We start from the raw sequence: 57,671 nt of genomic DNA, 5'->3' as shown, positions 1-57,671 counted from the left end.
AGAAAGGAACGATCGCACATGATGCATCAGGCCGACACTGCCCAGCGACGCGGAACTGGCAATGAGGAAGGCTCAGCTCTGGTCATTGCTTTGCTGGCTGTCGTTATGATGACGATCCTCGGCCTTGTTTTGATGGAAGTGTTGCGTGGCGGAGCGATCCAGGCAGCTACGTCGGAAGCAAGCATTCAGGCCGAGGCGATTGCCCAGAAAGGCTTGGACGATACGCTGGCCCAGATTCGAGGCGCTGTCGCTTATGGCGAAACACTAGGCGGGAATGACTATCGCAGCAAGATTGTGAATGTACAGGAGCAATTGACTGCGATCCTTCCCAACATCGATAAGCATGTGGGCAGCGATCCCGATCATCCGAGCGACAACGATGGGGAGGTCGTATCGGCACGCAAGGGAACGTACAGGATCGATATTGTATCAGCTCAGACGATGAGCAATCCGGAAGCTGAGGGGAAGCCGATCACATATCCCGATTTTCCATTCGTCCGCAAGTTCGATATCAAGTCTCGGGGTATGGTGGAAGGCAATCCGGACAAGCTGGTCTCGAAGCAGATGACGGTGTACGTCAGTACGATTAATCCTGTATTCCGGTACCCGGTATCGTCAACGGGTGATCTCAAGCTGAACGGAGCACCTTACGTAATAGGAGATATCCTCGTAAAAGCTGGGAATGTTCATGTTCGGGATGAGGCGTTGTTCATCGGCAATTCGCGCAGTAAGTACGGGGTAAAGACCGAGCTGCCCGCCATTCGGGGCTTTATCCGGGTAGATGGTGATGGGATAGATGGTGAGCCGTTGAAATACAATCTCTCGCAGTCTAACGGGTCTACGGAAAATGTGCCGATTGCCGATTCGAACGATAAGCTGGAACCGAGTTACTTCGCACCGCAATACTTTCCGTTGGAAGATCCGACGTTAGATTCCGATGTAGCAGTCGATATTGAAGGCTATGTTCATGACAAGACGGTTACCCGGACGAACAGCACCCTTGCGACCATGCTCGGCGGATTCGAGGAACCGGACCCCAGTATGCTTGACCTGACATTATTCTACAACTTGAACAAAAGCACGTTATTCAACAACCAATGGGTGACGGTACAGGGCGGAGTTCTCGTGAAAAATACGGCCTCTCCTACCGCGCAGTCGGATTTGTTCGTCAACAATGGGGTGTTGGCGATGGCTGACGCTTCCACGAACCTGACGATTCAACGGGGCTCGCTGTATGTGAGAACGCCAGATCGGAACCTGATCGCTGCTGATCTGCGGGGCAAGCTGACGCTTGACAGTGGGCAGTTCATGGCTGTGGACGGGAACGTCATCTTGAATGACGGATTCGAGTTCCCACAAGGCAGCATGTACATCAAGGGTGATTTGAAAATTATCGGCGATATTCCCCGGCTTCAAGGGACGGTCTATGTAGACGGCAACGTGGAGCTGAAGGAGATGCGATCGATTAACAAGATGAGAACTGGGGATACGGCGCAAATTCCGCTCATTGTAATCGCATCGGGGGAAATTGTATTGGGCAACAACACAAATGAGGGGGATGAAGAAATCCGGGCTTTCTTTTATTCCAAGAAGAGTATGAGGCTGTATGGCGTCATGTCCAAGCTGAATTTGACCGGAGGCATTCACGGTGGCACAGGCGTGGAGTTGAATGCAGTTAGAGGCGATATTACCAACGGTATTGGAAGCCCAGTGAACGCATATTCCGGAAGTCCGGCTTGGTCCGGTGCGGTTCCTGACGTGCAGTTGGACAAGCCTGTGAATTCTTCGCGTTTACACATCGTTTACGATAACAATCTGTTCGACTTGCCCCCTGACGGGATTCCGACGACGAAAGCGTTCAATGTGTTTGTCAAGGACATCCAGTTCAGCCAATAAGGTGGCGGCAACCATTCATGAAGGAGGAACTCCCTATGTCATTCAACATCTTAGTTGTGGACGACACCAAGTTTATGCGGAAAATGTTGACCGATATATTGAAGCAATACGGCCACGAAGTGGTTGGGGAAGCGGAGAACGGTCGTCAAGCCGTGCAGCGCTATGAGGAGCTTCGTCCGGATGTGGTGCTCATGGACATCACGATGCCGGAGATGGACGGAATCGATGCGATGAAGGAGATTCGCCGGATCGATGCGGATGCTGTCGTGCTGATCTGCTCCGCCATGAGCCAGCAGGATCTCATCTCGGATGCGCTCAAGGCAGGCGCGAACGGCTATGTGATGAAGCCATTCAAGCCGAATCGCGTGAACGAAATTGTCCGCAAGTATGGGTTCCGACGCGCGACTAGTCAAGCAGCTATGCCCGAGGTGGAGCCGCTCGTGGTGGAGGAGCTGCGGGAGCTTGTGCAAGAGCCGGAGCCGCTGGTGGTGGAGGAGACGTTGGAGCTGGTGCAAGAGCCGGAGCCGCTGCTGGTAGAGGAGCCGCTGGAGCTGGTGCAAGAGGCGGAGCCGCTGGTGGTGGAGGAGCCGCTGGAGCTGGTGCAAGAGGCGGAGCCGCTGCTGGTAGAGGAGTCGCTAGAGCTGGTGCAAGAGGCAGAGCCGCTGCTGGTGGAGGAGACGTTGGAGCTGGTGCAAGAGCTGGAGCCGCTGGTGGTGGAGGAGACGTTGGAGCTGGTGCAAGAGCTGGAGCCGCTGCTGGTAGAGGAGTCGCTGGAGCTGGTGCAAGAGCTGGAGCCGCTACTGGTAGAGGAGTCGCTGGAGCTGGTGCAAGAGCCGGAGCTGCAGTTGGTGGAGGAAACGTTGGAGCTGGTGCAAGAGCCGGAGCCGCTACTGGTAGAGGAGTCGCTGGAGCTGGTGCAAGAGCTGGAGCCGCTGGTGGTGGAGGAGACATTGGAGCTGGTGCAAGAGCTGGAGCCGCTGGTGGTGGAGGAGTCGCTAGAGCTGGTGCAGGAGTCGGAGCCGCTGGTGGTGGAGAAGACGTTGACAGAGCTCGTCCCTAGTGAGATGAACGAGACTACGCTACCTCTGACTATACTGGATAGACCAGCGGCGAGGTCAGATTCGGATGAGGTAGGCGCTGGCGCTGGACAACCAGCAGAGTCGGAATTAGAGCTTAGCCTGGAGCAGTTGAACGATATTACGCTTGAAATGGCCCAACATGTGCCGGAACCAATGATCGAGACGGATCAGAGTGCGGTCAGCTCAAATAAGTCACAGGAACTTGTCGAATCAGGCAAGCGAGGCTTCAAGGCGGTAGATGGCGGCAAAATCATTAACTTATTCAGGGGGAATGAACCGATGAAAAACTTCACCAGCAGCTACATGTGCAATTGGAACGAAGAGGTTAGTGGGGAGATGTCGCAATTCCTGGTTATTTGCACGGAAAGCGAGAACAAGATTGCGATTGAAATGACGGTCAGCGGGAACCAGAAGCAGACGATTAACCTGTCGATTGATGGATTCAATCAGCTAGGCGCCTGGCTCCAGGATAAGCTTGGCAATGCACCGATGAACATGCGCGAATTAGCCAAGAAAGCAGATTAGCGACAAGTGCAATTCGCACGTCCAGCGAGGCTGCAAGCCGAAAAAATCGGCTTACAGCGCCAGCCCGCACGTCCAGCGAGGCTGCAAGCCGAAAAAATCGGCTTACAGCGCTAGCCCGCACGTCCAGCGAGGCTGCAAGCCGAAAAAATCGGCTTACAGCGCTAGCCCGCACGTCCAGCGAGGCTGCAGGCCGAAAAAATCGGCTTACAACGATGCAGGTTGCCAATTCACGAGCTGTAAGGCCGATTTTCGGCCTTGGAGCGCCACGTGCTGCAGGTTTACGAGCTGTAAGGCCGATTTTCGGCCTTGGAGCGCCACGTTCTGCAGTTTTACGAGCTGTAAGGCCGATTTTCGGCCTTAGAGCGCTACGTTCTGCGGTTTCACGAGCTGTAAGGCCGATTTTCGGCCTTAGAGCGCTACGTGCTGCGGTTTTACGAGCTGCAAGGCCGATTTTCTGCCTTAGAGAGCCCATCCACGCTACGAACAGGAGGCGTCCACCATGGACTTACAAGTATGGGCCGTCATCGTCCCGCTGTTTATCGCCGGCACATTGTTCGGCTCATTCTTCAACGTAGTAGGGATACGGGTGCCGAGAGGGGAGTCGATCGTCCATCCTCGTTCAAGCTGCGGAAGCTGCAGCCGTCAACTGAACGCCATCGATCTGCTGCCCATCTTGGGCTGGTTGATTCGCCGAGGCCGATGCCGTTCTTGCGGGGTACGAATCTCACCCGTGTATTTACTCGGCGAGCTAGCCGGAGGGTTGCTATTCGCGGCTCTTCCGTTCCTCGTTCGTCCCGAAGAGCTATGGATCGCCTATCCGCTTGTGTCGGTTCTGCTCATCCTAACGGTCAGTGATTTGAAATACATGCTGCTGCCGAACAAGATCATTTATCCCGCAATGCTGCTATTCACGGGGATTCGGCTGTTCGTTCATCCACTGCCGCTGTGGCACTATGCGGTCGCTTTCTTCGTAGGCGGGGGTATCCTGCTGGGTGTTTCAATGGTAGCAGTTATGCTGGGTAAACCGGCTATGGGCTTCGGAGACATCCGGTTGATGGCATTGGTCGGGCTTGTGATAGGGATCAAGCTTGTCCTGCTCTGTGTATTCGTATCCGCCCTGCTGGGCAGCGTCATCGGTCTGGCCCTTATTGCTTCGGGGAAGCTGGACCGAAGGTCGCCAATTCCATACGGTCCTTTTATAGCAGTTGGCAGCTTGGTCTGTTTGTGCTTCGGAGATCGATTGATGAATTGGTATGTCGACCTCATCATCTGGTAATAACGACAAATACGTGTAAAGAAAGGTCGATGATCCATGGAGTGGTTCCGGTCCCAATCGTTTCGAGCCAAGCTGCAGCTAGGCTACTACGGAATCGTAGGTTTCTATACCATTATTATCCTGATTCTGATGCTCACTGCGAATGTTTCTGTCCTACTCGGACTCGCCTCCTCCCTGATCCTGATGATGGTTAGCTTCCCCTATGTGGGATGGCTGGAGAAAGCGTTGACCGAGCCCATTGACAACGTATCGCGCGTCGCCATGAACATTGCGAAGGGGGATTTCACGCAGACGGTGGAAGCGAACTCCAAGGATGCATTGGGGGAAATGGGGCGTTCGTTCAACGCCATGATCGTCAAATTGAAGGAGCTGCTGAATGAGACGACTTCGATCTCCAAGCACGTGGCCGACTCGAGCCGGGATATCTATTTCAAAAACGAGGGCATCAATTCAATGCTCATCGAAGCGACCAGTTCGGTCACGACATTAGCTGCAGGTGCGAACGAAATATCGGTAGGCGTATTCAAGGGTTTCTCGGTTGTGAAGGACATTGAGACTAAAGTGACGGATTACGTGGGTTCGACCAAGGAAATGAACCGGAGGTGCGGTCAAACGCTGGAAATGGTGCAGCGCGGAATGAAGGCGGTAGAGAGCCAAGCAGAGAGTGTGAAACACAATGTTATTGCAACGAGTAACGTGTCGGGTACGATTGACGAACTGGTGAAGGAAGCGGCCGGGATTAGTCAAATTACAAGAACGATCTCGGAAATAGCCGAGCAGACAAATCTGCTTTCATTGAACGCCTCTATCGAAGCGGCGCGAGCTGGAGAGCATGGAAGGGGCTTTTCTATCGTAGCCCTTGAAGTCCGCAAACTTGCAGAACAATCGTCCCGATCCGCCAAGGAAGTGTTCCATCTGGTGCGCAACATCGAACACAGCATTCGGCAAGCTTTGCAGAACATTCAGATCAATGAAGACATCGCCAAACGACAAAGCCAATCGATCGAGGAAACCGAGAAAGTATTCGGCCAGATGGTAGAGAGCATTCAGTTCATAACGGAACGGATGAATGAATTCACGGGGGAAAGCCAGAAAATGCTCAACGCCGCACAAGTCATAACCGGGACAATGGAAAATATCTCGGCAATCACACAGCAATCCGCTGCCGGGACTGAGCAAGTATCAGCATCGATGGTCGAACAGACGCGTTCGGTCAAAGCGGTCGTGACGCAATCCGAACAAATGCTGCGGATGGTGACGCAATTACAGCGCACCATTCAAATTTTCAAGCTGTAAGATTAATAGTTGTGGAGATCCAATAGTAATGCAGTAATAATATTCCTACATATACGATGGCGGACAGGCGGGATAGCCGGAGAATGAACAGTCGCTTCCCAACTTTGGCTGCTAGGAAGAAGAGGGATAAGGGAAGCACGATCTTGACGCCATAAAACGCGATGTAGCTGTAGTCATACAGGTAGCGCATAATCGGATTGGCTTCATCAATCCATTGATGCCTTAAGCCGATATCCGTCAATATGGCGTCGAGAAAGCTAGCGATGCAGATAAAAGCGATTAGAAACCGATTCAAAGGTACCACTCCTTTTTTCGGTAGAATGAAGCAGGTTGAGGTAGTCAATGCGGTTTGATCAGTCTTAGTATATCCGGTTTTCCACGAATTGTATGTGGCTACTTCGTATCATTTTCGTACATTCAATACACGAATCATACATGTATGACCCGCCGTTCTGGCTACAGGAGAACGGTTTATTGTATTTACTGTCAGCCATTGAAAAAAATCTCCAAACGATTTAAAATATTAGTTATCTCACACCTCATAATTAGAGAAACAAGGGAGAAGGAAAGGGAAATAACCGAATGAATGATGCCAGGAAGTACGTTGACGAAGTGTTCGAAACGGTGAAGTTGCGCAATCCCCATGAGAGCGAATTTCATCAAGCGGTCCAAGAAATATTGGAGTCGTTGGTACCTGTTTTTGAAAAACACCCGAAGTACATGGAAGCCGGCATTCTTGAGCGAATCGTAGAGCCAGAGCGAGTCGTCTCATTCCGAGTACCCTGGGTAGACGATCGTGGACGAACAAGAGTGAATCGCGGTTTCCGGGTTCAGTTCAACAGCGCGATCGGACCCTACAAGGGCGGTCTAAGATTCCACTCGTCCGTTAACGCCAGCATCATTAAGTTCCTGGGCTTCGAGCAGACGTTCAAGAACTCGCTGACCGGACAAGCTATCGGCGGCGGTAAGGGAGGGTCCGACTTCGATCCGAAGGGCAAATCCGACGGAGAAGTTATGCGGTTCACACAAAGCTTCATGACCGAATTGGGCAAGTATATCGGTGCAGATATGGACGTACCGGCTGGTGACATTGGCGTAGGAGCCAGAGAAATCGGCTATATGTTCGGGCAATACAAACGCATTCACGGATTCGAAGCGGGCGTGCTTACAGGTAAAGGGTTGCTGTATGGTGGTAGTCTCACAAGGACGGAAGCTACAGGCTACGGAGCCGTTTATTTCGTAGAAGAAATGTTGAAGGGTAACGGATTGTTCCTTGAGGGCAGCACAGTGGTAGTGTCTGGTTCCGGAAATGTGTCCATCTATGCGATCGAGAAAGCGTCCCAGTTGGGTGCTAAAGTCGTGGCTTGCAGTGATTCGGATGGCTATATAGTTGACGAGGCCGGCATTAACCTGGATACCTTGAAGCGATTGAAGGAAGTAGAACGTGCCCGGTTGAGCGAATACGTCAAGTTTCACCCAGGTGCGAAGTATGTTGCAGGTTGCCAGGCGATCTGGACAGTTCCATGTGATATCGCACTGCCATGTGCGACTCAGAACGAGATCGACGAGCATGCAGCTAAGACACTCGTTGCTAACGGGGTGAAGGCGGTAGCCGAAGGCGCGAATATGCCATCTACTCTGGAAGCGATTGAAGTGTTTCATAGCAACAACGTGTTGTTCGGACCAGCCAAAGCGGCCAATGCGGGTGGTGTAGCCGTATCTGCACTGGAAATGTCACAGAACAGCATGAGACAGTCATGGTCGTTCGAGGAAGTTGACGCGAAGCTGCATGGGATTATGAGAAATATTTACCAGAACAGCGTTCAAGCGGCTGCCGAGTACGGACATGAAGGCAACTTGGTCGTTGGAGCGAATATCGCCGGTTTCTTGAAAGTGGCGGACGCGATGTTGGTTCAAGGTATCGTCTAGAGATCAATAACAAACCGACCGTGCGCGGACTGGGTTTCCAGTCAGTAGCACGGTCGGTTATTTATATTGCTAGTTGTCGCTTACACCGTTATCTCCTATATTATAGAGGGAGAAGATAACATTACAACGGGGTGAGAACATGCCATACTTTGAAGATGTACGATTGGAGCGGGAGTTTTACATCAAACGTAAGTTCGGCAATTTGACCGACCATGAGGTCCACATCCATGATGCGTTGGAAATTAGCATTGTCTTGAACGAAGAGGCCACTTTCCGCACTTTGAAACAAGATTATTATGGTAAGGCCGGCGAAGTGTTTCTGTACAGGCCGTTCGAACCTCATTATAACTTGACCCGTGATTCAGCCAGACCGGTTGAATGGATCATGGTGCTCTTCTCGCCTTCTGTAATCCGGCTTATTCCAGAAGGATACAAGCTGCTCGCGCCATTCTATGCCGTTGAGCTATTCTCACCGCTTATTCCAGCTGATTCGGTATGTGCACAGACTGTACGGGCTTCTGCTGAAGCATCGGTACAGGAGGAACGCTCTCAAGAACCAGGTTGGCAAGCGAAGCAATGGACACACCTGATAGACATTATCGTGGCGATATTCCGTTACTATCATAAGAGTATGGATAACGCAACGGAAACGAAACAAATACACGAAGGTATCATTCGATCCATCGAGTATTTGCTTGCTCACTTCGCGGAGGAGACCGATATAGAGCAGATGATTCGACTATCCGGATTAGGTAAAACGTGGTTCTACCGATCCTTTCGTCTTGTAACCGGTGTCACGCCGAACGAATTCATTAACAGGCTGCGGCTGCAGACCGCTTCATCGATGCTGCAGCACAGCGGTAAGTCGGTAACGGATATCGCCTTCGAATGTGGCTTTCATTCCCTTAGTTACTTCAACAAGGAATTCAAACGCTTCTGGGGAGTAACCCCGAGAGATCGGCGCCGTCAGCTTAAATAAGAGGACTACACTTTCCTATTCGAGATCAACTCACGATCCAGGAGAAGCTTACCGGTCTCGGCATAACGACAAGTAGATGAGGCGACTTGAAAGGCGAAAGCACGACGTACTTGGTCGGTATAGTTCTGTTTGCTGGCATGCAGCGTCTCCCGGTGGAAGATCACCGCGTCGCCAGGCGCCATCGGTTGGCAAGGCATGCCGTTCTCAGGTTCCGCAGCACGACGATGTTCCCCTGGTGCATTCAAATTCGCTTGGCGGCCGAGTCGATGTGAGCGCGGAGCAAGCCATAATCCAGCATTTTGCTGAGTGATCGTATCCAGAGCGATGAAGCCGTTCAACATGTGTCCCAGAATATGCGTATACATATTGTCCTGGTGCCAGGCCAGACCGTTACCGTGAGGCGGCACTACAGCGTACATCCCCATCCATAGACGGACATCGCTTCCTAATATGGCTTCGTATACTTCGACTAACACGCGGTCGGTCAACATACGCTGAGTCATCGGGAATACCGGTCCATGCTTGGCGAAATCCTGGAACGCATTCGATTGCCATGTACCTGCCTTCTGGCCCGAGGCGAAGCTCTCGTGTTCTTCATTGATTGCTTGTACGGCTTCAGCCGTTATGAGCCCTGGTGCATAGAAATACCCTTCGCGATAAAAATCCTCAATCATTTCCTCGGTTAATTTAAAATTGGATACATTTTGTAGTGTTTGCATAATACGCCTCCAGGATTCGGTTTGGTGTTTGTGAAATCAAGTTGTAAGTTCAATATACAGGAGAACATCGCAGCATTCTTCTTGAAGGAGCAAAGAAAACTTGTAATTTTGTTCACTAAACTACCTGTGACAAATTCAGTTTATAGGAGTATATTTCTTAGTAGTGAGCAATATTTAGCGCAAGGAGGATCGCAGATGGGTTTTCTTGGTACATATGCCAGAAGGCATGGAAAGTTTTTCTTCATCGCTGTACTATTCGTCACATTCGAAACGATCTGCGATCTAATGCAGCCGACTATTATGGCGAAGATAATCGATGTAGGAGTCGAAGGCCGAGATATGGGCTACGTCTGGAAGATGGGCGGTCTCATGCTGCTCATAACGGCACTTGGGGCAATTGCTGCGTCTACGCGCAATATTGTAGCGAGTCATGTGTCACAGAAGTTCGGGACCGAACTACGCAGTGATCTATTTCGCAAAATCCAGACGTTGTCCTTCGACAACATCGATCGATTTGAAAGGGCTTCCCTCGTTACGAGACTGACGAATGACGTTACACAAGTACAGAATTTCATGAACGGACTTATGCGGATTTTTGTAAAAGCGCCATTGTTATGTATTGGAAGTCTCATTATGGCTGCTCGTCTCAACCCGAAGCTGGCATTGGTACTCGCAGTGGTCGTTCCATTAGTTGCCCTATTGGTCGCGCTGAACATGAAGATCGGCTTTCCACGGTTCATGAAGGTACAGAAATCGCTCGATCGTGTGAACAGCGTCATGCGTGAATACTTGTCAGGCGTTCGAGTCGTGAAAGCGTTTAACCGATTCGACTATGAAGTGAATAAGTTCAAGCAAGCGAATACAGAGTATAAGGATCGATCCGTTACGGTTATGCGGGCAATGTCGGTGTTCAACCCCGCTATTATGCTCACCGTCAATTTCGGAATTATCGTAGTCATTTGGTTCGGAGGCTTGGGTGTAGACAATGGTTCGATTCAAGTCGGTCATATTATCGCCTTCATCAACTATATGACGATGATCTTGTTCTCGCTGATGACGATATCGATGGTGTTCAATATGTTCGTCCGGGCAAGAGCGTCGGCTTCGAGAATCGGAGAAGTGTTCACGCAAGTCAATACGATGACATGGGACGAGAACTCGGATGCTGCAGATGTACGGCGAGAATCCGTTGTCAAGGGCAGGATCGACTTCGACAATGTTAGCTTCTCGTATGAAGGAGCTTCTGGTGAGCCTGTAATCAAGAACATCTCGTTGACAGTCATGCCTGGAGAAACTGTAGGGATTATCGGGTCTACAGGCTCTGGCAAGAGCAGCCTTGTCCATCTGATTCCTCGGTTTTACGATGCCGATTTCGGCACGGTGAAGGTCGACGGTGTAGATGTGAAGCAAGTTGACCCAGCGCTGTTAAGAGAAACGATCTCGATCGTTCCACAGAAGTCGATACTATTCACAGGCTCCATTATGGACAATATTCGCTGGGGGAAAGAGGGCGCTTCTGTTGAGGAGGTGCAGCGAGCTGCCGAGATGGCGGAAGCGCATACCTTCATCTCCAACTTGCCTGAAGGCTATGATAGTGTGCTCGGGCAACGGGGCGTGAATCTCTCAGGCGGACAGAAACAGCGCGTCTCCATTGCAAGAGCGTTGGTCAGACAGCCGAATATTCTCATACTGGATGATTGCACAAGCGCGGTTGACGTGGCAACGGAAGCGAAGATTAAGGAGTACCTGAAGCTTTATGCCGCGGATCTGACGTGCCTGATTATTGCACAACGGATTACATCAGTTATGGATGCCGACAAGATCATCGTTCTGGATTTCGGAGAAGTCGTAGGGATCGGCAAGCACGCTACACTCCTGAGTGAGTGTGAGGTGTATCGGGAAATATTCAAATCTCAAGCCGGCAAGGAGGCCTAACCGAATGTCCAAGCCTAATGAACAAGCTAGAGTGCGGTCGGATCAGCCAGACTTGCCGATGTTGAATGCCGGCCCAGGCAGACCAGGAGGACCGGGACCGGGTGGCCCTGGTGGTCCAGGCGGAGCCATGATGCGTGGGCGAGCCGTGGTGAAGCCCAAAAACTTCAAGGGGACGCTCAAGAAGCTGTGGAAGTATTTGGGCCAGGAAAGAAAATGGTTGTCGATTCTATTCGTCCTGCTGCTTGTAGGAGCGGGGATTGGGTTAATCGGTCCTTATCTGATCGGGAAAGCGATCGATGCCATGACGGCATCTGCTGGTGGATCGGTGAACTTCTCCCTGCTGGAAACGGTTCTGATCGCACTTACCGTAGCTTATCTGGCTGACGGGGTGCTCACGTTCCTGCAAGGCTGGCTCATGGCTGGYATGTCGCAGCGAGTCGTTATGAACTTGCGCCGCACCTTGTTCGAGAAGCTGCAGAAGCTGCCGTTGTCGTATTTCGACTCCCGGCCTCACGGAGAAGTGATGAGCCGGCTGTCCAATGACATCGATAATGTGAGCAATACAATCTCGCAATCCACGACGCAGCTCATGTCGGGCTCCATTGCGATAGTAGGTTCCCTTGTGATGATGATCGTGCTCAGTCCCTTGCTGACATTGGCGAGTCTGATCACAGTACCGCTAGTGTATGTGCTCGCCCGTACCATTACGAAGCGTACGAGCGTGTTGTTCAAGAATCAGCAAATCCAGCTCGGTAAGCTGAACGGTCATATTGAGGAGACGATCTCCGGTATTGCCGTCGTGAAGGCATTCAATCGCGAACAGAAATCGATCGAAGAATTCGATGAGGTGAATAACCGGCTGTACGAAATCGGCTTGAAAGCCCAGATCTGGTCGGGCTTCCTGATGCCGCTGCTAGGGGTTATCAACAACATCGGCTTCGCCTCAATCGCCATTGTGGGCGGTATTATGGCCGTGAAGGGCCATATCACCGTTGGTGTCATAGCCAGCTTCCTGAGCTACTCCCGGCAATTCGTCCGGCCTCTTAACGATATGGCCAATACCTTCAACATCTTGCAGTCGGGTGTGGCCGGTGCTGAGCGTGCGTTCGAAGTGTTGGAGGAGAAGGAAGAGCCGGAGGATTCACCGACGGCGGTCGTCCTTCACAATACGAAGGGCCGCGTCGTGTTCGAGGACGTCAGCTTCGGGTATCGGCCAGACGTTCCGATCTTGAAGAACATCAGCTTCGTGTCTCCGGAAGGCAGCAGCCTGGCGCTAGTCGGGCCGACAGGCGCAGGGAAGACGACCATCGTCAATCTGGTTACTCGATTCTACGATATTACAAGTGGTCGAATTACGATTGATGGGACTGACATTAAAGAATATACCCGCGATAGTCTGCGTAGAAGCTTCGGGGTTGTGCTGCAGGACACGTACTTGTTCTCTGGGACGATCGAAGAGAATATCAAGTACGGGAAACCGGACGCCACCTTCGAGGATATGCAGGCTGCAGCAGCGCTCGCCAATGCGGACGGCTTCATTCAACGGCTCCCGAACCGCTATCAGACCTTGTTGACGGAGAATGGCGGGAACCTCAGCCAAGGACAGCGTCAACTGTTGGCAATCGCGAGAGTCATCTTGGCCGATCCGTCCATTCTGATTCTGGACGAAGCTACGAGCAGCATCGATACCCGGACAGAGCTACACATCCAGGATGCGCTTCTTACGCTGATGAAGGGTCGAACGAGCTTCGTCATCGCCCATCGGCTTAACACGATCCGGGACGCCGATACGATCATGGTGATCGATCATGGCGAGATCGTAGAGCAGGGCAGTCATGATGAGTTGGTGGAGCAGCAAGGGGTATACAACCGGATGGTCTACAATCAATTCAAGAATTTAGCTTAGTTGGTGTTAGTTCCCATTCATCTAATAAATCCATTGCCTTTAATCGGAGAGGCCATGTTTGCTCCATAATATCTAACAAGTTGCGGCTTCTCGGGCTGTTAGGGAACCGAGCGGCAGACCAAGCTTCTCGAGGTAACCGATACAAGGAAGAAATCATTTTACGTTCGGTCCGGTCTAAAGGACGAAGTTCTTCGTACCCGTTTAACAACGAATGAATAAGGTCGGGATTAAAGCGAGTCGTGTTCATGAGGGCTGTTGCTACGTCAACATAGATCGATCCGAACTTAATGCGATCCCAATCAATAATGAAAAGCTGTCCGTCATCGGCGATAATGACATTCTGTGAAGTAATATCGCAGTGTATTAATGCGGGACAAATCATTTCCTTCGCAAAAAGGTCTACAATCTCCGGGCTCATTAATTCGGTCCAGGACCGATCAGAAAACTGGTTACAGGATTCTCCGAACCTATTATACCATCTGCGGGTCCATTTATTCGTTTGGTTTGCTTTTGCCATCCGTCTGCGAAAGAGACGATCGTGGTTCTGCCATAATCGAATATGATTATAAAAGGGACCATTAATAGGGAAGGAGAGACTGGCTGTTGTATGCAAGGAGGCAAGAGCTCGTCCAAGCTTTTCGAAATCCTCTTGATTATCCATGCTTCTCCCATTTATCCATGTGGATACATAGAAGGGTCTTCCTTGATTTAAAGTCCATAATTTTCCTGAATTGCTCGCAAGCCATTTAGGCATGGAATTGAAGCCATTATTCATCAAATGCTGTATATAGTCTGCAGTTGTTTTTATTTGATCAATTGTACCTGAGTGGAGTAAATTACTCCGGAAGAAGGGCTTCATCGCATAGGTTCCGCTTTCCGTCCGTACTCGGACGATGGCGTTCTTTCGATAAAGAGACGCGATCGAGTCTGAACGCAACGGAATTAGGTCGAAGCGGCGGACAATTTTGCGTATTCGGCTTTTGGTATAGGCATTTACCATGGGCAACATCACCTCTTTCAAGAGAAAATGTGGAGAATAGTGCTATCTGCTAGGTTATTCATAGAGGAGGGAGCGTGTATGGCCTAGCGCCTAAGAAACCATTAATATCTTGCCGGCATCGTCTATTGGAAAGGGAGTTGGTACACGGTCGGGCATTTCGGTTACTGTGGGGAGATGCGGAACTTTCGCGTGAACCGTATTCGCCGGCTGCGGGAGACCGAGGGACGCTTCGAGCGTTCGGTGGGGTTCTCCGCCAAGGATCAATTGCTCGGCAATCAGCTTCCCGATCCCGCCGGACCCGTGGAGTTCGAGACCGTGCAGATTAAGGGGCAAGAGCAGGTGCTAAACGAGTTGTGCCGACATTGGTTGTTCGACCATGCACTCGCAGAGCGTCGGCCCGAAGAGGCTGTGTTCCGGTTGGGACGTTCGACGCTGCAGACTTTATGAGGCTGAAGAAAATCCAGACGATCTGTGGATCACAGAGCTGTGGGAGAACAAGGGGGCGCATGCTACGTCTTTGAAGAACAAGAAAGTGGTCGAACTCATCGGGCGATGCCGGCATTTGATTTTGCGGGGGTAGCGCTATAAAGGTTCGGCCGCTCGGAGGAATCGGGTTTTAATATAACTAAATCGAGCCTCTCACGAATGGCGATCTAACCGCCGTTAGCGAGAGGCTCGTATTTATTACCCTAGAATCACCCTACAACTGCTCGTAAATCCGTCTCGGCCGACTTGATCCGCTCGAGATTGTTCTTGTTGTTATGCAGCAATGCCTGAAGCGTGGCCGACAGCTGCTCCATTGTAGCCGACGCCTCCTCGCTGATCGAGGCCAAGTTATTCGTGGAGTCGGTCACCGTGGACGACGAGTGCGTAATGCGGTCCATCAACCCGCTGTACCCGGCGGACAGCTCGTTCAACATGGCGACAGACTGATTGATCGATTCGAAGGCGTGAATCGTCTGACCCGTGATCTCCTGGCTCTGCAACATACGTTCTGCCACTTGATTCATGCGTTCCTGCGTTTGGTTGGACTGCTCGGTGAATTGTTGCAGTTGCTCAGAGATGCTGACTGCTGCCTGCGCTGACATTTCGGCCAACTTGCGGATCTCGTGAGCAACTACGGCGAAGCCCTTGCCATGTTCACCAGCGCGTGCGGCCTCGATACTAGCATTCAGAGAAAGTAGGTTAGTCTGGTTGGCGATATCCTGAATCGTTACACTGAATTGACTTGTTTCATGCAACTGTTCGATTAGCTCGGCGGTTTCCTTCGTCACGGAGTCGATGTCAAGCTTGAATGCAGAGATCGTCTCAGCCAGCTTATTCATGCTGCCTGTACCATCCGTGGATAGAGCGGCTGCATCGTTCGTCTGATGCAACAGGGTGTGGATGGAGCCGGACATCTCGGCAATCATGCCATTCATCTCCAGGATGGAGTTATTGATCGATAACGTAGAATCTACTTGATTGGAAGCGCCCCCAGCGATCTCAAGAAACGCCTGGTTCATATCGCCGAACGAATGGTTGTCGTCTTCAGCCGTCTTTGAGATCGTCGATAAGTGGTCAGAGACGACAGCTACTTGCTCGAGGGTTAGCCGCTTCTGTTCTTCAATTTGATTTAGCAGCAGTTCGGTCTGTTTTCTCGCCTCTGTCGTAGTCTTATTCATGTAATCAGACACCCTTAATACGCAGAACATTAGCACGGAGAGCAAGATATAAAAAATGATGTATGTGGAGCCGGTTGCTTCACCGTTCGTTATGTAAAGGGTGTAACCCAATCCCCATGCGGCGCTTATGATCCAAGGCCAAAGTCTCATATACACAAGTGCCATAATGAGTAAGTAGTAAGCGGAAAAAGCGTTCGTCACCAGATCGTCTTTCTGCAGCATTTGTAATGTAGAACTGATAGCGCTTGCAACTATGGCGATATAACATAGGGATGAAATGAGCCAGCGCTTGAAATGCAATACAGCATAAACGACTGTAATGACGGTTTGCATGATGAGGGTGGTCCATGTGCTGGAATCAATCGAATTGCCCAAAGTGAGTATAGCGGAATAGACGAGTAACGTGGTGGCAAGTAAGGCGAAAAACACGACGTAATTTCGGCGGAACATGTCTTGTTCTTCTAATGATAATTGTCTTTGTCCTGATCGTTTGTTCACTTGAGACTTTACTAGTGTGTCTGTAGCCATAATCCCCACCCTTTGTCGAATGATGTCGATATTATGTGTTCGATCAATGATTCGACGAAAATATGGAAAATCCTCTTTTCAGAATACAGTGAAATGAGTCTTATGTCTCAACGGGACGGGCTAGGTCATGGAAGGAAAGGGGACACCGTTTCGGCTGACCGTCTGTATGCCGCTGGTGTCATGCCAAGCATCCGCTTGAACATCCGATGGAAATGCGGCAGACTGTCGAATCCGCATCGCTCGGCGATGGAGCTGATATTATCATCCGTTTCCAGAAGCAATTCCTTCGCTCTAACGATCCGTTTCGTCGTAATATACTCGGAGAGGTTCATGCCAACACGCTGCTTGAATACCCGACTGAAGTGGGCGGGCGTGACCGACACAAGCTGGGAGAGCGCGGTAAGTCCGACATCATCACTCAGATGCTTGTCAATATGGCGCAGCGTTTCCTTCATCCAGAGTGGGCCGAATGCAGGGGAGTCTGTGTATTGTCCGATCCCTGGGTCCAGCTCTCGTGTGAAGAGCAGCAGCAACTGCTGCAGGTGGAGCAGAATGGCGTGGCGGTAGCCGACTGGCTTCGCTTGCAGCTCTGCATGCATCTGATCGATAATCGTGACGAACGAGTCCTGCTGCTGCGGGAGGTGCTCGATTTTGTAGCTCTTGCGTTCCTTACATTGCTCGAAGCCTTGGAGATACGTGAAAGCATCGCCCAACGAAGCCTGCTGCACGAGAATCGGGCTGAAGAACACAGCTGTCGAGGTGACTGGATCATCCTTATCGGGGAATGCCCGGTGAATTGTATTGCCCGGAATGGCGAAAAGATCGCCTTGCCCCATCTCATAAAACGTCTGATCGATGAAAAAGGTGCCTTTGCCGCGATAAACATACACAAGCTCGTACCAGTCATGCACATGATCGGGAAGTTCGCTCTGTGAGCTTTTGGTATCTTTATAGACGAGAGAGAAGGGAAAGACGCTGGAATCGAACCGTTTGCGTACAGGATTCATGATCAAGGCTCCTATATCAAAAAAGAGTACAAATATGCAAGATTACGTTATTTTTTATTTTAACATTGTTGATAAAATATAGATAGAACATCACATTGGAGGATGAAACGGTCATGAGAATAGATGCGCACCAACATTATTGGAAAGTCGATCGCGGTGATTATGGATGGATCACGCCGGAACTGCCGGTATTAAACCGGGACTATTTGCCTGAACATCTGCTGCTCCATTTGACGAAGCATCGTATGGATGGGTCGATTGTAGTGCAGGCGGCCCAGACTTTAGAAGAAACCGATTACTTACTCTCGCTAGCCGATAGTTCGGAGTCGATTGTCGGAGTGGTCGGGTGGTTGGATCTGAACAATCCGTCTTATCGTGAGCATTATGAGCGATTCGCGCAGCATCCCAAGTTTGTAGGCTTCCGCTTTATGATCCAGGAAATGCAGGATGCCGAAGCGATCCTGGCGCCGTCATACATTAGCGCGTTGCGTTACTTCGCGGAGCAGGATGTTCCAGTAGATTTGCTAGTCAAAAGTAATCAACTGGACCCACTCGTCCGTCTGCTTGACCAGGTAGCAGGGTTACGCGGGGTCATCGATCATCTGGCTAAGCCGCGAATCGCGGACGGGGAACTGGAACCGTGGAAATCTCAGATGGCAGAGATCGCACGGCACCCGAACATCTATTGCAAGCTGTCCGGCATGGTGACAGAGGCAGATCATCAAGCTTGGCAGCCTAGCGATTTCACCGCTTACGTCGAGGCAGTTGTAGAGCTGTTCGGTGAGGATCGAGTCATGTTCGGCAGCGACTGGCCGGTCTGCTTGCTGGCGGGAAGCTATGATCAAGTGGCGGAATTGCTGGAACAGGCGTTGCCTGATCTTGCTTCCGAGCCTTTGCAGTCGAAGCTGTTCGGACACAATGCCAAGGAGTTCTATAAGCTATGAAGATGTTGAATAAACAACTACTAGATCAGGCGGACCTCGATCGATATGAGTCTGTGCAGAGCAGTCCAATCACGATTCTGCAAATCGGCGAAGGCAACTTCTTGCGCGGGTTCATGGACTGGATGATCCATGTGTGCCGCAGCCAAGGTTTGTATGAGGGAAGCATTGCGGTTACACAACCGCGTCCATCTGGGAAACATAAGATCGAGGCACTAGCTAGACAAGATGGACTGTATACGCTAGTTACTCGAGGCATTGAGCAAGGGGAACGAGTCGAGCGGAGAGAGATTGTTACCGTCGTAGCGAAAGCATTCGATCCTTACTCTGATTGGAATGCTTTTCTCACGCTTGCAGCAAGCCCGGATTTGCAAATTGTGGTGTCCAACACGACCGAAGCAGGACTTACGTATCGGCCGGAGGTTTGGGTAGAACACAAGCCGATTGAATCTTATCCGGGTAAAGTTACTGCCCTCTTGTACCGCAGGTTCTTGGCATTCGATGGAGCAACGGACCGAGGATTGATATTCCTGCCCTGCGAACTGCTCGAACGCAATGGGGACGAGTTACAAGCTTGCGTACTGCGCTATATAGGTGATTGGCGCTTGCCGGATGCGTTCAAGACATGGGTATTGGAGCATAACCGGTTTCTGAATTCACTGGTGGACCGAATTGTGACCGGTCATCCGGGGGAGGAACAGGCAGAAGCGTGGTTCACCGAGTGGGGCTATACGGATGCGATGTTGAACACGGCCGAGCCGTATCACTTCTGGGCGATTGAGGGAGAGGAAGAGCTTGAACGGCTGCTCCCGCTGCGAAAGGCTGGATTGAATGTCATCTGGACGGATGACTTGAAGCCGTATCAGTTGCGCAAGGTACGCATTCTGAATGGAGCTCATACGCTGATGACGCCGCTTGGTCTTCTGTATGGACTGGAACAAGTGCGCGAAGTGATGGAACATCAAGAGTTCGGTCCGTTCGTAAGAGAAGCCGTGGCTGAGGATATTATTCCTTCCGTGCCGCTGCCGGAGCGCGAGTTGCGGCAATTCGCGGAGTCGGTGTTCGAACGATTCCACAATCCATTCATCAAGCATCGCTTGGCAGATATTGCGATGAACAGCATTAGCAAATTCAAGGTCAGGCTGCTTCCGGTGTTGCTTCATGCGGCGGAACGCGGGCAACCAATGCCGGATCGCCTTGTCCGAGCGTTCGCCGGACTGCTGCGCTATTATCAGGTACAGCGTGACGAAGATGGCGGGTATTGGGGGGAGACGCTGGACCGTACCCGTTATACAGTGCGCGACGATGCTGCTGTTCTTGAGATGCTTACCCGTATATGGACGGATGCAAGGGAGCAGAATGAGCCTCTTGAACAGACCGTGTCGGAGCTACTGAAGCGGTCAGAACTATGGGGACGGGACTTGACTGAATTACCGGGCTTGCAAGCTGCCGTATGCAGCAACTGGACACAATGGAGAGGGGACAACACAAGATGAACAGCTGGGTTCGTTTGAACACGAGAGATCACGTTATTATTGCTCTACAGCCCTTCGCGAAGGGCGATCATTTATCGGTAGACGGAATCGAATTGAAGGTACTCAACGATGTACCGAAGGGTCATAAAATATTGACGAAAGCTGTTGCTCAAGGAGAAGACGTCCTGAAGTTCGGCTATTCCATTGGGAAGGCAAAAGAAGCGCTCGTACCGGGAACTTGGGTGCATACTCACAACTTGGGAACAGGATTGGGTGCGATTCTGGATTATACGTATGAGCCGGTTGCAGCTCCAGAAGCTACCGCAGCCGCCCTGCCAACGGACGTACCTGGTGGGTTGTCTCAGCGAACGTTTCAAGGTTACGTGAGAAACAACAGCGATGTCGGAATTCGCAACGAAATATGGATCATTAACACGGTAGGCTGCATCAATAAAACGTGCGACATCTTGGCGCAACGGGCGAATGCCATGTACCAGGGACAAGTCGACGGGGTATTCCATTTCTCCCACCCGTTCGGTTGTTCGCAATTGGGTGACGATCTGAAATACACACAGCGGCTGTTAGCCTCTCTCGTGAATCATCCGAATGCCGCGGGTGTGCTCGTCGTCGGGCTTGGCTGCGAGAACAACCAGATCGATTCGTTCAAGCAAGCTATCGGTGAATATGAAGAAGATCGAGTGAAATTCATGCGTTCGCAAGAGGTTGAAGATGAGCTGGAGACCGGAATGGAGCTAATCGACGAGCTCGTGAACTATGCACGTGGATTCCAGCGTGAGCCCGTCCCGGTATCGAAGTTGAAATTGGGTTTGAAGTGCGGCGGCTCGGACGGCTTGTCCGGCATCACCGCCAATCCGTTGGTCGGCACCGTGTCAGACCGCTTGATTGCGGCTGGTGGAACGGCTATTCTGACTGAAGTTCCAGAAATGTTCGGCGCAGAGACGATTTTGATGAATCGCGCGGCGAATGAGAACGTCTTCGGCGATATTGTCCATTTGATCAACGACTTCAAGCAGTATTTCATTCGCCATAACCAGGAAATATACGAGAATCCATCGCCTGGCAACAAGGACGGCGGAATTAGCACATTGGAAGAGAAGTCGCTCGGCTGTACGCAGAAGGGCGGTCACGCTATCGTGACGGACGTTGTAGGCTACGGGCATCGAGTCAGCCATAAGGGATTGAACTTGCTCGAAGCACCAGGCAACGATCTTGTCTCGGTAACGGCTCTGTCTGCAGCGGGCGCGCATATCGTGCTGTTCACGACCGGTCGCGGGACGCCATTTGGCGGGCCGGTGCCTACGGTCAAGCTGTCCACGAACAGTGAGCTGGCCACCCGCAAGAGCAACTGGATCGACTACAACGCGGGCCAACTGCTGGAAGACAAGAGCATGGACACGTTGACCGATGAGCTGTGGGAGCAGATTGTGAAGCTGGCGTCGGGTGAAGCGCAGACTAAGAACGAACGCAATGGATTTCGTGAGATCGCGATATTCAAGGATGGCGTGATCCTTTAACGGAAAGTGTGGTGTAGGTCCATGTTAGGAATCGTATGCGAGCAAGTGGGAGATCTGCGGCTTGCCGAGTTGCCTGAACCATCTGAGCCGTCGGCTGGTGAAGCGGTTGTAAGCATTCGGCGAATCGGGATTTGCGGTACGGATCTACACGCCTACAAAGGCAACCAGCCGTTCTTCACCTATCCTCGTGTGTTGGGACACGAACTAGCTGGTGTTGTACAGTCGGTCGACGACGCGGTTGATGGCCTACGTGCGGGCGATCAGGTGTGCATCGTCCCTTACTTGCACTGCGGGACATGTATCGCCTGCCGGCGCGGCCTGACGAACTGCTGTGTAAGCATGCAGGTGCTCGGCGTCCATGTCGACGGCGGCATGCGGGAACGGATCACCGTGCCGGTGAGCCATCTGATCAAGACGGAAGGACTGACGCTCGACCAGTCCGCCGTCCTGGAACCACTCAGCATCGGCGCTCATGCGGTGCGCCGGTCGGGGCTGCGCGCGGGCGACGTCGCGCTCGTCATCGGAGCCGGGCCGATCGGGCTCGGCGTGATGGCGTTCGCGAAGCATCGCGGCGCGACGGTGATCGCGATGGACATCAAGGACGAGCGGCTTGACTTCTGCCGCCGCTGGGCGAAGGCGGACTATGCGGTTAATGCTGCGCAGCCGGATGCGAAAGAGCAGCTGGCAGCCTTAACGGGCGGGGACCTCCCGACCGTCGTGTTCGATGCGACCGGGAATGCCCGGTCGATGACCGAATCGTTCAGCCTCGTCGCACACGGCGGAACGCTTGTCTTCGTCGGACTAGTGAAGGCCGACATCGGCTTCCACGACCCCGAGTTCCACAAGCGCGAGCTGACCTTGATGGGCAGCCGTAATGCGACACGGGAAGACTTTGATCTGGTGATGGAAGCGGTGCGCAGCGGGAGCATAGACGTAGAGAGCTACATCACGCATCGCGCCCCATTCGAGCAGATAATCGAGCACTTCGATAGCTGGCTGAAGCCGGAGTCGAAGGTGATCAAGGCGATGGTAACATTATAAGGGGTGAGCGAGTTCATGAGCGAGGGGCATCGCGAGCAGAAGACTTCAATAGTGCTGGTGTACCCGCAGGACGGCGACATGCTGAACGAATACGACGGGGTTGTCCGGGACGGGTGCTTGTACATTCGGGTTCGTTTGTCCGGGCCGGAAGGTAGCAGGCTAACCGTAAATGGACGAATAACTGAGCAGATGGATCGTAATTATTACGCAGAGATTGGATTGGACGGGTACCGGAATACGATCGAGATCGTCGACGAAGCAACGGGTTATTCCGAGCAAGCTACGGTGTATTGGTTGAGAAACGCCATGAACAAATACCGGCTGTCGGTAGACGACAACATCTGGTTTCTACGGGATATTGCTGCGAATAGTCACGTATACGAGTCGATATTCGACAATCCGTATTTGAATGTGTATAAACACCTACATGATACTTATGGGACTAAGGTGCATCTGAACTTATTTTATCGAACCGACGGTTTCGATCTGTCTCAGATGCCGGATAAGTACAAGCAGGAGTGGCAAGACCACTCGCATTGGCTGCGCTTGACGTTCCACGCTATGCAAGAGAATCCGGGAATGCCTTATAAGGATGCAGGGCCCGAGGTGATATTGCCGGACTGCGATCAGGTGACACGCGAGATTGTCCGGTTCGCCGGTGAGGAGCTTCTTGATTCCGCTACGACGATCCATTGGGGTGAGGCAACCCGCGAGGGGTGTGTGGCACTGCACCAATATGGGTTCCGTACGCTAGCGGGGTACTTTACATTTGCAGGGGAGAAGCCTTCGGTTTCCTACTATCTGGACCATTCGCGCGTCGAGCATCTGAATAATAGGGATTTCTGGAAGGATCACAGTACGGATCTTGTATTTGCCAAGATCGATCTGGTGCTGGACAGGACTAGACTGGAGGATGTTGTTCCATCGCTGGAGGACATTCGGGCGCGTGTACATGAAGCAGGTTTTCTGGAGCTGATGGTCCACGAGCAATATTTCTACCCAGACTACACGGCCTATCAGCCTGATTACAGGGAGAAGCTTGTGACGGCCGTGAAGTGGGCAACAGATAACGGCTACAGGCCTGCCTTCCTTAGCGAATGCTTGGAAGAATAACAGCGGACACTACAATCATAAAGCCCTACCGACGTCCCAGAAAGGGATGAAGCGGTAGGGCTTTACGGTTTGTTAAACCCTCTGGAGCGAACTGCTCTAGAGGGTTAAACGGGATTAGATGAACTTATCACTTGAATGCATCGAACGTTCGTTTCACGAGAACAATTCCTTGCTCGCGCGTCGTGTTGCCGAGCGGATCGATCTTGCCTTCGCCGATTCCGTTCATGATCTTATGGTTGACCGCGATATTCACAGCCTCGAGCGCCCAGGAAGTAATCAGATTCTCATCGCTGAATGACGATACTTGATTCGTTTGCAGCGTTGCAGCAGGTTTGGCGGCTCTTATTGCTCGTATGAGCATGACGCATATCTCTTGCCGGGTAATAGCCGTGTAAGGCGAGAATAAATTGTCGGATACACCTGTGACGATCCCTAGCTTATTCGCCTTCAGTACATCTGGTCTGGACGTATCTTGGAAAGGGTTGGGCGATACGGCACTCGCCTTATACCCGCTCAACGCTTCGTACAATTTGACTGCGATCCCGGCAAAGTGCTCGCGTGTGATCGGATCCTGATAACGGCCAAGCACAGCACTTGTCGTAAGAGACTGCACAATCGCCACCTTCACATCGGTCTTCGCCCAATCACTGGCCCCCTTCACCACTTCATCCAGCAATGCTTCGGCTGTTGCTGCATTACCCGATGCTCCATCCTGCGGATTTTCGGTCACAACCTTACCTTTCAGATCGGGAAATTTGACCCCATCTACCGGCTTAAGATCAGTAGCGCCTGTAATTATGCTTTTCGGTTTGTTATTATCGATTTGACTGATCACCGAGTCGCGAACGACCGAATCTATAATATCCAGATCGAATACTTTTCCACCCAGGGATGCTTTATTGACTACGAATACGGTATCTATTCCGGGTAGAACGTCATCCGGTAACTTGTATTTATCGATGACTGGGGTAACGGAATAGCCATAAAATGAGTTTTTTGTTTTACTCGTCGTTTTGTCTACAGTCGACATCGGGCCGAACACGGCACTGTTCTGCACGTTGAAATATTTGGTCCCCTCCGGTCCGACTCGCTTGATCAAATAGTTCGATTCCATGTTGGAGTTGTCGTTCCAGTTCAGCGTGACCGAGCCGTCATCGTTCGCTGTAGCTGTCAAATCGCTCACTTCACCTGGCTGCATGACCGGGAACGGGCCTGCTCTTGCTTGTGGATAACTATCACCACCGATGAATGGCGAGTACTTGGCTCGAATTCGAAATAATGCTGTCGTTACAGTAGGATCAATCGGAAGGCGGAAGTAGCCGGAACTATCTTTATCCTGAAGATCAAGAACGGCAATCCAGTTCAGTCCATTGTCGGTGGAATAGTCAACTTTTACATTCGAAATATTCGTGGATATGGCCCGGTCATCCGAATAGGTGTAAAAAATTTCGGTTCCGCCGATCAGATAAGGGTTACCGTCTCCATGAATAGTGAATGAATGAATACTGACATCCGCATACGTGTTCGGCAATGGCAGTGTGACGAGAAGCAGCGAGACGATAGCTGTGAAAAGTGCGAACGTTCTCCGATATAGCTTCAAACTAATTCCTCCCTATCTCTAGTAATATAATGATATTCGACTAAATTCGATTAGATTACAGTGATCACAAACGTATCAGATGTAGGTGGATTGGCACGAATGATACAAGAGGACATCGATTGAACGCCTTATTTGCGGAAAATGATTTCGAAGCTTGGGATGATCGACACGGAACCGAACGAGCACAGAATGAATAAGATCAATCCTACCTTCACAGACATTCAGAACAAAATCACCTCACTCCTCATTCAAGGAAAAACGAATCCCGAAATTGCCAAGCATCTGTTCCTGAGTGAAGTGACGGTCAAAAAACATTTGTCAGCCATGTTCCTCAAGCTCGGTGTCAAGAACCGAACGCAGTTGGTGCAACTGATGATGCAACATGAATAGCTGACTTCCCTCATCCGAATGTATACGCATTCATATAAGACATGTATAATAGATAGACTCTATTAGAAAAGGTTGCTGCTAGCATGAGGGGATGGCCATGGGTGCGGATGTTACGGATGTCGGGTGTTTCATTTAAGCGCAAATTGCTGCTGTACTCCATATTTCTGAGTATTTTCCCGGTATTGACCGTCGGTCTGTTGTCATCCTATATGGCGTCGCGAAGCATCCAGTCTGAAGTGGACAAAAATCATCAATTCATGCTTAACCAGATGCAGGTCCAGTTGAATCAATTCACGAACAGCCTGAACATGGCGTCAATCTATATCGCAACTAACATTTCGGTTGAAAAATCCGTGCAAGGTGGTCCGGGTATTGAGAATTTATCCGAATCGTTGGAAATGAACGAGACGATCCGCCGCATACGCAGTACTTCGCCTGTCAAGTATAATGTCTCGATCTTGTACAAACGGTTCAACAATTTCATATATTCCAACGAATACGATCCGGGCTCCTACTCGCAGATTGGACTATTTACGATACTGGATAAAATGAAGCCGACCTCGAATCAATCCTTTTTCGTACCGGCCACCATGTTCGATGACCAACCGAATTTGCTGTTGTATCGGCCGATTCCCATCTCCAGCAATTATACAGAAGGTGTACTGGTGCTCCAGGTTTCGCCGGACAATATTATGAAGTTCATCGGATCATTGGAACATGGGCAAGGGACTCGCATTCTCGTTGCCGATAAGAACAACCGAGTCATTATTAGCTCGAAGCGTGATGAGATGGGCAAGCGGCTGGATGCAATCGTATCTCCGAGCTTGATGTCCGATGAACAGCAGGGACGTCCGCAGACGATGGATATTGGTGACATTTCTTATAAGCTGCACTCGCAAAAATCATCAGATACCGATTGGACTTACATTGCGATGACCCCCATGGCAGAGTTAACTTCCCAATCCGCACGAATCAAGCTTACAACCTGGATTATCGGCGGGTTGCTCGCCCTGATCTGGACGCTAGTTGCAACCATTGGCTCGGAACGAATGTATTTTCCGATTCAGCGGCTGTTCGACAAAGTCATTCCGCTGGACAAGGGCGGGAAATCTCGGGGAGATGGGCTCGCTGCACTAGACGCTTATATGATGCAGCTCGTGGACACGAACCGCAAGCTTCATGACCGACTGAACGAACAGTTCCCTTACTTGAAGCAGGGCGTCTTCCAGCAGTTGCTCCGGGGAGAGTTGAACGAGCAGGAGTTCCTGCAGGCGGCAGATAAAGTGAATATGCGTTTGCACGGCTCACATGTATTCGTCTGTGTCGCTGAGGCCGATGACATTCCAGCCTTTCACCGCACTTATCAGGACAACGACCGGGCACTGATCCATTATGCATTGCTGAAGATGATGGAGGAAACGTTCCACATCTTCCCTGATTGCACCGGGTTTACATCGAAGTCAGGCCAGATTGTGCTGCTGATCGGTACCGACGATACGGGGGCGGAATGCCGGGATCGGCTGCAGCAATGCGCGGATGAGTTGCGTAGCAATGCGAAGCAGTACTTTCGCTTCCCGGTGAGTGTAGCTATTGGCAATCCACTCCCTGGTTATGCCGCCATCGGACGCGGATATGAGGAGGCGGTCGCTCTACTCAGCCATCGACTCGTGATGGGCGACGATATTACAATTACCGCCGACAGAGCCGATGAAGGCTTGCTGCGTTCCAGTCGACAAATGGTGGAGCGGCAGAAGCAGATCGTGTTCCATGTTGTACACGGTAACCTGGAAGAATCAGAGGTGCTACTCGCCCAGCTGGTCGCTGAGCTACCCAAGACTCAACTCAAGCCAGAGACGGCACGCGGCCTGTTCTCCTACATGCTGGGTGAGCTAGATTATATGTTGCAACAGGCAGGGTGTGACATTCAGCAGGTAACGAATGAAGATAAGCATGAGCGGCTCTATCGGATGCGCTCCCTCTCGGAGCTGGAACGATGGTTGGTCCAAGAGCTGTTCCCGGCGGTGAAGGCGCAGTTGCAGAAAGACGTGGTATCGAAGCAAGCCCGTACCGTTCAACAAGTGACCCAGTTCGTACAGGAGCGGATTCAGGACGAGCTGTCGCTGCAGATGGTTGCCGATCATTTCAAGTTATCCGTGTCGTATTTAAGTAAAATATTCAAGGAAGAGTCAGGGCGCACGTTCAGCGAATTCGTGCTAGAGCTGAAGATGACGAAAGCGAAGCAATGGCTGGAACATACGGAAACGCCGATCAAGGAAATATCGGATCGCCTGGGCTACTCCAGCGTGCAAAACTTCAATCGGACGTTCAAGACGTGGTTCAACGTTCCGCCCGGTGAGTTCCGCAAGTGGAAGCGGGAGAGTGGATGATATGGTTTTGCGGTTGATGCGCTGTAGTCTAAAGAGATGAGGAACCCAAAGCTGTTCCGGACGTGTGTATCGGCTCCAGCCGTTGTTGAAATCGTGTTCCTTGATTTGATGTTGGTTGGAACACGATTTCAAAGACGGCACGTAAACTTTTCCGCCAGAGCCACACGCCCTCCACTAAGGGTTTCTCATGGAACTAGACCGCGCCTCAAGCGCGGTTGTTTTTATTGTGTAAGTAAAGGTTCACTCTGGAGCTGTCAGACGATTTTTTCGTCTTCCAGCTCCTTAGAGGAGTGGAGAGTGAAAAAGAGGACCCTGGCGAGTTTTGGCTTGAACCTCCATACCGCAAAATCCCTTATACAATCAAAGGAGGTTCAAACAAGATGTCTGAGCGGAAAGGGTCCTTTTTCACTTGGAACGACCGTTTGTGCTTCAAGCCTTTTTTTCCGCCTTCCAGCTTTATCATCCTTTATGATTCAACTTATCTTTACTTGTGATGTCAAATTCCACGCAGAAGAGTATTGAATGTCAGCGCGAATGAGAGCAAACTGAGGGCAGGAAACCAAATACTTGTAAGGGGATGAGAACAGTGAACAGTCATTCAACTAACTCAACACCGCCTGAAGCTCTGTCTGTGTGCCGAACTTTAAGATTAGACCAAGTACAAGAAACGGATTTGTCCCGCCGCATGTATCGGGTGCTGCTGCGCTGGATTCGCTACGCGGATCAGCAGTATGCCGAGTGGCCGGAGCGTCCGAACTGTGGGCATTTCTTCGGCGGCTCGTATTGGTACGAGCTGGAAACCGCCTATACGGCGTTGGTGTATGCGGTGGCGGGCAAGCTCGGTGACTATGACGAGTCACTCACTGGCCTGCCGCGTGAAGTGATGGTGGAGAGAGCGATCAAGTCACTGCGTTACTTGTGCTATACACACGACACAGGGCCGGAGGAATGCGTGCGAACGGAAGGCCGCAACCCATACTGCAGCGGGCTGAAGTGGGGTGGACGCGGGGATGATTTCTTCCGTGCCAGCCAGACAGGCACGTCGATCAATGCGATCGGCTATACAGCTTGGCTGCTGTGGGACGAGTTGGACGTGGAAACACAGGGGATGATCGAGAACGTGCTCGTCTATTATGCGGACCGGTGGTCGTTCGACGAAGAGCCGAGGAATGGCGTTTACTTCAATACACAGTGCGAGGAGAATGCCTGGACAGCGGCTGGCATCGGTGCGGCAGCAGCGCTCTTCCCGGAGCATCCCCGCAATCCGAAGTGGAAGGAAGCCGCAGAGCGCTGGGCGATCAATTCGGTCAGCACGGTGAAGGATCAGATACTGCGTAGACCAGCTGTATCGACGACGACGTTTCACCCGGACTTCACGTCGGAGAATCACGCCTTTGTCCATCCATCCTACATGTTCGCTGGCATCTCGCTAAGAGGGTTCTATGCCTTGCTCTTATTAATGGGAGGTGAGCCGATCCCGGAAGCGCTAACGCTGAACAACGTACCGATGTATGAGCGTACGATCAAGCAATGGAGCTTGCTGGACGGCTACCCCGTCCCGATCCAAGGGCAGGACTGGTGGTACAATCGGCAGCACGAGGCGCTAACTGGACACGCATTCATGAACGTGCTGCATCAGGACGCCGACGCGGCGCTGCTTGAGCGGAGGGCGCTGGACTATATCGAGCACATTCAGGCCAGCAATACGAGAGGTTGTATGCTGGAAGAGAATGGTGAAGAATGCATCGTTGTGGCCTCTAGCTTCCAGACTGCTGTAGATATGGAATTTGCCTCCGCACACAGTGTGCTAACAGCATATTTGCTTCATGTGTTCGGTGGACCTGGTGCTGTACCGACGGAGCCGGATCAATATCAAAGTAAAGTGAACGGGGTTCACTATTATCCGCACGGTGGTCTCATCACTCATAGGACGGATAATACGTTCTCCTCCTTCAGCTGGCGCAGCCATGTGATGGCGTTGACGCTGCCTCAGGATTCGATGTGGAGTGTTACACCGCTGTACACGAGCTATACAGGCGATGTGGAGTTCGCCGGAGTCACGCCAAGCAGCGCAAGTAACGAATCGGTCGCGATCGATACAGTCAGCCAGAACGTGCAGCAGTTCGAAGACGGCTTCGGTGTTACAGTCGAAATCGCTCGCGGCGCCAACGGTCAGCTCATGCAGAGGGTCGGCTTCGTATCTTTGCCTGACGGCCGCAGCGTATATGCCGAACATATCGGGATTATGGAGCCGTGTCATGTAGCGAGGCTGTCGACTGGTGTGATCGGCATTCGCAATGAGCGATATTCGGCATTACCTAGACTCGCATCAGGCCATAAGTCACTCATTACTCCAGACGGAACAAGACAGTACCCTGGATTTTATGGCAAAGAACCGAACAAGAAAGAACGGTTTGAGCCAGGTGCGTATGTGAATGTGAATAACGATATCGGATACGTAACATTTGGGTCCGCAGGTATGGTGTATTTGAACCAACACGAATATCCGAAGTGGAAGGGCGTTGAAGATGTGCTGACGCTGAATGAGCGTACACAGCTGCGCTTCGATGCTCCGACGGAGCTGCCGGCCTTCGTAGCGTTGACATTGCCGAACAGCACAGCGGAACAGACCGCTGCAATTGCTGAACAGACGGCGCTGCTCGAGGTGGATGCGGAACGTTGCACAGTTCTGGAGACAGCAGGGTATCTCATCTGCATTCACACCGGCAGTGAAACTGCCCGTTACACGGCAGTCGGCAAGCGCGCAGGCACAAGCTCTAACGAACAATCAACGGCTATACAGCTGTTCGAGGGCAGGCAACAGGTGACAGCTGATCTTACGATTCGCTACGGTCAAGCCGCTCCCGGAGCTGCGGGTTACAAGTCATGCCGTTATGAATTGCAGCTCTCCCCACAATGTGCGACTGCGTTGTCCGAGACTGGTGAGGGAGCACTGGAAATCGTCCTATCGGATGAACAATTATTTGTGCATAACGCGACTAACATCGACCTACGCTTTACCATGACAGATCGACATACGACCCATGGGAAAACGATCGATCTAGCTGTTGGTGCAACTCGATTCATTACGCTGTAGTGTTGCAGCATTCGTTATCCTGACTTATGAAATCGATTATCTTTATTTGTTATCGGTCATCCAAACAAATGAGAATTGCCCATAATAGTCAAGGGCCAGCACAATAGAAGCAGGGGGATACCCGACAAACAATATAGAGGAGAGTGTGTCGATGATTAAGAAGAAAACGGTTGCATCCGTATTCGCCGTAACATTGTTGGCGACAAGCGTGCTCGCTGGTTGCGGCAAGGATGAGAAGGCAGCTACTGGAGGAGCAACCCAAGGACCGAAAAACCTTAGTATCCTGTTGTCCCACTCCAATGCGAAGTACGCTATGCAGGTCAAGGATGACGATAAGTATGTGAAGGAATTGTCGAAGCAGTCCGGCACGAATCTCAAGTTCGAGTTTCTGGGACATGGGAACGATTTCACACAGCAGTTGACCGTACGGTTCGCGTCGGCCGACTTGCCCGATATGGTCCGTACCGACAGCATCAATTCTACCATGCATCCGGGTGCTGTCGACCAAGGGGTGTTCGAGGATTTGACCCCGCTAATCGAGAAATATGGACCGAACTTGAAGAAGAAAATTCCGGCCGAAGCCTGGAACAGCCCGAAGGTCAGCAAAGATGGCAAAATATTCGGTATTCCAGCTCTCTCCGCGCTCCCGGCTTCACGAGTCGTCTACATCCGTCAAGACTGGTTGGACAAGCTTGGCATGCAGCAGCCTAAGACGCCGGACGATTACTTGAAGTTTTTCGAAGCGGTGAAGAAGCAAGATATGAACGGCAACGGCGACCCGAACGATGAATACGGTTTTTATGTACGTGAGAACTTGATCTACTCGAACTTGTTCTTCAGTGAATTCGGTGCTGACCCGAACATGTGGTACTTGAAGAATGGGAAGCTCGAGCCGGGCATGATCCAGCCGGAAATCAAGGACGCGCTGAAGTTCTGGAAAAACCTGTATGACAAAGGCTACGTCAATCCGAACTTGTTCACGAACAAGGCTGCCGATTGGGAAGCGGGCATCAAGCAAGGTAAAGGCGGTGTTTGGCTTCATGATGTTACGAACTACAATACAAACTGGGGCATACCCGAATTTTATGTGAATGAGAAGAACGCCAAAGTTTCGATGATCGAATCCCCACAAGGGACTAAAGGCAAAGGGATCTCAGCGCAAGGCGATCAAATCTACTTCGTCTGGGTGATGCCAGCCAAGAACAAAAATGCGATCGAAGCGATTAAGTTCCTGAATTGGGCCTGGTCAGACGAAGCAGACGATTTCTTCGCCATGGGAATCAAGGATAACAACTACACCGTTGACAATGGAAAAGCCAAGTGGGATATGAATGCACCAGCGAACAAAGACAATGATGCTTCCGTATTTTATCAACTGTCGATTAACCCTCGCGGTGACGGCCGGATGATGCCGCGAGTGCTGGATGTTGCTCCGAGCTCCGATATTTTGAAAGCCGGGGTCAAGACAGCAGATAAGAACGTGGTCAAGAATGATGCGCTTCACATGCCTACGCTAGAGAGTTTGAAAACAAAACCTGAGCTTGTCCCTGGGACGAATGCAGGTACGCTGTTCCTTGATATGTTCGCCAAAGTCGTGACCGGCAAGGAAGATGCCGATTCCGCTTTCGACAAGTTCGTAACGGAATGGAAGCGTCGCGGTGGTGAAGATATTATTAAAGAAGCGACTACATGGTATAACGGATTTCACAAAAAATAAACGGCCTGATTGAATGGAAGCATGCGCCTCTACCGGGTCAGATCGATCTGGTGGAGGCCATTTCAGTTGTATACGCCAATCGCACCAGTTGAAAGGAAGGGAGTTCAATCATGCTTAACAAAATAAAATCAAACGATATGTTGCTGCTCTGGTTGATTGCGCTGCCCGGTATTTTACACTTCATCCTTTTCCGATACGTTCCGATGCTGGGCAATGTGATCGCTTTTCAAGACTATAACATTTTCTCAGGGTTCTCCGGGAGCAAGTGGGTCGGGCTCAAACACTTCGAGAATATGTTCACATACGCGGAGTTTTACAAAATATTAGCCAATACGATGTTGTTAAGCTTGTACTCGCTCCTATTCGGGTTTCCGGCTCCGCTCATTCTCGCTCTTCTGTTGAACGAAATCGGGAAAGTTTGGTTCAAGCGTTGGGTGCAGACGTTGCTGTACTTGCCTCATTTTCTGTCGTGGGTCATCGTCGGGAGTATTTTCATCAATATGCTGACAGCAGACGGATTCCTGCACATGCTGCTTGGGTGGACCGGCTTGCCCAATACCGATTATTTGACCCAGGCGGAATACTTCCGAAGCATTATTGTTAGTATGGGGATATGGAAGGAAATGGGCTGGGGCATGATCATCTACTTGGCGGCCTTGTCCGGTATTAATCCGAGCTTGTACGAAGCGGCGATGGTCGATGGGGCAGGCCGGTTCCGACAAATGTGGTCCATTACGCTGCCTTCTCTCGTTCCGGCGATTGTGGTGTTGTTCCTGCTGCGTGTCGGCCACGTGCTCGATTCCAATGTGGAGCAAGTGCTGATCATGTTGAACCCGCTCGTTCGTGACGTTGGAGAAGTGATCGATACGTATGTGTACCGGGTAGGCTTGCTTAGCTCACAGTTCAGCCTGACAACAGCGATTGGGATGTTCAAATCGTTGGTGGGCCTCATTCTAGTAGTAGGACTGAACTCACTCAGCCGCAAGACAACTGGGGAAAGTATATACTGATCACATTGACTTCATGAGAAGGAAAGGGGGAGACCTGATGCTTAGAAGGAAAAAAATGCAGCTGTTTCCTGCGATTAACGGACTGTTCTTCGTCCTGTTGTGCTTGAGCATGATCGCACCGATTGTTCATCTGGCAGCCGTCTCGCTCAGTTCGCCGATCTACGCGAATACCAAACTTGTTAGCTTCTGGCCGAAAGGCTTCAACGTGGAAGTGTATAAAACCATTTTCGGTATGGGCAACATGTGGAACGCGATGGGGGTAAGTATAACGATAACGGTTGTAGGTACGTTGTTCGCGCTTGCGTTTACGTCTTCGCTGGCTTACTCGGTGTCCAGACCGAAGATGACGGGTCGGAAGTGGGTGTTGCGCGGCATCATTCTGACCTTCATATTCTCGGCGCCGCTTATTCCGAACTACTTGCTAATCCGTTCATTGGGTATGGAGAATACGCTGTGGGTACTTATGATTCCAGGTGCATTGAACGCGTTCAATGTCATCATTATGAAGACATTCTTCCAAGGGATCTCTGCCGAGATGTTCGAAGCTTCCAAGATTGACGGCTGCACCGAGCTAGGTACGTTCTGGCGCATTGCGATTCCGTTATCCGCTCCGGTATTTGCCACGATTGCGTTGTTTCACGCGGTCGGGCAATGGAATTCGTACTTCAGCGCGATGATCTTTATTCGGGATAAAGATCTTTTACCCCTGCAGGTGCTGTTGCGCAACTTGATTATGGAAGAACAGGCCAACCAGATGGCTTCGACGACCGAACTGGCCACGTTATTGACACCAGAGATGCTGAAGGCGGGCATTACGTTGTTCGCCACTGCACCCATTCTAATCGTGTACCCGTTCCTGCAAAAGTACTTCGTTAAAGGCGCGATGGTGGGGTCCTTGAAGGAATAGTCGTGAATGGCTTCGTATACAAGTCAAAGCCCTTCAAGCGGCGTAATGCTGCTGAAGGGCTAGTTGTATTCTTATTTTCCCGGAAGCCATACCCGGAATGTCGAGCCTTCAACTGGTGACGTATCCACCCGCAGAATCCCTCTATGCAGATCCACAATGGACTTGGTGATGGACAACCCTAACCCAGCACCCCCATACTTACGGGCTCGCGACGACTCCACTCGATAGAATCGATCGAATAGCTGGGGAAGGTCCTCATCCTGTATGCCCGGTCCGTTATCCTGAACCGACAGTTCAACGCCCAGGCCAGCTTGCTGCAGGGATATGGTGATCGAGCCCGATACCGCATCCGTATGTTGCACAGCGTTCTGGAACAAATTCAAGACAACCTGCTTCATTTTGTCCGAATCGAATGTGCACATAGCATTCTCCATCAGCTGGAACGTTACCGTTCGATCTCCCGCCAATAGCCGAAGCTGATCTCTCATCTCATGAATCACCACATCGAGATGTCCGGCCGTCAGCTCTATAACAGGGCTGCGGTCAAGACGGGCTAATAGCAACAAATCATTGACGAGCTTATTGATACGTTCTGATTCGCTGTACATGCTCTTCAACGCCCGCTCCAGCTGCAGCGGCTGATTCGCTGCACCGCGCAGTAGCACTTCCAGAAATCCGTGAATGGAAGTAAGCGGCGTGCGGAGCTCATGGGACGCGTCCGCGATAAATCGCCGCATCTTCTCATTCGACTCCTTCTCAGCCTGGAAGGACGCTTCCAGCCGTTCCAGCATGCCATTGAAAGATACAGACAAGCGGTCAATCTCGGACTGCCCTTGCTCAGCAGGAAACCGCTCTGCCAAGTTGCCTGCGTCGATCTGTTCGACGGTACGGACCATGTTCGATAACGGGACGAGCGTGCGCTTCAACACGGGAAAGAAAGCTAATAGTCCAAGAAGCATGGCAACCAGAGAAAGTCCGATGAATATGACGGTTTGGCTGATTAGAACGTCCTTAAGCGGTTGGGTACTCGTACTTACTTGAATCAATCCCCGAAGTTTACCTCGGTCCATGAACGGATGAAACACTAACAACTGCTCCTGTCGGGAAGAGTCCCGTACGACTCGATAGATCGTCTTATCGGGACGCGGCTTAGCCTGCAGAAGCGCTTTATACTCCTCCGTGTCCAACTTAGGAACGGTCATGTCCGCTGTTTCCAACAATACCGTGATGGCGCCGTTGTCATCGATGAAGGCAAGAGTCGTCTCTCCGGGAAATGGCGAAGACCGATCCGGTCCGCCTCTACCGCTAATCCCGTTAATACTGAGGAATAGTTCGCGTGGGGTGGCATTGGCCTGACTGTGCAAGCTCTCAGCTTTGTTCTCATACAGAAAATGCTTCATCAACACATATTGTAACAGCCCAATGACCATTAGAATAATGCACAGTATGACAAGCGAACGCGATAACAGCTGGAACCGCAGCGAGTTCGGGAATACAAAGCGACCAATGGCGTATTTGCGTACCCGCCCGGTCATGGCAAATCGACTCGGTATCCCGATCCACGCAGAGTGCGAATTAAACGGTGTTCCCGATCGCCCAGCTTTTCTCTCAATGAACGAACGTACACCTCGACAATATTGTCATCTCCCACAAAATCGTACCCCCACACTTTATCCAATATCATCGGTTTGCTTAAGACGAGCCCGTGGTTGATGACCATAAATTTCAGCAGCTCGTATTCCGTCGGCGATAAATCTAGTACGTTGTTGTCCAGACTGATCTCCTTCCGTCGGTCATCCAGGAGGAACGGACCGTATGTAACCTCTCCGAGTAGGTTCGGAAATTGATTACGTAGACGTGCATGAATCCGGGCTAATAGTTCTTCGAAGCTGAATGGCTTAATCATGTAATCATCGGCGCCAAGCGTAAGCCCTTTGATGCGGTCTTCGACTTCTTCCTTGGCGGTCAGCATAATGACAGCTACGTTCTCCGTCTTCTTGATCATGCGGCATACCTCGAAGCCGTCCATGCCGGGCATCATGACATCGAGAATCGCGATGTGCGGTTGAAATTGTTTGATCAGCGTAATGGCAGACATGCCATCTTGCGCAGTTTGAACTTCAAATCCTTCGTTCAACAGCCCAATCTCCAGAAACTGCAAGATGTTCGGCTCGTCGTCAACCAGGACGATTTTGATTCCTTTTATTTTCTGCATCCGATCCACTCCTGACTAAATGGTACCATTGTATCCTTGCCATTTCTATATTATCTGTTCTCAAGCTTAATAGCATCTGAATATTAGCTGAAAAGCGGCTGAATGATAGGCAATCAGCTAACTCTCAGCGGGCGTTCATGAAGGATTCAGCGTAAGTTCAGGGGACGCTCAGTTAACGGACGTATACTTCACCTTGTACATATGAGATCAGGAGGACCGACCATGTTCTGGAAACGTAGAAAAATGTGGACTTTAATCGCAGCGCTCCTCCTTGTATTCGGTGGGGGTGGCGGTTACTGGGCTTATAAGCAAAATAAGCCTTTATCGGCTTCCGCAGCGTCAACTGCGCAATCGACGTCCGTCGTGAAGAAGGGGGATATTCGGCAATCGGTATCGGGTACATCGCAATTCCAAGCCCAGAGTGTTCAGAATATTACTTCTCCCTCGAGTGGAACGATCAAGACGATGAACCTGACCCGCAGTCTTGCCGTGAAGAAGGGCGATGTGCTGATGGAAATATCCAACCCTACGTTGGATACGAACTTGCAGGACGCCGAAACCTCACTGAATAAGCTCAACCGTGACCTTGCGGATTTGGTGGATCAGCAAAGCCATTTGCGTATCAACGCACCCCTCACAGGTAAGCTGACGCTTGCAGGCAATATCGATGTTGGTTCCAATGTGAGCGTGAATACGAAGATCGGTACGATCGCAGACCCTTCGGTATTGACCGTGAAGCTTTCATTTCCGTTAACTGAGGTCATGCAACTGAAGAAGGGCGATCCGGTCGATCTGTCGGTGGCGGGTTATTTGTTGACGAAGACTGCATCAGTCGTTGCGCTTGGAACACAACCGAAGGTAGATGCCAGCGGCAATAAACTGATTGATGTGGAACTGAACGTAGAGAACGATGGATCGCTGGACACAGGTCTTCAGGTTTCCGGCAGCACACGAGTGAATGGGATTGAGGTCAAGTCGCCAGCTACTGCGGCTCTCGACTATATTCGTACGGTCAATGTGGTTGCGAAGGCTTCCGGCACGATTGCGGATCTGAATGTCAAGAATGGAGTTACGGTCAAGTCAGGTGATCTCCTTGTCGCCATCGAGAACAAATCACTTGCAGACAACATCGCCGACAAGCGAGTAGAAGTGACGAAACAGACGGTCAATGTGGAAGATTTGAAGAAGAAGATAGCGGACTTGACAGTCGTAGCCCCCTTTGACGGCGTATTCTCCTCGGACTTTGCCGATCAGAAGAAGAATGTGCTGACCAGCTATCCGGTAGGGGCCAAAGTGGAAGCATCCGTTAACTTCGGAGCGGTGGCCAGCATGAGTACGATGACGCTGCCGATTCAGGTGGATGAATTGGATCTGCCCTCCATCAAGCCAGGGCTGAAGGCGGAAGTTCGCGTCGATTCGCTTAATTCCAGAATGTTCGAAGCGGAAGTCGCTTCCGTATCCACGGTCGGGGTCACGACCAATGGGGTAACGTATTATGACGCGATTCTGACCGTGAAGAATACACAGGATCAGTTGAAGTACGGGATGACGGCTACGGCGGAGATCTTAATTCAGGATAAGAAGGATGCCTTACTCGTGCCGATACAGGCGCTTACCACTTCGCGAGGATCATCAACAGTCACAGTGGAGCTGCCGGATGGAACGGTGGAGAAGAATCGAACGGTCAAGATCGGGATCCGCAGCAAAACACAGGTTGAGATTACAGAAGGGTTGAAAGAAGGCGACAAAGTCGTGCTGCCTGTTACACAGAGGCAGACGAACGTGACGCAGCAGCAGATTGACCAGCTTCGCCAACAGTTCCAGAACGGAGCGGGCGGAGGCGGATTCCAACCGCCGGCAGGAGGATTTCAAGGCGGCGGAGGCAATGCGGGTGGTGCTTCCGGTGGGGCTGGTGGTGCAGGCGGCGGAGGCGGTGGTGGATCGACCGGCAGAGGAGGTTAATCAGGATGAACATGATCGAACTGAACAACATCAACAAAGTATACGGCCGGGGTTCGGAACAAGTTCAAATTCTGAGACAGGTGTCCCTGTCGATTAGGAGCGGTGAATTCGTTGCTATTGTAGGACCGAGCGGTTCAGGTAAATCTACGATGATGAATATGATCGGGTTGTTGGATTCGCCAACGGATGGCACCTATATCTTGGATGGCGTAGCGACCGAGAAACTGAATGACAGTCAGATGGCCGGTGTACGCAATCAGAAGATCGGATTCATTTTCCAACAGTTTAATTTGCTGCCCAGGCTTACCGCAATCGAGAATGTGGAACTGCCGCTCATCTATGCGGGAATGAGCAAGCGTGAGCGCAGAGAGCGAGCGGCAGATGTTCTCAGCTCACTAGGCATGTCGACCCGTATGGATCACAAGCCGAGCCAGTTGTCGGGTGGCCAGCAGCAGCGAGTTGCGATTGCCAGAGCCCTTGCCGTGTCACCTTCGCTGCTGCTTGCAGACGAACCGACAGGAGCACTGGACTCCAGGACAGGAGTCGAGGTGATGGAGCTCATCATGCAGTTGAACGAACTGGGGAATACGATTGTGCTCATTACCCACGACCTGCACATCGCCGAGCACGCCAAGCGGCTAATCTCAATCCGTGACGGCAAAATCGTAGAGGACAAACGAAATGCGTCCCCTGCACAAATACGCCAGGAGGTGCTGTCATGAAGGGCTTCGAGCTCATCACTATGGCGCTGCGTACCATTACGGCCAAGCCGCTGCGTACATTGCTTACGATGTTGGGGGTGATAATTGGAGTTGGCTCGGTTGTAACACTTGTGGCGATCGGACAAGGGACTTCGGCTCAGATCGAGAAGCAATACGAAGGGCTCGGCACGAACTTGATCGTCGTCAATCTGAATGGGAACGGTCGCGCCACCCAGCTGAATTATGACAATCTGATGCAGCTGGAGATATTGCCGGAATTCGACACAATCGCGCCAACCGTATCCAAGAGTGGAGCCAATGTCAAATATGAGCGTGAGTCCGATACGTTCACATTGACCGGAACGAATGACCGCTATATGTCGATGATGAAGGTGGATGTGGCCGAGGGTCGATTTCTCGTCCCGGCTGATCTGGATTTCCGCAATCAGGTTGCGGTCATTGGCAGCGAAGTGGCTACCACGCTATTCGGCGATATGGATCCGGTCGGGCAGGAGATCAACATAGACGGCATCGTCTACGAGATTGTCGGGAAGCTGAGGGAGAAAGGCTCCAATACAGGCGGAACTTCCGTAGATAGCTCGGTAGTGGTGCCTTTAACGACTGCGATGAGAGCGAACAAGCTGGGGAATATCCGGACAACGTATATCGAGGCTGCGACGAAGGAAGACGTTACTACCGCCCAGGAGACGATTACCAAATATTTAACGTATCAATTCAAAAGCGAGAATGGCTTTCGCATCACGAATCAGGATGAATTGATCAAGGCCAGGAAAGCAGCATCCAGTACCCTAACGAATCAACTGATCAGCGTTGCCTGCATATCGTTGCTTGTAGGCGGAATTGGGATCATGAACATCATGCTGGTCACAGTCAGCGAGCGGACGAGAGAGATTGGCATTCGCAAATCAATTGGAGCGAGACGCAGACATATTCTTATGCAGTTTCTTACGGAAGCTACTGTCATCAGCGGTCTTGGCGGGGTGTTGGGCCTATTGCTCGGGGTAGGCGCTGCCTTCCTCTGGCCCGTGTTGAATCCCCTGCAACCGACAGTCGTTTCGTTGAACATCGGCCTATATGCCTTGCTGTTCTCCGTGCTGGTCGGAGTCATATTCGGCTTATATCCAGCCAACCAGGCATCTCGATTGAAGCCCATCGACGCTTTGCGCTTTGATTAAACATCCAAGAATACAAAGAAGGAGGTAGTACAAGTTGCAACTTCAAGCTCTAGCGGTAACCAGTAGACGATTGCGCAGTAAAGCTTTCCTAATTGTTCTTGCGACGATGCTTCTCACCATGATATTGGCGCCTCTAACCAGCGCCGGCAAGGAAGGCGTCTACATTAGCGGCGATACTTACTATACATTAGAGCAAGTATCCTTCTCGTCGGGGACGGACACTTCCTTGCTGAAGTTCGTGCTCAGGCTGCACAATGGCAGCAATCAGGACGTCGATTTCAACTATTTTGGCGCTCGGGTGACGGACTCGCAAGGTCGTAGCTACTCGGCCACCCAAGTGAACAAACAGAATGCAAGAGTGCTACCAGGTACAGAACAGGATTTTCAATTCACAGCTAGAACGGCAAGCTCCACAAGAGTGGATGAGTTGAACATCACCTTGTTCGCCTGGGATTATGGCCGAACCAATTACATGAGGGATTTGGGATCGTTGTCCGTAGCGGCGGCGATTGCGGTAGGGGGCGTTACGGCGGCGGAAGCGACCGTAAGCTTGTCACAGGTCGATTCGGCCTTGTCGACGGACGCGACGGTTACATACCGAGCGGACCAGAGCTACATGGTGTATCAGGGGAATGGTTGGAGTATGTACACCGACCTCTCGATCACGAATCCGGGCAGCGCCGCCATATCGCTTCCTTCGGGGTTGAAATACAGATTAGCTAATCCTGAAGGTCAACAGTACGCGGCATCCGTCGTCCAAGGAGGCGATCAGCAGCTATTATCCGGAACTAGTCGGAAGCTGATCATTCAGACTGTATTGTCTAATGAAGTTCAAGCCGAGGACAATTGGACGCTGGAGCTGTATAAAGGAGATTCGACCGGCGAGTCACTACTTGGTACGATTGGGTTAAGCAAGAGCGGGATGTCGATCCCGATCGGAGCAGAAGAGACGCTAACCGGAACAGACGGGAAGAAGCTACTGACCGCCGTAGTGGAATCGGCAACGACTACTAAGCAGAACGATCAGGTGCTCGTTCAGACGACTGTACGAGTGAACAATCCAGGAACGCGTATGGTCACCATGCCGAACTTCACTGCTCAAGTCCAAATGAAGTCCGTAGATATGGCCGTCGAGGCATTGCAGTCCGGCACTGCACCGGTGTACTTGTCCCCCCAATCATCGACCGTATTCACCTACCTGGCTGTTCTTCCAAGCGGCATTTCGGCTAAGGAATTGCAGCTGGTGGTAGTCGATAAGAAGGAGAAGGATGCGGCTAATGCCGAGAAGCAGTTGCCTGTCCTGGTAGCGGACTTGGATCAGTCGACTGAGCAGAATGGCGTACTAGCCTCGAACTATCAGGTTGGGGATCCGCTGAAGCTGCAGTCGAGCAAGCTTGTGAGCGACAATCTGAGCACATCGCTGATGGAGTTCAATTTGTACAAGAACGATAACAATGGGTTCGAGACTGCAGTGACCAAGTTCAAGCTGACGAATCACGGGACTTCGACGATTGCCTTGCCGGTATGGGGCACAGAGCTGATAGGCGAAGACGGTCTTGTCTACTCGGGAAGCTTGATCAAGCCAGCTCTGCAGCAAGTGGCGCCGAACACCAGCTACATGATCACGTATACGTACTTGGTGCCTTCTGCCAAGCAGGAGCAAGCGTTCACGCTTCATGTGTATGATGGGACTACTGCTCCGTCAACGAAAATTACATTAGGTGCGTATCAACTGCATTTCCATCAGGATGAAGATAGCGGAATCCGCCAAGCGTTTCCTTATGAATTGAACATCAAGGATTCCAGTCTGTATTATGCCATCGTGAATAAATTGTTCATCTTCGAGTTCAAGGTCGATATGGATGTGCGGAAGCTGGAGCAGATGCTGAATGATGCGTCGACAGCGAAGCTGCAATTCGATATGGTTGATCTCCAGGATGAAGTGGTTTCAACGCAGACACTGGACTTTGAAGGATTGAAGAGCGGTTCCCAATCCGTCAAATTCACGAATGATTCGTCGACTCGATTCAGCGATACGTTCCGGGTGAAGATCTATGAACTTATCGAAACCGGAAGTGGCACCGTGAAGAGACTATTGGCTGATGTGCTGCCTAGAACCTAATGGGCTGGTATGACATTCAGCTAACTCTCAGCTGACATTTATCAGACTTTCAGGTACATTTAAGGTAGGATTCAGGTGACACGGCTATACTGCAATCACAAGGTAAAATAAACCAATTACAAGAGGAGCGATATAATGAAGATGATCAGCAAAAAAGTGCTAACGACTACGATAGCGGCTTCAGTAATACTAGGAGGCGGAGTGATCGGATTATTGCAGACGAGTGCTTTTGCCGACACCTCAACTTCCACCAAATCGACGGACGATGCAGCTGTGAAAGGGAAAGATGACGCTGGGCGAAAGAATGGTTTCGGCAAGGGTGGACATGGTCCTGAGGGCAACATGCGTGGAGGTTTCGGTGGTGGCAATCTGCTCAAGGAAACTGCTACTATTGTTGGAAGCGATGAGAAGACAGTATCCGATCAAGTCAAGGCTGGTCAAACGCTGCTCGATATAGCGAAGGCTGCCGGACTAACCGAAGACGCTTTCTTGCAGAAGCTGTCAGCCGAACAGACCAAATCGATCGATGCGGCACTGAGTGCAGGTAAAATCACGCAGGAGCAAGCGGACAAGCAGAAATCCGCATTGCAGGATCGGTTGAAGCAAGCGATATCGAACAAGCTTCCTGCTATGAAAGGCGGTCCAGGCAAACAAGGTGGAGCACCAGGACATGAAGGTCAAGGCGGACCAGGCAAATTCGGGGAGAAAGGAATGGGACTTGGCCTGTTGGGCAATGCCGACACATTAGCTTCTATTCTTGGCATGACCAAGGAAGAATTGAAGACTGCACAGTCCGCTGGCAAATCGCTGTCTGAGATTGCTCAGGAGAAAGGGATTTCAGAGGATGCGCTGATCAGCAAGCTGAAAGAAAGCATGACCGATCAACTGAAGAAGTTTGTGGAGAGCAAGCCGCAACAAAGACCGCAGCCGCAGCAAGGGCAACAACATCCTAACAATCAGAATCGTCAGCAAAAGCAAATGCCGGCACCATCATCGACTCCTGCAACTAATACTTAGAATAACTTCATCAATTGACCCACGAAACCCGTCGACAGACGGGTTTTTTGCTTTGCGAAAGTATATGTTTTTGGCGTGAACCGAAGGCTATCTCTTTTTTGTTTCTATGAAAGGTTTAAGCCCAAGTTAGTCGATGAAATCGACTAATTCCCGTGCTCGGGAATCGGACGTGAAATCCATACAAAACATACCTCTCTGATGTAAAGAAGAATAAGGAAGGGCAGATAGAGGGGGTGGAGAAGCGGTAGCGTCCGCCTTTGTGGTACAACTTTCAACAAACTCTCAGCTGGGCTTCATGCTCCTTTCAGCTTGGATTAAGCTGGGTTTCAGAGTTCTGGGCTATACTTCGTTTGTAAGAAAAAATAGACAAGATAAAAGGAGAGATTCGAATGAAAATGCTCAACAAAAAAATACTTACTACTACTTTGGCTGCCTCTATTGTACTAGGTGGAGGACTCGCCGGTCTCCTGCAGTCGAAAGCATTCGCGGATGAGACAACAACTACAACCTCAACTTCGACTCCGAATCCGACCGATACCCAGAAACAATTCAAGGGACATAAAGGCGGAGATTTTGATAAGCGTGGTAAAGCAGGGTTAAACATAACCGAAGAGCAAGTAGCCGGAATTATGGGGATCACCAAGGATTCTCTGAAACTTCAGATGGAGGATGGAAAATCTTTAGTTGATGTGGCGGCAGGTTATGGGTTCACAAAGGAAAGCTTGATCATTTCGATTGAATCGCTGGTCTCAACTCAAATCGCTGCAGATGTAGATTCTGGTAAAATTACGAGTGAGCAGGCCGACCAATTGAAATCCAAGCTGACCGAGAAGGTGGAAAGGTGGGTTACCGGCTTCCACGATGAGGGCGGCAAAGGCCATGGTAAGGGTGGAGATTTAGGCTTCCATGGCAACTCGGACGCAGTGACTTCGATTCTTGGCATCACGAAGGAAGAATGGAAGACAGCACAGCAAGCAGGTAAATCGGTTGCAGATATTGCTCAAGAGAAAGGCATTTCCGAAGATGATCTGATCAGCAAACTGAAAGATAGTCTCACCGACCAGTTGAAGAAGTTCGTACAGAGCAAGCATGAGGTGAAACAACAACCTGTAGCAACGGAAACTCCGTCAACGGAAGATTCCAGCTCTTAATTCATAGTAACGCCAGCAGCCGTTCCGGATGGAGCGGCTATTTTCCATTTCGCCATCTTTGGTCTTTTCAAACAATTCCAGCGGATGTACAATCAGCGAGAGAGGAGTTTGATGATGCCAGCTGCTAAGGTGAATAAATGGGGAATATTGCAAATTGTTAACATGGGAACACTGATCTCTACATTGGATGTAGGCATTGTAAACGTATCGCTGCCGATAATGGCTGAGCAATTCTCCGTATCGCTTGCACAGATTCAATGGGTGGCTACTATTTATTTGCTCACCATGGTGGCGCTGCTTCCGTTTCTTGGTAAACTGTCTGACCGCCTCGATAGGCGTCAGATATACAGCTACGGGTTTTTGGTATTCGGCATCGGATCACTTGCCATCGCACTCTCGCAAGGCTTCCTAACCTTGCTGTTGTCGCGCTGCTTGCAGGGGATCGGCGCAACGATGATCATGGCGAACAGCCAAGCAATGGTACGGCAAGTGTTCCCGGATCATGAGCGGGGACGGGCGTTAGGTGTTAATGCGATCGTGATCTCAATCGGGACACTGTCCGGTCCGGCATTGGGAGGATTATTGCTTGAATTCCTGGATTGGACATGGCTGTTCTGGATCAATGTGCCGATTGCTATCGTTGCATGCGCACTTGGCTTTCGTTGGTTTCCGCAAGGAAGGGGCGACACGGCCCGAAAGCCATTTGACTTCGTTGGCGCTTTCTTGCTCGCAGCCGGAGTCTGCCTGCTCATGCTGGCAGCGGAATCGGCCAAGAAAGAATCAGTCGTATCGCCGGGAGTCTGGATCGAAGGAGGGGTCGGCCTCCTGTTGCTGATCGCCTTGTTCGTGCAGGGGAGACGAATTGACTATGGTATTCTGGATCGCGAATTGTTCCGCTTACGGAAAGTATGGTTAGGCAACGCCAGTTCATTCCTGATTAATCTTGCCCAGACGGCCACGCTCATTCCGATCACGTTCTATATGCAGAGTCAGCTTGGCTATTCGGCATGGTCGACGGGGGCGCTTCTTATGCTCCAGCCGCTCACGATGGGCGTAGTCGCTCCATTCGCCGGCTGGTTCCGGGACAAGTACGGTGGATCGTTCCCAATTGCAGCAGGGTCTTTATTGTGCGGTGTCTCGATGCTGTTCGTCGCTTTGCTTCCACATGTGACGGTGCTTGGTGTCGGACTTCAACTGGGCTTGTTCGGAGTAGGCATAGGATTATTCCATGCGACTAACAATGCAGAGATTATGAGCTCGGCTCCGGCATCCAAGAGCAGTCTGGCCTCAAGTTTATTGGCCATGGTCCGTTATCTCGGACAGATCGCCGGGATCGGGCTAGCTACATTGCTAGTCGGTTCTATGAGTGCTGCGGGAGGAGAAGCGGAGTCATTCGGTGTTCCTATCCGTATCTTGTTCGGCCTATGTTTCTTGCTGTGCCTTGCTGTGACCTTAGTCGGACGATTGCTGCCTAAGGAGCAAGTAGCGAGTGGGGTTCAACTTTAACCTGAATGGAGAGGGGCAAGGCTCAATGAAGCGGACCCTGTTGTTGAGTAACGGAACATACTATACCCCGAACGGTGTACTCACAGATGGACATATGAGCATCGCGGAAGATGGTCGGATCGCTGCTATTGGCGCAGGAAAGTATCGAGCTGGAGTGAATCGAACGGAAGCGATCCCCGGTCAACAGCATGCGGAGGTTGTGGATTGTACAGGCTTGCTCGTGCTGCCGGGCTTCATCGATGTGCATGTTCATGGTGGCGGTGGCTTCGATATGCTGCAATCGACTTTCGAAGGTCTTGATGGAATGAGTCAATACCACGCCGGCTATGGGACGACAGCATTCCTCGCGACGTCCACTACGGCAAGTTTGGCTGTAATAGAGGAAGCGCTGCGCAGTACTGCGGTTGCTGTTGGAAGAACGACTGGTGCGGAGCTGGTCGGCATTCATCTGGAAGGACCGTATCTGAACGAGATTCGTCGGGGTGCTCAGAACAAGGACCATATTCGGCTGCCGGACATCGGTGAGATGGTACAGCTGTTAGAGGCGGCGGAGGGACATATTCGACTCGTTACCCTTGCTCCCGAAGTCGAAGGCGGATTTGCTGCGGCAAGGTGGCTGACGGAGCGGGGAATTACAGCCTCTGCTGGACATTCCAACGCCACGTATGCTGAAGTGGAGGAAGCGGTGCGATGCGGTGTGAACCATACGACACATCACTTCAATGGGATGAGCCCATTCCATCACCGCGATCCTTCTGGCAGGTGCAGGCTTGATGATGCCGGAACTGACAACGGAGCTGATCTGTGATGGCATTCATGTCCATCCTGCGGCGGTCAAGCTGCTGTTCGATACGAAAGGACCGGGCAAGGTGTGTATCATTACGGATGCGATCTTCGCAGCGGGGCTGCCGAACGGCAGCTATGGCGACATTGTGGTGTCTGGTGGCGAGATTAGGCTCGCAGACGGCTCGAGCCTAGCCGGCAGCTCGTTAACGATGCTGCAAGCGCTGAGGAATGCAATCCAGTTCACCGGGTATTCACTGGAGAAGCTGCTGCCTTCCCTGACCACCGTTCCAGCAAGGCAAACGCGGCTCGATGATCGGAAAGGCTCGCTTGAAGCGGGCAAGGATGCGGATTTTGTGATCCTCACACCCGAGTTGGAGCTTGTGGCGACTTATGTGCGCGGGAAAGAAGTGTACAGGGCTAGTCGTTATGTGTAAGGATAGAAGAAGCTGCAACCGGACATTACGGGTTGCAGCTTTTTTTCCTATTTAGCATGTTCAGAATTCATTCAGATTGATGTGATTTAATTAACTTTAGAATAATGGGATACGAGACATGATCTGAGAGGAGACCATCATCAAATGCGAATACCACCAATTCAACAAGAAGCAATCGACCAAGCAGAAAATCATGGAAGACGACTTGTTCGTTGGAAGGGAGGGTTTTGGACATTTGAGGGGGCACGGGAAAGCGGAGACAGTTGGAATGGAGTTCCGGTTCCCGAATGGTATTGTCGCACGAACACAGTGTTCGCACTGGTTCGACGCGGACTTATGGTGATTGATGACTTTACATGTGTGTATTTGGCCCGTTCGCCTAGTCAGGAATAGATTACGAGGTTATCTTCCGATTCTACTAGAAGGAGAATGTCTCTTGAGAACGATAATTGTCGATGACGAACCGTTAGCTCTATTTCATATGGAAAGACTGTTGCAAGAAGTGGAAGTAGTACTCTCTCTTCATCTAGAGATTGTGGGGACTTTCAAAGATCCGCGCTCGGCGCTGGACTTCGCTCAGTATGAGMCTCTGCAACTTGCTTTTGTGGATATCGAAATGCCTGAGATGAATGGGCTGCAACTGGCTCAACAATTGGTACAGCTGTATCCACATATCCATGTGATATTCATAACGGCATATCGCAGTTTCGAAATAGAGTCATTTGCGTTAATTATGGATGATTGTTTGTTTAAACCCGTACTGCTCAGCAAATTGTCGAACATTCTTCAGCGCATCGCAAGCTGCAACCCCCCGTATACCCAATAGTCCGAATCGGGCAATCTGTTGATCGTTCAGCAGATTGTTTTTTTATGTGCGGAAATCCACTAATCCACCAATTACTTACGAAAGGTTTATGGCGGGATATATCGAATAATAATAGGATATATCGAAGATTGTCAGATTGACACGGAGGAAACGGAATGAGCCGTCAAAGCATACAACGAAAACTAAATATAGCAAGACAAGAACTACTGGATCTCGGCATGCGGAATCCATTGCTGAATTATAGAACCTTGAAAGCACGTGGCCTGGACATTGTGAACGAACGGCCTGGGGACGTCTACGATATTCTAGTAAAAGCGAAGAAGAAAATGTCCTTTCTCGTACGAGAACGTGAAGAAACCACAGGAACTAGAGGAAATACGGATACTGAGGCTGTTGCAGGAGCCCCAGATGAAGCAGGTCCGGAACATTCTCCCGTTACATTACAAGCGTACAGAGATGCCAAGCTGCAGACGAATTATACGGATATCCAGCTGCAGAGCCGCTTGTTGAACACCTATACGGCAGCAAGGACCTACATTGAGGAGCAAGGGGTCAACATTCTATACATGGCGCTTGGTATGCTGGAGTGGTATGAGTCGGAATCCAGCCAAGAATGCAGAAGAGCTCCGCTAGTGCTCGTTCCTGTGCAAATTGATCGTGTAAGTGCCCGCGAACGATTCACGATAACTTATACGGAAGACGAGATCGGCCATAATGTGTCACTGGTCGCTAGAATGAAGAATGATTTCGGCATAGTCCTCCCGCCCTTGGAGGATGAGGATGCGGAGCTGAATGACTATTTTGCCAAGGTGAAGGCAGCGGTCGAAGGGCAGAATCGATGGTTAGTCGATTGCGAGAGTGTGGTGATCGGCTTCTTCTCGTTCGGGAAATTTCTGATGTATTGGGACTTGGACCCTGACAATTGGCCGGAACATTCGAAGCTGTTGGACCATCCGATTATCTCAGCGCTACTGGAGAGCGGGTTCAACGAGCCGCCATCCACCATAAGCGATGGCGATCATCTGGACAAACATTTGAAGCCGGAGAGCTCCAATCTGATTAAGGAAGCGGACAGCTCCCAACTGCTCGCTATTGCTGATGCGAACCAAGGCCGCAATCTCGTCATACAAGGTCCTCCTGGAACAGGTAAATCGCAGACGATTACGAACCTGATCGCGGAAGCAATCGGCAATGGCAAGAAGGTGCTGTTCGTATCAGAGAAGATGGCCGCTCTGGAAGTTGTTAAGCGTAGGCTTGACGAGGTAGGGTTAGGTATCGCTTGCCTAGAGCTGCATAGCCATAAGACGAACAAGAAAACGTTGTTGAATGAACTCGCGAATACGCTGGATCTTGGAAGACCTATGAGTTCACAGAGCAAGAGCGCCGGATTGGTACATGAGCTCATCGATCGATTGAACGACTACTGCGATGCGCTTCACACGCCTATTGGTCATTCTGATGTCACGCCCTATCAGGCGCTAGGGCAATTGACTAAGTATAAGGTGGCAGCACAAGGTTTCGCCTTTCCCAGAATTCGGATCCCCCTGATGGAGGAATGGGCGTCGCACACCTTCACCCAATCCGAGCTGCTTCTGGATGAACTGCAGAGTGTGATCCGTGCAATGGGTTTACCGATTCGGCAACCATTCTGGGGGAGTAAAAAGAAGCTGTTCCTGCCCCACGAGCTTGAGGAGTTGCAAGAAGCAGTCGGCGCGGCGATTAAGGCAACGATGACGATTCGAGATTCCGTCGCTGAATATGCGACGATCACGATGTTCCCGCACACGGACCATCTTGCCGATGCTGCCTTATTACTGAAGCTCGGCAGACGGGTGCTGGAAGCTCCCAAGCTGGATCAGGTGAACTTGCGTTCCGACAAATGGCTGAGTGCAGCAGATAGCTTGAACCAGCTGTTGGAGGCCGGGAAACAAGTGGCTCTTATCCGCTCCACCCATGGAGATAAGCTTATTCCGGCTGCATGGGAGCAGGATGTGCTCGGAGCAAGGCAATCGATCGTGCAGTTCCAAGGGAAATGGTGGGGATTCCTATCTGGCGACTTCCGTAGAGCCAAACACCAGATTCGAGCCTTGTTTCGTTCTCCCGATGCGAAGGAGATTGATTATATTGGTGTGATTGATTCGATTCTCGATGCTCAGCATGCGGCGCGGGTTATTGACGCACATGAGGGATTGGCGAGAGAATTGCTCGGTAGCGGCTGGAACGGACAGTTGACGGATTGGGCTTACTTGTCCCGATTGCTGGACTGGATCACTACTCTGAAGATAGATATCCGCGATGGCCAAGTTCCAGAATGGACGCTGGATTGTGTCGAGAGACTCCAGCAACAAAGCAACCTGAACCACATCGTAAGCAGACTGGATGAGGACCAGCGGCTTTTCATTGAAGCAATCGAGAAGCTGCAAGTGCTGCTGGAGTTCGATGGAGCGCTGAGGTTCGAGAATCAGGGGCAGTTCGTGGAGCAGCCATTCACTGACTTGCTAGACATGTTCGGCCAATGGTCGGATCGGGTTACGAGCGTACAAACACTTGCTTCTTATAATCGGCTATCGCACACCTGCATAGAACAAGGGCTTCGACCGGTTATTGAGCTAACTATCCATTGGGAGCATTCTGCAGACCGGTTAGTGGACGTCTTCCGTTGGAACTGGTATGAAGCGTTGACGATCAGAGCATTTCAAGAGCGATCCGCACTATCCCAATTCGAAGGCAGTCAGCATGAGCACGCCATTCAGAAATTTGCCGAGCTGGATATCGATCTGACCCATCGCAATCGCTATAAACTGGCAGAAGCGCATTGGCGCACGTTACCACACTATGATGCAGGCGGTCAATTGGGCGTGCTACGGCGGGAGTTCGAGAAGAAGACCCGACATCTGCCAATCCGGCAGCTCATGTTGAAGGCAGGTAATGCAATTCAGGCGATTAAGCCGGTGTTCATGATGGGCCCGCTCTCGATCGCTACCTATATTCATCCGGGTAGTCTTGAGTTCGACTTGGTCATCTTCGACGAAGCGAGTCAAGTGAAGCCTGTTGATGCATTCGGTGCGATCATTCGGGGCAAGCAGATTGTGGTGGTGGGGGATAGCAAGCAGATGCCGCCGAGTAATTTCTTCGATTCCATTCAACAGGCGGATGGTCAGTCGGAGGAGGAAGACGATTTTGTAGGTGATATGGAAAGCATATTGGGCTTGTTTGTGGGTCAAAATGCGCCGCAGCGTATGCTCAGATGGCACTACCGCAGCCGGCACGAATCGCTTATCACGGTATCCAATCATGAGTTCTATGATCACAAGCTGGTTGTGTTTCCGAGCCCGGACGCCGATCGACGTGAATCCGGACTAGTCTACAACTACTTGGAGCATACGAGCTACGACCGCGGACGTACACGTACGAATAAGGAAGAGGCGAAGGCGGTAGCGAATGCCGTTATGGAACATGCCAGGAAGACACCGCAATTGTCATTAGGTGTTGCAGCGTTTAGCATGGTGCAGATGCAGGCTGTGCTTGATGAGCTTGAATTGTTGCGCAGAGCCGATGCCTCAGGCGAACCTTTCTTCGCACAACATCCACATGAGCCGTTCTTCGTGAAAAACCTGGAGAATGTGCAAGGGGACGAGCGTGACGTGATCTTGATTAGCATCGGGTATGGGAAAACATCTGAAGGGTACATGAGTATGGATTTCGGTGCTTTGAATCGAGAGGGTGGAGAACGTCGGCTCAACGTCCTCATCACCCGCGCTCGAATCCGTTGTGAAGTATTCACTAACCTGAGGTCTGACGATATCGATCTGAATCGCAGTGGGGCTCGAGGCGTTAAGGCGCTCAAGACATTTCTCCGATATGCGGACAGCGGCATACTGGACGTGCCAGGCCAGACTGGGAAAGCGTTGGACTCACCTTTTGAAGAAGCTGTCTACAAGCAATTGACCGATGCCGGCTATACCGTTAAACCGCAAGTAGGTTCCGGAGGATTCTACATCGACCTGGCCATCGTCGATCCAGAAACGCCTGGTAAGTTCATTCTAGGTATCGAATGTGACGGGGCTACATATCACAGTGCTCGGAGTGCCAGGGACCGGGATCGGTTAAGGCAGCAAGTGCTGGTGGGGCTCGGTTGGCGCATTCATCGTATCTGGAGTGCGGATTGGTACCGTCATCCAGAACGTGAGTTAGGGCGCGTTATAGAAGCGATCAAGCAAGCTCAGAATGGAAGTAAGACGGGACCCATGCAACAGAAGGATGTGCAACTTGCAGCTACTTCCAGTAGTGGAATCGAAATCGAGCGGGCAACAAGTGAGTCATCGATTACTGAGCACGATCACCAAGAGAGCTTGAAGTATGAAACAGCGGAAATTACGGGTATCGCCCTGGCAGGAGGGGAGTTCCATGAGCTCCCAGTCTCGGACGTAGCTGCTTGGGTACTTGCTATCGTTAAGGTTGAGAGCCCAGTGCACATAAGTGAGGTCATTCGACGCGTGAGCGAGGCGATTGGGCTGAAGCGGGTCGGCACACGCATCCAAGCTTCGATCATGGAAGCCGTTCGTTACTTGGAGCAACGAGACAAGCTGAATCAGATGGGGGATTTCCTCTGGATTCCAGGTATGTCCATCCCTCCTGTACGGGATCGAAGCGAACTGACAGTTAGGAAATTAGACCTGATCGCCCCGCAGGAGATCGCGGCCGCGATCATGCGAGTCGTTCGGGAGACATTCGGCATCGAACGAGATCACTTGCCGCAGTCCGTCTGTCATGTGTTGGGGCTTACCCGGGCAACGGATGATGTGAAGTCCTATGTAGACGAAGTGCTGAACCGACTTATTGCCAAACAGCATTTGGTGGAGAAAGGCAGCCAGGTTTCCCTGGCTGGATAAATGTGATGAAGGGAACAGAGGATCTTCTATGAGCCATGACCAAATAAATCTAACCAAACAAGGACAGGACATGCTAGTCAACGTACGATCCATTGTACGAGATCTGCCTGAAGTAACAGAGCAGATTGATGGATTCGGATATACGACATTTCGTGTGCGGAACAAAACGTTCATCATGATGGGCGGCACTGTAGAGAAGGGACCCACCTTATCGATCAAGGCCAGCAAGGAGGAGCAGGAATTCTTGTTGGGACAGCAAGGTCCTTACTGGAAGACACCTTACATCGGTCAGCACGGTTGGGTGTCTACTTCTGCAAATACCCCGGGCTGCTGGTCGGATCTGGAACCGTTGATCGTCGAAGGCTATTGCCTCGCAGCTCCGAAAAGATTGGTTCGGCAGGTAATGGATGAGCGCCTGAAATAATGGCACAATGAACAGATTAGTCTAGCAACTGCAAGCATCTTGTACCGCTCTCGGGTGGCGCAAAGACACTTGCAGTTGTTTTTGTTGAACATAATATTGGTATGTTTTTGTTTTTCTGGAAAAACATCATCTGCTATAATGTGGGTTAGAGATAGAGAACGGAGAGGAAGGCGATTCGGATTGTCGTGGTTAAGAAAGTGGTTATCCCCCTTAAATGCAGTTGTGCTAACACAATTTCTTAGTTCGTTTTCAGACAACCTGAATTTTTTCCTGATCGTGGGGATGGTGAAACGGCAAGGTGTGGAAAATCCTGATGGAACCGTGGCATACATTCAAATCGCGTTTCTATGTGCCTACGTGGTTCTGGCTCCAATCGTCGGTGCGTTTGCGGATAAGAAAGCGAAGTCATACGTACTGCTGATCGGAAACATTCTGAAAACTTCTGGGATTGCCTTGCTGTTGTTTGGCTTGCCTCCTGTGCTTTGCTACATGCTGGTAGGGATCGGAGCCGTAATTTATTCGCCGGGGAAATATGGCATTCTATCTGAATTAACCTCGACCGAGAGCGAGTTGCTGCGGGCCAATGCGAAGGTGGAGGGATCGACGATTCTCGCGATCTTACTGGGTACGGTGTGCGGAGGGTTGTTAGCGCAGAATTCCGACCTTCCTGCGATTCTGGTCTGTCTGGCTGTTTATTTGCTATCGCTGACTATGACGTTCCTCATCCCTGCACAGGCGGGAAATGCCGCAATTCGATACGGCAAGGAAGCTCGGCAGTTTTTCCATGATTGCAAGGTTATGCTTACCAATCCACGCGGGCGGTTTTCCTTGATCGGGACTGGTGCGTTCTGGCTGACCGCTTCCGTATTGCGCATTGCTCTAATCGCTTGGCTGCCGCTTAATCTAGGTATTACCGATACGGACCAACAGTCGCTCATTATTGGAGTTACGGCGATGGGAGTAGTGGTGAGCGCGTTCGTCACGCCCAGATGGGTACCGGAGGGAAAGCTGCACCGGGCGTTCTACTTCGGCGTATTGATGCTGACTACTGTAATGGTGGCGACATTCACGCATCAACTGTGGCTGACAGTTACGTTGCTCTTCTTCACGGGGTTGTTCGGAGGGACATTCGTTATCCCTCTGAATACGATGCTGCAGGAAGAAGGGAAGGATCTGATCGGATCGGGGAAAACAATCGCTGTGCAAAATTTCTCGGAAAATGTGCTCACGGTCACAGGTTTAACAATCTATTTGACGCTGACAGAGATGGATGTTTCAGTCAATTGGTCGGTCATCGGCATCGGAGCTATTCTGCTGATCTTCATCTTGTACTTGGCTACTCAACTGAGAGCAATCAAGCTGGCCGCCATTCAATTCAAACAGAAGCACCAGATGTCTAGCGTGAACTATTACGATCATTAGCATAGTTTCATCAAGTTGGGTCGTGGTGCTGGCAAGGCGCGGAATAACCGTGCTTTTCCGATCCCGACGCAACTTGCGTTTTCCTAGAAATGTAAGCGCGAACAAAGAGGAGTTTTCGAAGAATGTCTCGAATACATAAGGATAGGACAAAAAACGACAATATTTTCATATTGGAATAGTACGAAAGGATGGTGATCTCTTTGTCCGGCATTGCCCAAGCTATACTCTTGATGGATCGTATGGTGCTAATGGTTCAACAGCATGTGAAGCGCGGAGGGATTGTCTGGAACTTCCCAGGTGGAGGAATCGAAGAAGGGGAAACGMCGGAACAAGCATGCATTCGTGAAATGAAGGAAGAGACCGGCATTGAGGTTCAGATCGTAAAGAAACTGCACGAACATGCAGGCAAGTATACATTCTTGACCGTAATGACCGGCGGGCAGCTGCGGTTAGATAAAGAGAATGCTGCGAATGAAGATTTGGTCGATGTTGCATGGGTCGACCTGGATGATGCGGAACGGTTCGATTCCGTTACAAAGCCAATCCTTGCATTGATCGCAACTACATAATGTACATAGTCGAACACGATACGCCGGGCATGTTTTGCATATTCACCTGAGGAGGGAAGCCTCTTGTTTCTCATACACGCTTTTCAAATGTTAGGAGAAGCTTATAGCGTCTATTTCTCCTACATGATCCTGTTCCTGATCTCGATTCCCATTGCGTTCATCCGTACAACCCAAGTGCTATACAAGCATCAGATCAGCAGAGCCTGGCACGTCGTGGCCGAGATTGCGGTAGAGCTTACGAGACTATTCCAGTATATAATTGTGTTGGCCAAGGGCACCGATACGGCACTCCGAAGCTTGCTCTCCTCTGGTTCAGCCTGGGGCGAGATGTTCGCGGGTATACGTTTGATGCAGATCCCAGATGCCATCTGGGAATTCGTCGGGTTCATCGTCGTATTTGCCTTGTATAACGCACTATTAATCGGTCTGTTTAGGCGATCTGTCATCGATTCGCTTATGAACAAGTTGAAAATTACCCGTTTTGAGGGATCAGCTATGCAAACCGCTATCATGCTGGCTTTTAAAAACCTATTTCTAATTCCGGTTAGTGTCATTTTTATTTTTCAGATTCTGCACTTTATCTAGATCGAATAAACACGGACTGCCGCCCGCGTCACCATAAAGTGACGCGGGCGGCAGTCTGTGTTTCCGGGAACTACTTGGCTTGCTCTGTAATCTGCTTATCATTGCGTTCACCGCATCGCGCAGGGCCGAATTGGCATCGCTGCCTTTGGAGCCAGTTCGTATAGCTCATCCCAACTCATATTGTCCTTCGGATACGCGACGACGAACTGATCGAACAAGTCCTTGTTGTAATACAGCACAAGCGAACGCGTCCATGTAGGCAGACCGTAGATATCGCCGTTCGCCAGCTTGCGCTGAAGTTCAATCGTAGTCGGTTCGAAACGGTTCAAGTCCAGCTTATCCTTGGCGATCAAATCGCTGATGTCGCTTTGCAGTTCAAAGCTCATCAGGGCAGAGGCGGTCGAAGCGACCATAAGGTCGATTTTCTCCCCGGATGCAATAACTTCCCCTAAGGTTTTACTGTTCAGCTGCGGAATGATCTTGAATGTCCAGTTGGGAAATTTCTCTTAAGTTTGTTGCCGTATTTCTCCATGAGTGACTCGACTTTCTCGCCAGTCGAATCGTAGATCACGATAGAAGCAGGCTGACTGGCGGGATCCGGCTGCTTGGCAGATTCTACGGTGCTCTTGTCGTTCGACGAACTGCCGTTATATGAAGCTGATCGATGACTATCCTGAATGGATCGATCTTAGGGATTCAATCGGTAGTTTAGCAAAGTAACGCAGCGTTTTCTTTCCTGCAGTTCGCTATAAGAGATGCTTATTTGTCTCGTAGGAACATCTGCAACTAAAGACTCAAAAACCCGGGAACGCACAACTTTTCTGAATTCTCCGTCGTCAAATATGTATGAAAGGTAATAAAGTTTTCCAATTTCCTTGTTTCAAAATGTATCAGAGGGGTAAATACGCAAT

44 protein-coding genes and 1 pseudogene are annotated in these 57,671 nt (G+C 50.9%); 36 read left to right on the top strand and 9 right to left on the bottom strand.

The window, feature by feature from the left end; translation table 11 throughout:
• The first annotated feature begins 18 nt into the window (after positions 1-18).
• The 4 genes and pseudogenes from AC1DWB_RS10950 (at position 19) to AC1DWB_RS10935 (ending at position 6,072) form a co-directional block, all read left to right on the top strand.
• The gene (locus tag AC1DWB_RS10950) at positions 19-1,896 is read left to right on the top strand and encodes a hypothetical protein (protein ID WP_477541088.1); all 1,878 of its coding nucleotides are present in this window, start codon (positions 19-21) and stop codon (positions 1,894-1,896) included.
• Between the two features lie 35 nt (positions 1,897-1,931).
• Positions 1,932-2,282, top strand: a pseudogene (locus tag AC1DWB_RS10945) (response regulator); the annotation flags it as partial.
• 1,717 nt (positions 2,283-3,999) lie between these two features.
• Positions 4,000-4,776: a prepilin peptidase gene (locus tag AC1DWB_RS10940; protein WP_477541087.1), complete on the top strand. Its 777-nt coding sequence runs from the start codon at positions 4,000-4,002 to the stop codon at positions 4,774-4,776.
• Positions 4,777-4,812: 36 nt separating this feature from the next.
• On the top strand, positions 4,813-6,072 hold the full coding sequence (locus AC1DWB_RS10935) for a methyl-accepting chemotaxis protein (protein WP_477541086.1): 1,260 nt from the start codon (positions 4,813-4,815) through the stop codon (positions 6,070-6,072).
• Here the strand turns inward: AC1DWB_RS10935 and AC1DWB_RS10930 are convergent.
• Positions 6,062-6,367: a DUF5658 family protein gene (locus AC1DWB_RS10930; protein ID WP_477541085.1), complete on the bottom strand. Its 306-nt coding sequence runs from the start codon at positions 6,365-6,367 to the stop codon at positions 6,062-6,064. The two genes, AC1DWB_RS10935 and AC1DWB_RS10930, sit on opposite strands and share 11 nt — an antisense overlap.
• Positions 6,368-6,654: 287 nt before the next feature.
• On the opposite strand from AC1DWB_RS10930, the gene gdhA reads away from it, so the two are divergent.
• Complete coding sequence (gene gdhA / locus AC1DWB_RS10925) at positions 6,655-8,001, top strand: NADP-specific glutamate dehydrogenase (protein WP_477541084.1); 1,347 nt, start codon at positions 6,655-6,657, stop codon at positions 7,999-8,001.
• Between the two features lie 139 nt (positions 8,002-8,140).
• Positions 8,141-8,980: a helix-turn-helix domain-containing protein gene (locus tag AC1DWB_RS10920; RefSeq protein WP_477541083.1), complete on the top strand. Its 840-nt coding sequence runs from the start codon at positions 8,141-8,143 to the stop codon at positions 8,978-8,980.
• 5 nt (positions 8,981-8,985) lie between these two features.
• Here the strand turns inward: AC1DWB_RS10920 and AC1DWB_RS10915 are convergent, their stop codons facing one another.
• Positions 8,986-9,699, bottom strand: a complete 714-nt coding sequence (locus tag AC1DWB_RS10915; RefSeq protein ID WP_477541082.1) for a phytanoyl-CoA dioxygenase family protein — start codon at positions 9,697-9,699, stop codon at positions 8,986-8,988.
• A gap of 195 nt (positions 9,700-9,894) precedes the next feature.
• Between AC1DWB_RS10915 and AC1DWB_RS10910 the strand changes: the two genes are divergently transcribed.
• Positions 9,895-11,634 carry an ABC transporter ATP-binding protein gene (locus AC1DWB_RS10910; protein WP_477541081.1) on the top strand — a complete coding sequence of 580 codons (1,740 nt, stop codon included), beginning with the start codon at positions 9,895-9,897 and terminating at the stop codon, positions 11,632-11,634.
• Between the two features lie 58 nt (positions 11,635-11,692).
• On the top strand, positions 11,693-13,540 hold the full coding sequence (locus AC1DWB_RS10905; protein ID WP_477541112.1) for an ABC transporter ATP-binding protein: 1,848 nt from the start codon (positions 11,693-11,695) through the stop codon (positions 13,538-13,540).
• Here the strand turns inward: AC1DWB_RS10905 and AC1DWB_RS10900 are convergent.
• Positions 13,524-14,540 carry a phosphotransferase gene (locus AC1DWB_RS10900; protein WP_477541080.1) on the bottom strand — a complete coding sequence of 339 codons (1,017 nt, stop codon included), beginning with the start codon at positions 14,538-14,540 and terminating at the stop codon, positions 13,524-13,526. The genes AC1DWB_RS10905 and AC1DWB_RS10900 overlap by 17 nt on opposite strands.
• Positions 14,541-14,657: 117 nt before the next feature.
• Between AC1DWB_RS10900 and AC1DWB_RS10895 the strand changes: the two genes are divergently transcribed.
• Complete coding sequence (locus AC1DWB_RS10895) at positions 14,658-14,987, top strand: WYL domain-containing protein (protein WP_477541111.1); 330 nt, start codon at positions 14,658-14,660, stop codon at positions 14,985-14,987.
• A 248-nt stretch (positions 14,988-15,235) separates the two neighbouring features.
• Here AC1DWB_RS10895 and AC1DWB_RS10890 read toward each other — a convergent pair whose 3' ends face one another.
• Complete coding sequence (locus AC1DWB_RS10890) at positions 15,236-16,732, bottom strand: methyl-accepting chemotaxis protein (protein WP_477541079.1); 1,497 nt, start codon at positions 16,730-16,732, stop codon at positions 15,236-15,238.
• Between the two features lie 125 nt (positions 16,733-16,857).
• Positions 16,858-17,739: a helix-turn-helix domain-containing protein gene (locus tag AC1DWB_RS10885; RefSeq protein WP_477541078.1), complete on the bottom strand. Its 882-nt coding sequence runs from the start codon at positions 17,737-17,739 to the stop codon at positions 16,858-16,860.
• Between the two features lie 113 nt (positions 17,740-17,852).
• On the opposite strand from AC1DWB_RS10885, the gene AC1DWB_RS10880 reads away from it, so the two are divergent.
• From AC1DWB_RS10880 to AC1DWB_RS10860, 5 genes are read left to right on the top strand one after another with little or no spacing between them, the layout of a single operon-like run.
• Entirely contained in the window at positions 17,853-18,683 is an 831-nt protein-coding gene (locus AC1DWB_RS10880) for an amidohydrolase family protein (RefSeq protein ID WP_477541077.1), read from the top strand.
• Positions 18,680-20,176, top strand: a complete 1,497-nt coding sequence (locus tag AC1DWB_RS10875) for a tagaturonate reductase (protein ID WP_477541076.1) — start codon at positions 18,680-18,682, stop codon at positions 20,174-20,176. Before AC1DWB_RS10880 ends, AC1DWB_RS10875 begins: the two co-directional genes overlap by 4 nt.
• Positions 20,173-21,690 carry a UxaA family hydrolase gene (locus AC1DWB_RS10870; protein ID WP_477541075.1) on the top strand — a complete coding sequence of 506 codons (1,518 nt, stop codon included), beginning with the start codon at positions 20,173-20,175 and terminating at the stop codon, positions 21,688-21,690. The genes AC1DWB_RS10875 and AC1DWB_RS10870 overlap by 4 nt, the downstream gene beginning before the upstream one ends.
• A gap of 21 nt (positions 21,691-21,711) precedes the next feature.
• A complete protein-coding gene (locus AC1DWB_RS10865) occupies positions 21,712-22,731 on the top strand; it encodes a zinc-binding alcohol dehydrogenase family protein (RefSeq protein ID WP_477541074.1) in 1,020 nt (339 codons plus the stop codon).
• Positions 22,732-22,746: 15 nt separating this feature from the next.
• A complete protein-coding gene (locus AC1DWB_RS10860) occupies positions 22,747-23,844 on the top strand; it encodes a hypothetical protein (RefSeq protein ID WP_477541073.1) in 1,098 nt (365 codons plus the stop codon).
• Positions 23,845-23,971: 127 nt separating this feature from the next.
• Here the strand turns inward: AC1DWB_RS10860 and AC1DWB_RS10855 are convergent, their stop codons facing one another.
• Positions 23,972-25,444 (bottom strand): S-layer homology domain-containing protein, encoded by a 1,473-nt coding sequence (locus AC1DWB_RS10855; protein ID WP_477541072.1) that lies wholly within the window; start codon positions 25,442-25,444, stop codon positions 23,972-23,974.
• A gap of 189 nt (positions 25,445-25,633) precedes the next feature.
• Between AC1DWB_RS10855 and AC1DWB_RS10850 the strand changes: the two genes are divergently transcribed.
• From AC1DWB_RS10850 to AC1DWB_RS10825, 6 genes are all read left to right on the top strand, one after another.
• The gene (locus tag AC1DWB_RS10850) at positions 25,634-25,834 is read left to right on the top strand and encodes a response regulator transcription factor (RefSeq protein ID WP_477541071.1); all 201 of its coding nucleotides are present in this window, start codon (positions 25,634-25,636) and stop codon (positions 25,832-25,834) included.
• A gap of 107 nt (positions 25,835-25,941) precedes the next feature.
• Positions 25,942-28,221: a helix-turn-helix domain-containing protein gene (locus AC1DWB_RS10845; RefSeq protein WP_477541110.1), complete on the top strand. Its 2,280-nt coding sequence runs from the start codon at positions 25,942-25,944 to the stop codon at positions 28,219-28,221.
• Positions 28,222-28,807: 586 nt separating this feature from the next.
• The gene (locus AC1DWB_RS10840) at positions 28,808-31,318 is read left to right on the top strand and encodes a hypothetical protein (RefSeq protein WP_477541070.1); all 2,511 of its coding nucleotides are present in this window, start codon (positions 28,808-28,810) and stop codon (positions 31,316-31,318) included.
• Between the two features lie 151 nt (positions 31,319-31,469).
• The gene (locus AC1DWB_RS10835) at positions 31,470-33,035 is read left to right on the top strand and encodes a type 2 periplasmic-binding domain-containing protein (RefSeq protein WP_477541069.1); all 1,566 of its coding nucleotides are present in this window, start codon (positions 31,470-31,472) and stop codon (positions 33,033-33,035) included.
• Positions 33,036-33,145: 110 nt separating this feature from the next.
• Positions 33,146-34,045: an ABC transporter permease gene (locus AC1DWB_RS10830; protein ID WP_477541068.1), complete on the top strand. Its 900-nt coding sequence runs from the start codon at positions 33,146-33,148 to the stop codon at positions 34,043-34,045.
• A gap of 37 nt (positions 34,046-34,082) precedes the next feature.
• The gene (locus tag AC1DWB_RS10825) at positions 34,083-34,952 is read left to right on the top strand and encodes a carbohydrate ABC transporter permease (RefSeq protein WP_477541067.1); all 870 of its coding nucleotides are present in this window, start codon (positions 34,083-34,085) and stop codon (positions 34,950-34,952) included.
• Positions 34,953-35,023: 71 nt separating this feature from the next.
• Here AC1DWB_RS10825 and AC1DWB_RS10820 read toward each other — a convergent pair whose 3' ends face one another.
• Together AC1DWB_RS10820 and AC1DWB_RS10815 are read right to left on the bottom strand one after the other, a co-directional pair.
• The gene (locus AC1DWB_RS10820; protein ID WP_477541066.1) at positions 35,024-36,487 is read right to left on the bottom strand and encodes a sensor histidine kinase; all 1,464 of its coding nucleotides are present in this window, start codon (positions 36,485-36,487) and stop codon (positions 35,024-35,026) included.
• Positions 36,484-37,167, bottom strand: a complete 684-nt coding sequence (locus AC1DWB_RS10815; RefSeq protein WP_477541065.1) for a response regulator transcription factor — start codon at positions 37,165-37,167, stop codon at positions 36,484-36,486. The genes AC1DWB_RS10820 and AC1DWB_RS10815 overlap by 4 nt, the downstream gene beginning before the upstream one ends.
• 222 nt (positions 37,168-37,389) lie before the next feature.
• On the opposite strand from AC1DWB_RS10815, the gene AC1DWB_RS10810 reads away from it, so the two are divergent.
• From AC1DWB_RS10810 to AC1DWB_RS10735, 16 genes are all read left to right on the top strand, one after another.
• Entirely contained in the window at positions 37,390-39,129 is a 1,740-nt protein-coding gene (locus tag AC1DWB_RS10810) for a permuted SH3 domain-containing protein (protein ID WP_477541064.1), read from the top strand.
• A gap of 5 nt (positions 39,130-39,134) precedes the next feature.
• Entirely contained in the window at positions 39,135-39,851 is a 717-nt protein-coding gene (locus AC1DWB_RS10805; protein WP_477541063.1) for an ABC transporter ATP-binding protein, read from the top strand.
• The gene (locus AC1DWB_RS10800; protein WP_477541062.1) at positions 39,848-41,026 is read left to right on the top strand and encodes an ABC transporter permease; all 1,179 of its coding nucleotides are present in this window, start codon (positions 39,848-39,850) and stop codon (positions 41,024-41,026) included. The genes AC1DWB_RS10805 and AC1DWB_RS10800 overlap by 4 nt, the downstream gene beginning before the upstream one ends.
• A gap of 34 nt (positions 41,027-41,060) precedes the next feature.
• Positions 41,061-43,148 (top strand): hypothetical protein, encoded by a 2,088-nt coding sequence (locus AC1DWB_RS10795; RefSeq protein ID WP_477541061.1) that lies wholly within the window; start codon positions 41,061-41,063, stop codon positions 43,146-43,148.
• A 135-nt stretch (positions 43,149-43,283) separates the two neighbouring features.
• Positions 43,284-44,165 (top strand): hypothetical protein, encoded by an 882-nt coding sequence (locus AC1DWB_RS10790; protein ID WP_477541060.1) that lies wholly within the window; start codon positions 43,284-43,286, stop codon positions 44,163-44,165.
• Between the two features lie 389 nt (positions 44,166-44,554).
• Complete coding sequence (locus tag AC1DWB_RS10785; RefSeq protein ID WP_477541059.1) at positions 44,555-45,316, top strand: hypothetical protein; 762 nt, start codon at positions 44,555-44,557, stop codon at positions 45,314-45,316.
• Between the two features lie 111 nt (positions 45,317-45,427).
• Positions 45,428-46,822, top strand: coding sequence for an MFS transporter (locus AC1DWB_RS10780; protein WP_477541058.1), 1,395 nt, complete (start codon positions 45,428-45,430; stop codon positions 46,820-46,822).
• Entirely contained in the window at positions 46,806-47,630 is an 825-nt protein-coding gene (locus AC1DWB_RS10775) for an N-acetylglucosamine-6-phosphate deacetylase (RefSeq protein ID WP_477541057.1), read from the top strand. The genes AC1DWB_RS10780 and AC1DWB_RS10775 overlap by 17 nt, the downstream gene beginning before the upstream one ends.
• Positions 47,596-48,042, top strand: a complete 447-nt coding sequence (locus AC1DWB_RS10770; RefSeq protein ID WP_477541056.1) for an amidohydrolase family protein — start codon at positions 47,596-47,598, stop codon at positions 48,040-48,042. Before AC1DWB_RS10775 ends, AC1DWB_RS10770 begins: the two co-directional genes overlap by 35 nt.
• A gap of 144 nt (positions 48,043-48,186) precedes the next feature.
• The gene (locus tag AC1DWB_RS10765) at positions 48,187-48,435 is read left to right on the top strand and encodes a hypothetical protein (protein ID WP_477541055.1); all 249 of its coding nucleotides are present in this window, start codon (positions 48,187-48,189) and stop codon (positions 48,433-48,435) included.
• 43 nt (positions 48,436-48,478) lie between these two features.
• Entirely contained in the window at positions 48,479-48,868 is a 390-nt protein-coding gene (locus AC1DWB_RS10760) for a LytR/AlgR family response regulator transcription factor (protein ID WP_477541054.1), read from the top strand.
• Between the two features lie 155 nt (positions 48,869-49,023).
• Positions 49,024-53,760 (top strand): DUF3320 domain-containing protein, encoded by a 4,737-nt coding sequence (locus AC1DWB_RS10755; RefSeq protein ID WP_477541053.1) that lies wholly within the window; start codon positions 49,024-49,026, stop codon positions 53,758-53,760.
• Positions 53,761-53,788: 28 nt separating this feature from the next.
• Complete coding sequence (locus AC1DWB_RS10750) at positions 53,789-54,184, top strand: MmcQ/YjbR family DNA-binding protein (protein WP_477541052.1); 396 nt, start codon at positions 53,789-53,791, stop codon at positions 54,182-54,184.
• Positions 54,185-54,364: 180 nt separating this feature from the next.
• Positions 54,365-55,606, top strand: coding sequence for a lysophospholipid transporter LplT (lplT, locus tag AC1DWB_RS10745; protein ID WP_477541051.1), 1,242 nt, complete (start codon positions 54,365-54,367; stop codon positions 55,604-55,606).
• Between the two features lie 200 nt (positions 55,607-55,806).
• Positions 55,807-56,175, top strand: a complete 369-nt coding sequence (locus AC1DWB_RS10740; protein ID WP_477541050.1) for an NUDIX domain-containing protein — start codon at positions 55,807-55,809, stop codon at positions 56,173-56,175.
• Positions 56,176-56,238: 63 nt separating this feature from the next.
• A complete protein-coding gene (locus AC1DWB_RS10735) occupies positions 56,239-56,760 on the top strand; it encodes a hypothetical protein (RefSeq protein ID WP_477541049.1) in 522 nt (173 codons plus the stop codon).
• Positions 56,761-56,867: 107 nt separating this feature from the next.
• Here AC1DWB_RS10735 and AC1DWB_RS10730 read toward each other — a convergent pair whose 3' ends face one another.
• Positions 56,868-57,236 carry an extracellular solute-binding protein gene (locus AC1DWB_RS10730; RefSeq protein WP_477541109.1) on the bottom strand — a complete coding sequence of 123 codons (369 nt, stop codon included), beginning with the start codon at positions 57,234-57,236 and terminating at the stop codon, positions 56,868-56,870.
• Positions 57,237-57,671 lie beyond the last annotated feature (435 nt).

The organism is Paenibacillus sp. P4_E11, from assembly GCF_056401635.1.
The sequence above is the reverse complement of the archived record's forward strand: the minus strand, read 5'-3'. Positions and strand labels throughout refer to the sequence as shown.

Coding starts and splice junctions, on each gene's coding strand:
- AC1DWB_RS10875 (WP_477541076.1), top strand. CDS start 18,680: ATGAAGATGTTGAATAAACAACTACTAGATCAGGCGGACCTCGATCGA.
- AC1DWB_RS10835 (WP_477541069.1), top strand. CDS start 31,470: ATGATTAAGAAGAAAACGGTTGCATCCGTATTCGCCGTAACATTGTTG.
- AC1DWB_RS10830 (WP_477541068.1), top strand. CDS start 33,146: ATGCTTAACAAAATAAAATCAAACGATATGTTGCTGCTCTGGTTGATT.
- AC1DWB_RS10820 (WP_477541066.1), bottom strand. CDS start 36,487: ATGACCGGGCGGGTACGCAAATACGCCATTGGTCGCTTTGTATTCCCG.
- AC1DWB_RS10910 (WP_477541081.1), top strand. CDS start 9,895: ATGGGTTTTCTTGGTACATATGCCAGAAGGCATGGAAAGTTTTTCTTC.
- gdhA (WP_477541084.1), top strand. CDS start 6,655: ATGAATGATGCCAGGAAGTACGTTGACGAAGTGTTCGAAACGGTGAAG.
- AC1DWB_RS10805 (WP_477541063.1), top strand. CDS start 39,135: ATGAACATGATCGAACTGAACAACATCAACAAAGTATACGGCCGGGGT.
- AC1DWB_RS10825 (WP_477541067.1), top strand. CDS start 34,083: ATGCTTAGAAGGAAAAAAATGCAGCTGTTTCCTGCGATTAACGGACTG.
- AC1DWB_RS10880 (WP_477541077.1), top strand. CDS start 17,853: ATGAGAATAGATGCGCACCAACATTATTGGAAAGTCGATCGCGGTGAT.
- AC1DWB_RS10845 (WP_477541110.1), top strand. CDS start 25,942: ATGTTACGGATGTCGGGTGTTTCATTTAAGCGCAAATTGCTGCTGTAC.
- AC1DWB_RS10810 (WP_477541064.1), top strand. CDS start 37,390: ATGTTCTGGAAACGTAGAAAAATGTGGACTTTAATCGCAGCGCTCCTC.
- AC1DWB_RS10800 (WP_477541062.1), top strand. CDS start 39,848: ATGAAGGGCTTCGAGCTCATCACTATGGCGCTGCGTACCATTACGGCC.
- AC1DWB_RS10940 (WP_477541087.1), top strand. CDS start 4,000: ATGGACTTACAAGTATGGGCCGTCATCGTCCCGCTGTTTATCGCCGGC.
- AC1DWB_RS10860 (WP_477541073.1), top strand. CDS start 22,747: ATGAGCGAGGGGCATCGCGAGCAGAAGACTTCAATAGTGCTGGTGTAC.
- AC1DWB_RS10915 (WP_477541082.1), bottom strand. CDS start 9,699: ATGCAAACACTACAAAATGTATCCAATTTTAAATTAACCGAGGAAATG.
- AC1DWB_RS10815 (WP_477541065.1), bottom strand. CDS start 37,167: ATGCAGAAAATAAAAGGAATCAAAATCGTCCTGGTTGACGACGAGCCG.
- AC1DWB_RS10750 (WP_477541052.1), top strand. CDS start 53,789: ATGAGCCATGACCAAATAAATCTAACCAAACAAGGACAGGACATGCTA.
- AC1DWB_RS10870 (WP_477541075.1), top strand. CDS start 20,173: ATGAACAGCTGGGTTCGTTTGAACACGAGAGATCACGTTATTATTGCT.
- AC1DWB_RS10900 (WP_477541080.1), bottom strand. CDS start 14,540: ATGGTAAATGCCTATACCAAAAGCCGAATACGCAAAATTGTCCGCCGC.
- AC1DWB_RS10780 (WP_477541058.1), top strand. CDS start 45,428: ATGATGCCAGCTGCTAAGGTGAATAAATGGGGAATATTGCAAATTGTT.
- AC1DWB_RS10865 (WP_477541074.1), top strand. CDS start 21,712: ATGTTAGGAATCGTATGCGAGCAAGTGGGAGATCTGCGGCTTGCCGAG.
- AC1DWB_RS10950 (WP_477541088.1), top strand. CDS start 19: ATGATGCATCAGGCCGACACTGCCCAGCGACGCGGAACTGGCAATGAG.
- AC1DWB_RS10785 (WP_477541059.1), top strand. CDS start 44,555: ATGAAAATGCTCAACAAAAAAATACTTACTACTACTTTGGCTGCCTCT.
- AC1DWB_RS10920 (WP_477541083.1), top strand. CDS start 8,141: ATGCCATACTTTGAAGATGTACGATTGGAGCGGGAGTTTTACATCAAA.
- AC1DWB_RS10790 (WP_477541060.1), top strand. CDS start 43,284: ATGAAGATGATCAGCAAAAAAGTGCTAACGACTACGATAGCGGCTTCA.
- AC1DWB_RS10850 (WP_477541071.1), top strand. CDS start 25,634: ATGAATAAGATCAATCCTACCTTCACAGACATTCAGAACAAAATCACC.
- AC1DWB_RS10885 (WP_477541078.1), bottom strand. CDS start 17,739: ATGAATCCTGTACGCAAACGGTTCGATTCCAGCGTCTTTCCCTTCTCT.
- AC1DWB_RS10755 (WP_477541053.1), top strand. CDS start 49,024: ATGAGCCGTCAAAGCATACAACGAAAACTAAATATAGCAAGACAAGAA.
- AC1DWB_RS10935 (WP_477541086.1), top strand. CDS start 4,813: ATGGAGTGGTTCCGGTCCCAATCGTTTCGAGCCAAGCTGCAGCTAGGC.
- AC1DWB_RS10770 (WP_477541056.1), top strand. CDS start 47,596: ATGATGCCGGAACTGACAACGGAGCTGATCTGTGATGGCATTCATGTC.
- AC1DWB_RS10765 (WP_477541055.1), top strand. CDS start 48,187: ATGCGAATACCACCAATTCAACAAGAAGCAATCGACCAAGCAGAAAAT.
- AC1DWB_RS10890 (WP_477541079.1), bottom strand. CDS start 16,732: ATGGCTACAGACACACTAGTAAAGTCTCAAGTGAACAAACGATCAGGA.